This window comes from Neoroseomonas lacus (genome assembly GCF_014644535.1).
GTDB classification, from domain to species: domain Bacteria; phylum Pseudomonadota; class Alphaproteobacteria; order Acetobacterales; family Acetobacteraceae; genus Neoroseomonas; species Neoroseomonas lacus.
Window position 1 is genome coordinate 1 of the sequence record NZ_BMKW01000008.1, and the last position, 57,671, is coordinate 57,671.

43 protein-coding genes and 1 pseudogene (1 of these 44 running past the window's edge) are annotated in these 57,671 nt (G+C 68.7%); 12 read left to right on the top strand and 32 right to left on the bottom strand.

The genetic code is table 11. From position 1 onward, the window contains the following. Positions 1-122 precede the first annotated feature (122 nt). The 4 genes from IEY36_RS16050 to IEY36_RS16065 form a co-directional block, all read right to left on the bottom strand. Positions 123-383, bottom strand: a complete 261-nt coding sequence (locus tag IEY36_RS16050) for a hypothetical protein (RefSeq protein WP_188968423.1) — start codon at positions 381-383, stop codon at positions 123-125. A gap of 280 nt (positions 384-663) precedes the next feature. Further along, complete coding sequence (locus IEY36_RS16055) at positions 664-804, bottom strand: hypothetical protein (RefSeq protein WP_188968425.1); 141 nt, start codon at positions 802-804, stop codon at positions 664-666. Between the two features lie 120 nt (positions 805-924). Then, positions 925-2,127, bottom strand: coding sequence for an ATP-binding protein (locus IEY36_RS16060; protein ID WP_188968427.1), 1,203 nt, complete (start codon positions 2,125-2,127; stop codon positions 925-927). Positions 2,128-2,282: 155 nt separating this feature from the next. Beyond that, positions 2,283-2,939, bottom strand: coding sequence for a response regulator (locus tag IEY36_RS16065; RefSeq protein ID WP_188968429.1), 657 nt, complete (start codon positions 2,937-2,939; stop codon positions 2,283-2,285). Positions 2,940-3,059: 120 nt separating this feature from the next. Here IEY36_RS16065 and IEY36_RS16070 point away from each other — a divergent pair, with 120 nt between their 5' ends. Further along, the gene (locus tag IEY36_RS16070; RefSeq protein WP_188968430.1) at positions 3,060-8,792 is read left to right on the top strand and encodes an FG-GAP-like repeat-containing protein; all 5,733 of its coding nucleotides are present in this window, start codon (positions 3,060-3,062) and stop codon (positions 8,790-8,792) included. 4 nt (positions 8,793-8,796) lie between these two features. After that, a pseudogene (locus IEY36_RS30655) lies at positions 8,797-9,117 on the top strand (IS3-like element ISMxa1 family transposase); the annotation flags it as partial. A gap of 175 nt (positions 9,118-9,292) precedes the next feature. Here the strand turns inward: IEY36_RS30655 and IEY36_RS16075 are convergent. Continuing rightward, positions 9,293-9,700 carry a carboxymuconolactone decarboxylase family protein gene (locus IEY36_RS16075; RefSeq protein WP_188968432.1) on the bottom strand — a complete coding sequence of 136 codons (408 nt, stop codon included), beginning with the start codon at positions 9,698-9,700 and terminating at the stop codon, positions 9,293-9,295. Positions 9,701-10,096: 396 nt separating this feature from the next. Here IEY36_RS16075 and IEY36_RS16080 point away from each other — a divergent pair, with 396 nt between their 5' ends. From IEY36_RS16080 to IEY36_RS16100, 5 genes are read left to right on the top strand one after another with little or no spacing between them, the layout of a single operon-like run. After that, positions 10,097-11,392, top strand: a complete 1,296-nt coding sequence (locus IEY36_RS16080) for an ABC transporter substrate-binding protein (protein ID WP_188969092.1) — start codon at positions 10,097-10,099, stop codon at positions 11,390-11,392. A gap of 58 nt (positions 11,393-11,450) precedes the next feature. After that, on the top strand, positions 11,451-12,185 hold the full coding sequence (locus tag IEY36_RS16085; RefSeq protein WP_188969094.1) for an ABC transporter ATP-binding protein: 735 nt from the start codon (positions 11,451-11,453) through the stop codon (positions 12,183-12,185). Next, positions 12,182-12,937 carry an ABC transporter ATP-binding protein gene (locus IEY36_RS16090; protein WP_229681361.1) on the top strand — a complete coding sequence of 252 codons (756 nt, stop codon included), beginning with the start codon at positions 12,182-12,184 and terminating at the stop codon, positions 12,935-12,937. Before IEY36_RS16085 ends, IEY36_RS16090 begins: the two co-directional genes overlap by 4 nt. 1 nt (position 12,938) lies before the next feature. After that, positions 12,939-13,793: a branched-chain amino acid ABC transporter permease gene (locus tag IEY36_RS16095; protein WP_188968434.1), complete on the top strand. Its 855-nt coding sequence runs from the start codon at positions 12,939-12,941 to the stop codon at positions 13,791-13,793. Next, the gene (locus IEY36_RS16100; protein ID WP_188968436.1) at positions 13,790-14,746 is read left to right on the top strand and encodes a branched-chain amino acid ABC transporter permease; all 957 of its coding nucleotides are present in this window, start codon (positions 13,790-13,792) and stop codon (positions 14,744-14,746) included. Before IEY36_RS16095 ends, IEY36_RS16100 begins: the two co-directional genes overlap by 4 nt. Positions 14,747-15,177: 431 nt before the next feature. On the opposite strand, the gene IEY36_RS16105 is transcribed toward IEY36_RS16100, so the two are convergent. The 15 genes from IEY36_RS16105 to IEY36_RS16175 all read right to left on the bottom strand — a co-directional run bounded on the left by IEY36_RS16105 (position 15,178) and on the right by IEY36_RS16175 (position 36,227). Continuing rightward, positions 15,178-18,357 (bottom strand): efflux RND transporter permease subunit, encoded by a 3,180-nt coding sequence (locus IEY36_RS16105; protein WP_188968438.1) that lies wholly within the window; start codon positions 18,355-18,357, stop codon positions 15,178-15,180. 12 nt (positions 18,358-18,369) lie between these two features. Beyond that, positions 18,370-19,704, bottom strand: a complete 1,335-nt coding sequence (locus IEY36_RS16110; RefSeq protein ID WP_188968440.1) for an efflux RND transporter periplasmic adaptor subunit — start codon at positions 19,702-19,704, stop codon at positions 18,370-18,372. Between the two features lie 5 nt (positions 19,705-19,709). Continuing rightward, complete coding sequence (locus tag IEY36_RS16115) at positions 19,710-21,311, bottom strand: efflux transporter outer membrane subunit (protein WP_229681362.1); 1,602 nt, start codon at positions 21,309-21,311, stop codon at positions 19,710-19,712. 85 nt (positions 21,312-21,396) lie between these two features. Further along, entirely contained in the window at positions 21,397-21,684 is a 288-nt protein-coding gene (locus IEY36_RS16120; RefSeq protein WP_188968442.1) for a hypothetical protein, read from the bottom strand. Positions 21,685-21,861: 177 nt separating this feature from the next. Beyond that, entirely contained in the window at positions 21,862-23,202 is a 1,341-nt protein-coding gene (gene cysG, locus IEY36_RS16125; RefSeq protein ID WP_188968444.1) for a siroheme synthase CysG, read from the bottom strand. 2 nt (positions 23,203-23,204) lie between these two features. After that, entirely contained in the window at positions 23,205-25,832 is a 2,628-nt protein-coding gene (locus IEY36_RS16130) for a nitrate reductase (protein ID WP_188968446.1), read from the bottom strand. Then, complete coding sequence (locus tag IEY36_RS16135) at positions 25,832-27,397, bottom strand: sulfite reductase subunit alpha (RefSeq protein ID WP_229681363.1); 1,566 nt, start codon at positions 27,395-27,397, stop codon at positions 25,832-25,834. Before IEY36_RS16135 ends, IEY36_RS16130 begins: the two co-directional genes overlap by 1 nt. Then, positions 27,394-29,124, bottom strand: a complete 1,731-nt coding sequence (locus IEY36_RS16140) for a NirA family protein (protein ID WP_188968448.1) — start codon at positions 29,122-29,124, stop codon at positions 27,394-27,396. The genes IEY36_RS16135 and IEY36_RS16140 overlap by 4 nt, the downstream gene beginning before the upstream one ends. Continuing rightward, complete coding sequence (locus IEY36_RS16145; RefSeq protein ID WP_188968450.1) at positions 29,124-30,317, bottom strand: NAD(P)/FAD-dependent oxidoreductase; 1,194 nt, start codon at positions 30,315-30,317, stop codon at positions 29,124-29,126. Before IEY36_RS16145 ends, IEY36_RS16140 begins: the two co-directional genes overlap by 1 nt. A 2-nt stretch (positions 30,318-30,319) precedes the next feature. Next, positions 30,320-31,111, bottom strand: a complete 792-nt coding sequence (locus tag IEY36_RS16150) for an ABC transporter ATP-binding protein (RefSeq protein WP_188968452.1) — start codon at positions 31,109-31,111, stop codon at positions 30,320-30,322. 11 nt (positions 31,112-31,122) lie between these two features. Further along, a complete protein-coding gene (ntrB, locus tag IEY36_RS16155) occupies positions 31,123-32,004 on the bottom strand; it encodes a nitrate ABC transporter permease (protein ID WP_188968454.1) in 882 nt (293 codons plus the stop codon). 4 nt (positions 32,005-32,008) lie between these two features. Beyond that, positions 32,009-33,283, bottom strand: coding sequence for a CmpA/NrtA family ABC transporter substrate-binding protein (locus tag IEY36_RS16160; RefSeq protein ID WP_188968456.1), 1,275 nt, complete (start codon positions 33,281-33,283; stop codon positions 32,009-32,011). Further along, a complete protein-coding gene (locus IEY36_RS16165) occupies positions 33,280-34,392 on the bottom strand; it encodes a CmpA/NrtA family ABC transporter substrate-binding protein (RefSeq protein WP_188968458.1) in 1,113 nt (370 codons plus the stop codon). Before IEY36_RS16165 ends, IEY36_RS16160 begins: the two co-directional genes overlap by 4 nt. Before the next feature lie 236 nt (positions 34,393-34,628). Beyond that, positions 34,629-35,195, bottom strand: coding sequence for an ANTAR domain-containing response regulator (locus IEY36_RS16170; protein WP_229681364.1), 567 nt, complete (start codon positions 35,193-35,195; stop codon positions 34,629-34,631). A gap of 57 nt (positions 35,196-35,252) precedes the next feature. Beyond that, positions 35,253-36,227, bottom strand: coding sequence for a helix-turn-helix domain-containing protein (locus IEY36_RS16175; protein WP_188968460.1), 975 nt, complete (start codon positions 36,225-36,227; stop codon positions 35,253-35,255). A 247-nt stretch (positions 36,228-36,474) separates the two neighbouring features. Between IEY36_RS16175 and IEY36_RS16180 the strand changes: the two genes are divergently transcribed. Next, positions 36,475-36,960: a hypothetical protein gene (locus IEY36_RS16180; protein ID WP_188968462.1), complete on the top strand. Its 486-nt coding sequence runs from the start codon at positions 36,475-36,477 to the stop codon at positions 36,958-36,960. 50 nt (positions 36,961-37,010) lie between these two features. After that, a complete protein-coding gene (locus tag IEY36_RS16185) occupies positions 37,011-37,478 on the top strand; it encodes a hypothetical protein (protein ID WP_188968464.1) in 468 nt (155 codons plus the stop codon). Between the two features lie 57 nt (positions 37,479-37,535). Here the strand turns inward: IEY36_RS16185 and IEY36_RS16190 are convergent, their stop codons facing one another. From IEY36_RS16190 to IEY36_RS16205, 4 genes are all read right to left on the bottom strand, one after another. Further along, on the bottom strand, positions 37,536-37,976 hold the full coding sequence (locus IEY36_RS16190; protein ID WP_188968465.1) for a hypothetical protein: 441 nt from the start codon (positions 37,974-37,976) through the stop codon (positions 37,536-37,538). A 16-nt stretch (positions 37,977-37,992) separates the two neighbouring features. Then, the gene (locus IEY36_RS16195; protein WP_188968467.1) at positions 37,993-38,337 is read right to left on the bottom strand and encodes a hypothetical protein; all 345 of its coding nucleotides are present in this window, start codon (positions 38,335-38,337) and stop codon (positions 37,993-37,995) included. Positions 38,338-38,770: 433 nt separating this feature from the next. Further along, positions 38,771-39,628 carry an amidohydrolase family protein gene (locus IEY36_RS16200; protein WP_188968469.1) on the bottom strand — a complete coding sequence of 286 codons (858 nt, stop codon included), beginning with the start codon at positions 39,626-39,628 and terminating at the stop codon, positions 38,771-38,773. Next, positions 39,625-40,668 carry a 5-methyltetrahydropteroyltriglutamate--homocysteine methyltransferase gene (locus IEY36_RS16205; RefSeq protein ID WP_188968471.1) on the bottom strand — a complete coding sequence of 348 codons (1,044 nt, stop codon included), beginning with the start codon at positions 40,666-40,668 and terminating at the stop codon, positions 39,625-39,627. Before IEY36_RS16205 ends, IEY36_RS16200 begins: the two co-directional genes overlap by 4 nt. A 118-nt stretch (positions 40,669-40,786) precedes the next feature. On the opposite strand from IEY36_RS16205, the gene IEY36_RS16210 reads away from it, so the two are divergent. Continuing rightward, complete coding sequence (locus tag IEY36_RS16210; protein ID WP_188968473.1) at positions 40,787-42,394, top strand: GMC family oxidoreductase; 1,608 nt, start codon at positions 40,787-40,789, stop codon at positions 42,392-42,394. Between the two features lie 189 nt (positions 42,395-42,583). On the opposite strand, the gene IEY36_RS16215 is transcribed toward IEY36_RS16210, so the two are convergent. Together IEY36_RS16215 and IEY36_RS16220 are read right to left on the bottom strand one after the other, a co-directional pair. Further along, positions 42,584-43,357 (bottom strand): arginyltransferase, encoded by a 774-nt coding sequence (locus IEY36_RS16215; RefSeq protein WP_188968475.1) that lies wholly within the window; start codon positions 43,355-43,357, stop codon positions 42,584-42,586. A gap of 54 nt (positions 43,358-43,411) precedes the next feature. After that, entirely contained in the window at positions 43,412-45,805 is a 2,394-nt protein-coding gene (locus IEY36_RS16220) for a penicillin acylase family protein (RefSeq protein ID WP_188968478.1), read from the bottom strand. Positions 45,806-45,843: 38 nt separating this feature from the next. Here IEY36_RS16220 and IEY36_RS16225 point away from each other — a divergent pair, with 38 nt between their 5' ends. After that, the gene (locus IEY36_RS16225) at positions 45,844-49,314 is read left to right on the top strand and encodes a tetratricopeptide repeat protein (protein WP_188968480.1); all 3,471 of its coding nucleotides are present in this window, start codon (positions 45,844-45,846) and stop codon (positions 49,312-49,314) included. Between the two features lie 233 nt (positions 49,315-49,547). On the opposite strand, the gene ppdK is transcribed toward IEY36_RS16225, so the two are convergent. Genes ppdK through IEY36_RS16240 form a run of 3 tightly spaced genes read right to left on the bottom strand, consistent with a single transcriptional unit; the run spans position 49,548 to position 55,426 of the window. Further along, positions 49,548-52,220: a pyruvate, phosphate dikinase gene (ppdK, locus tag IEY36_RS16230; protein WP_188968482.1), complete on the bottom strand. Its 2,673-nt coding sequence runs from the start codon at positions 52,218-52,220 to the stop codon at positions 49,548-49,550. A 13-nt stretch (positions 52,221-52,233) separates the two neighbouring features. Then, positions 52,234-54,564 carry a glycine--tRNA ligase subunit beta gene (gene glyS, locus IEY36_RS16235; protein WP_188968484.1) on the bottom strand — a complete coding sequence of 777 codons (2,331 nt, stop codon included), beginning with the start codon at positions 54,562-54,564 and terminating at the stop codon, positions 52,234-52,236. Continuing rightward, positions 54,557-55,426 (bottom strand): glycine--tRNA ligase subunit alpha, encoded by an 870-nt coding sequence (locus IEY36_RS16240; protein ID WP_188968486.1) that lies wholly within the window; start codon positions 55,424-55,426, stop codon positions 54,557-54,559. Before IEY36_RS16240 ends, glyS begins: the two co-directional genes overlap by 8 nt. Before the next feature lie 138 nt (positions 55,427-55,564). Between IEY36_RS16240 and IEY36_RS16245 the strand changes: the two genes are divergently transcribed. Continuing rightward, entirely contained in the window at positions 55,565-55,972 is a 408-nt protein-coding gene (locus IEY36_RS16245) for a ketosteroid isomerase-related protein (RefSeq protein WP_188968488.1), read from the top strand. Here IEY36_RS16245 and IEY36_RS16250 read toward each other — a convergent pair. The 3 genes in view from IEY36_RS16250 to IEY36_RS16260 are tightly spaced (at most 7 nt apart) and all read right to left on the bottom strand, a layout consistent with a single transcriptional unit that may run on beyond the window. Then, positions 55,935-56,828, bottom strand: a complete 894-nt coding sequence (locus IEY36_RS16250) for a DMT family transporter (protein ID WP_188968490.1) — start codon at positions 56,826-56,828, stop codon at positions 55,935-55,937. The genes IEY36_RS16245 and IEY36_RS16250 overlap by 38 nt on opposite strands. A gap of 7 nt (positions 56,829-56,835) precedes the next feature. After that, positions 56,836-57,516 carry a nitroreductase gene (locus tag IEY36_RS16255; RefSeq protein WP_188968492.1) on the bottom strand — a complete coding sequence of 227 codons (681 nt, stop codon included), beginning with the start codon at positions 57,514-57,516 and terminating at the stop codon, positions 56,836-56,838. Continuing rightward, a protein-coding gene (locus IEY36_RS16260; RefSeq protein WP_188968494.1) for a dihydroorotase crosses the window boundary here: on the bottom strand, positions 57,513-57,671 show its final stretch. 1,179 nt of this gene lie beyond the right edge of the window; the window shows 159 of its 1,338 coding nt (coding positions 1,180-1,338); its start codon lies off the right edge, out of view; it ends in the stop codon at positions 57,513-57,515. Before IEY36_RS16260 ends, IEY36_RS16255 begins: the two co-directional genes overlap by 4 nt.

The following is a 57,671-nucleotide window of genomic DNA, read 5'->3' on the forward strand; positions in this document are numbered from 1 at the left end:
CTCGCCGCGCGGTGCCCGCCCACGGGTGCGGGCCATGTTGGTCGAGGCCCAGGTCTCGTCGATGAACACCAGGCGGTCGGGATTGAGATCGATCTAGCCCTCGAACCACTCCCAGCGCCGCGTCAGGATGTCGGGGCGCTGCTGCTCCGCTGCGTGCGCCGACCCTTTTTCAGCGTGATCCGCCGCCGCGCGAAGAACCGCCACGAGGTGGCGACGCCGACCGGCACGCCGGCCTCGGCCAGTTCCACGCGTAGCTCGCTCAGCGTGATGTCCGGCATCCGCTCCAGCAGTCCAAGGATCAGCGGCGCATGGGCCTCGATCCGACCCGAGCGGCGATCCCCACCCAGTGGCCCCGGCGCCACCGAGCCCACCGAGCGCTTCAAGGACGCCCAGCGGATCGCGCTCGAAATGCCGACGTCGAAGCGTGAGGCGGCTGCCCGGCACGAGGATCCAGCCTCGATCGCCGCCNGAGGCTTGAATCAGATACGCTCCGCGTCGGGGAAGGGATTTCGCGATTCAGTCAGGTCGGATGCCGCTCTAGCCAGCAGTTGGATAGAGATTGTCACGTATTGGGATCGTCGGTTGCGTGCCCCCGCATCCATTTTGGCCGAACCCAAGAACGCATTAGGCCCGACGGCACCCTCCCTCGGGCCTCTTCTCCCATCATGCGCCCAGCATACCCATGCCACCAGCCAGACCAGGCACCACCACGTCGGCCGCGCTAAGCATCGCTGTCAGCTCACCGATCAACTCAATCCGTGGCGCGCCGCCAACCTCGACCGCCGCGCCGAGGCGGATCGCCAAGCCGCATTGCGCGCGACACCCACGATGCATGCCGGCGGGGCTTCGCCACACGGGCAGGGTTCTTGAGCGCATTGTCCGCATCACGCCAGCCGACCCAGGCGGGATCAACCACGTGCAAGATCAATGACCGGCAATTGCCCTTGGACCGGCGCCTGATGCGAAGCGCAGGATGGCCTCGAACCCATCCTCCCTGCCGTCGGCCGGCGAGCGGAGGTTCAGGTCGCCGCCAAGTTGCTCCGCTATCATCCGCACAATGGAGAGCCCGAGGCCGGATCCTTGCTCCGGCCGTGACGCAAAGCGCGCCGGCAGGGCCTCGAGCCGCTCCCGTGAGGTCACGGGCCCTCCATTAACGACGCGCACCGCACCGTCGGGAAGCACGCTGATGTCGACGATCCCATCGGCTGGGCCGTGACGCAGCGCGTTCTCGATCAGGTTGCGCAGGGCGATCGCGACGGCGTCCAGATCAGCGGCGACGATCAGGTCCGGCAGTCCACCATCGTCAAAGTGCAGCCGTGTGCCCACGCCTGGCTGCGCCGCGAATTCCTCGACCAGCAGCTGCAACGGCACGAGGAGGTCGACGGGATCCCGCCGCAAGGTCGCGACGCTCTCGGCCCGGGCAAGCTGCAGCAACTTCTCGAGGCGCGCGGCGAGGCGCGCTAGCCCCGCCGCCATTTGCGCAGCGTCCCGCTGCATCGGACTGCCGGGCGCGGCCTGCGCGGCGAGCAACTGCGCCTGCGCCATCGCCACCGCGACGGGCGTGCGCATCTCATGCGCCGCATTGGCGCTGAAGTTACGCTCCGCCTCGAGTGCGCGGCGCACACGGCCGAGCAACTGGTCCACCACATCACGAATCGCGGCGAGCTCGTCTGGCAGGGGCCCCAGCGCCAGGGGGGCGAGGTTTCCGCCACCGCGGCGCGCTATCTCTGCCCGCAGCTTGCTCAGTGGCGCGAAGCCCTTGCGGAGGAGGATGGGGATCAGCACCAGGGCAAGGACAACAAGGCCGAACAGCGGCCCCAGAAGCCGCACCAGCGTCGGCAGGACAGTATGCCCCCGATGCCCTGCCGGTTCCGCTACCGAAATCACATAGCGGCGGTCTGGCGTGGCTTCCGTATAGACCCGCGCGCCGCCGATGGTCGCGAAGCCAGGCGGCAGCATGGACGCCTCGGATGCGCCATGGGAGTTCATCACCAGGCGACCGTCGCCGGTGAACAGGCGCCAGGTGGTGTATTCGTCGTGCGGTGTCGCTTCGCTGACCACCAGGGGCGGCTGCACCGGCGCCGCGAGGCGCTCGGCATGTCGGGAAATGATGCCGCCGAGCAGCATCTGCGCTTCCTCCTGCAGGATACTGTCGAATACTTCGTTGATCTCACGCACCACGACGAAGGCCGCGGTGCCGGCCGAGGCCGTCCATAGCGCCAGCAGAAGGCCGCCGACCATCCAGCCGAGCCGGCCGGCCAGGCTCGACGGGGCGGGCCGCATCACGCCGGCACCCGGTACCCGACACCACGCAGCGTTTCGATCAAGGCAGCGCCAAGCTTCTTGCGGATGCGGCTGACATAGACTTCGACCGCATTGCTCTCCACCTCCTTGCCGAAGGCATAGATCGCTTCCTCGATCTGCTCGCGCGACACCACGGCTCCACGCCGCTGCAGCAGCCGGTCGAGAATTGCCCATTCGCGGGCGGTCAGGATGACTTCGCGGTCATCCACATGGGCGCGGCGCTCCTCCCGGTTCAGCCGCACCGGGCCGCGCCGGATTTCAGCATCCGGGCGCGTCGCCGACCGCCGCACCACCGCCGCGATGCGCGCCTGCAACTCGCCGATATCGAAGGGTTTGACCAGATAGTCGTCGGCGCCGGCCTTCAATCCTTCAATCCGATCGCTGATCTGGTCGCGCGCGGTGAGGATGATGACGGGGCGCCAGTCGCCCCGGCCGCGAAGCCCTCGCAGGACATGGAGACCGCTGCCGTCCGGCAGTCCGATATCGAGCAATACCATGCCGTGCTCGTGACCTTCGAGCGCCGTGGCGGCCTCCGCCCGACTGCTGACGCGGTCCACGGCATGCCCCGCCAGGGCGAGGTGCGCGCTGACGGCCCCGCCCAGCGCCGCATCGTCCTCAACCAGCAGAATTCGCATGTCTCACACGCCCGTCATCGGCGTTCAGCGTGCCGTCAGCTTGGTGACGTAGCAAGCCACTTGAGTCTGCGGCAGGCCTCGACGCGCGAGGTGAATCTGTCCGCCCGGAGGTACCGTTCCATGCCGCTCCCGTCGACCAAGGTGTTCCTCGCAGGCGCCGCCATGGGCAGTGGGGGTTATACCCTGACCCCACAGGAGGTCGGGGATTTCGACTTCAGTATCCTGGGCTATCCCAGCGGATCCTGGGTAACCACGATTGGCGACCTGAACGGGGACGGGGTCGCGGAGATCGTCACCGGCGTGCCCGGCAGCAGCGACAAGTCGGTCGGCGGCGGTCGGATCTACATCAATTTCGGCAGCGCCACGGGCGGCACGGCCGCCGCGCTCGGCGACGCGACGAGTTCCATCCGGATCGACGGCGCCCTGGTGGACGACCACGCCGGTGTCGCGGTCGCCGCCATTTCGGACCTGAACGGCGACGGGCTGTCCGACATCCTGGTCGGTGCCCCGCTGGCGGACCCCGCCGGCGCCGATGCCGCCGGCAGGGTCTATGTCGTCTGGACTGGGGTGGCGGCGGCCAGCATCGACCTGAACGACCTCAACAGTTCCGGATCCGGCCAGGGCTTCACCATCTCCGGGCAGGCAGCGGGGGACCATGCCGGCGCGGCACTCGGCGCGATCGCCGATCTGAATGGGGACGGCAAGGCCGAGATCCTGGTTGGTGCACCCGGCAGTGATGCGGGCGGGCTCGATTCCGGCGCCGCCTATATCGTCTGGGGTCGTTCGGCGGATTCGCCGGTCACCCTGGCATCCGTGGCCACCGGAACCCGCGGCTTCCGCATTACCGGCGAAGCGGCAGGCGATGGCGCGGGCAGCGCCATCGTCGCGGTCGGCGACCTGAATGGCGATGGCAAGGCGGACATGCTGGTCGGCGCGCCGGGTAGCGATGCCGGCGGCGTTGATGCCGGTGCCGCCTATGTTGTCTTCGGCAAGGGGACCGGCACGGCGGTGAGCCTCGTCAATGTGGCGCTCGGCAGCGGGGGCTACCGCATCACCGGCGCCTTCGACGGCGAGCAGGCCGGCGCGACGCTCGCCGCGCTTGGCGACGTCAACGCGGATGGGCTGGGAGATATGCTCGTCGGCGCAGCGGATGGCGTCTACGTCCTCTACGGCAAGGCCGACACGGCGGAGATGAGCCTCGCCGACGTCGCCGCCGGTATCGGTGGTTTCATGATCGTGCCGGAAGGCGGGACGGACCTGACCGGCCTGACGGTCACCGGCGGCGGCGACCTCAACCGCGACGGCATCGCCGACATCGTGATCGGCACGCCGCAAGACGCCGAGGGCGGGTTCCAAGCGGGCGCCACCTATGTGGTCTGGGGCGGATCCCGGGGGGCGATCGACCTGGGACTGGTCGCGCTCGGCGCCGGGGGCGCGAAAGTGGTCGGCGCCGCCGGGAGCTTCAGCGGAAGCAGCGTCGCCATCGCGCCAGACATGAACGGCGACGGGGCTGCCGATCTCGTCATCGGCTCCCCGGGGGGCACGAACCCGGCTGTTAGCATCCTCTACGCCCCGACGTCGTGGCAGCCGGATGACAATGTCTACGGCAGCAATGCGGCCGACGTGCTCGGCGCGGGCGATGGCGGCCGCCACCTGGTCGGCGAGGGGGCCGACATCATCTACGGCTTCGCCGGCGACGACAGCATCGCCGCCGGCGGCGGGGCCGACTACCTCGATGGCGGCACCGGTGCCGACACACTGGCGGGCGGCACCGGCGACGATTCCTATGTTGTCGATGGCGCGGCGGATGTGATCGTGGAAGTCGCGGGCGAAGGCAGCGACACCGTCATGTCCTCGGTGAGCGCCACGCTGGCGGCGAATGTCGAGGCGCTGCTGCTGACGGCGGCCGGACGCACCGGGACCGGCAACGCGCTGGGCAATCTGATCGCCGGGACCATCGGGGTGGACACCCTGCTTGGCCTCGCCGGTGCCGATACGCTGCTGGGTGATGGCGGGGCGGATTCCCTCGATGGCGGCACGGGGGCCGACAGCCTTGTCGGTGGCGCCGGCAATGACCGCTACGTCGTCGACGACGCTGGTGATGCGGTTGGGGAGGATGCGCTGGGTGGCACCGACACGGTCACCGCCGGCATCGACTACGTGCTCGGCGCGGAGATCGAGGTACTGGTGCTGGCCGGTTCGGCGCATGTCGGCACCGGCAATGCGGCGGCGAATACGCTGTTCGGCGGTGCCGGCGATGACAGCCTGGTCGGTATGGGGGGCGCCGATTCCCTTGTGGGTGGCGCGGGCGTCGACACGCTCGATGGCGGTCTGGGCATCGACACCATGGCCGGTGGCGCCGGCAACGACCTGTATATGGTCGATGCCCCGACGGACCGCGTGGTCGAGGTCTCGTCTGGTGGGACCGACACGGTTGCGGCCTCGGTTGACTATACGCTGGCAAGCGAGGTCGAGGTCCTAGTCCTGACCGCATCCGGACATCGCGGTACCGGCAATGCGGCGGCGAACCTGCTGCTCGGCAGCACGGGCGGCGACACGCTCGATGGCGGGCTCGGCGCCGATACGCTCGAAGGCCGCGCCGGCGACGATGTCTACCTGGTCGGGCAGGCCGGCGATGTTGTCATGGAAGCAGCCGGCGGCGGTCATGACGAGGTGCGTGCCTCGGTCAGTTGGACGCTGGCGGCGGAGGTCGAGGACCTTGTCCTCACCACGGCTGGGCTGACCGGCACCGGCAATGCCCTCGGCAACGCGATCACCGGCAGTACCGGCGCTGACACGCTGGACGGCGCGGGTGGTGCCGACACGCTGACGGGCGGCGCTGGGGACGACCTCTACCGCGTCGATGATGCGAGCGACGTGGTGGTGGACAGTGCGGGCGCCGACACCGTCGTCGCGACCGTGGACCACGTGTTGGGCGATAGCGTCGAGACGTTGCTGTTAGAGGGTACGGCGCATCACGGCACGGGCAATGCCCTTGCCAACCTGCTGCGCGGCGGTGCTGGCGACGACCTGCTCGAAGGTCGCCTCGGCGCCGATACGTTTGAGGGTGGCGGCGGCGGCGACACCATGGTGGGCGGTGGCGGCGACGACGTCTACCTGATCACCGACCCGGGCGATGTCGTGATCGAGCTGGGTGGCGAAGGGCTTGACACGGTCATCGTTTCAACCAACTGGACACTGGCGACGGGCATTGAGGGCGTGCAGCTTCTCGGTACTGGACATAGTCTTACCGGCAATGCAGAGGCCAATACCATCAGTGGCAATGCCGGCGACGATACGCTGGATGGCGACCTGGGCGACGACCTCGAACTGGGCGGGGACGGCAACGACGTCCTAGTCAGCCATGCGGGCCACGACACGCTGTCGGGCGGGTCCGGCGACGACCGCTTCGAGATCCATGGCGGCAGCGCCCGCATCGAGGATTTCCTCGGCCACGACATCATCGACGCCAGTGGCGCGACAGACGATTCCCTGATCGATTTGTCCGGCACGGACAGCTGTAGCATCGACGGTCAGTACTGTGACCTCGGCCAGGGTGGAACGGCGGCGGGACCGCTCGATCTGCAGTTCCTGCAGGATGTGACGGGCTCCTTCGCCGATGACATCACCATGGTGCGGAGCCTGGTGCCGCAGATCGTTGCCGCGCTGCAGGGTGTCCAGCCCAACAGCACCTTTGGCGTCTCCAGCTTCCGCGACAAGCCATATGGCAGCTTCGGCGGGTTCGGCGACTGGGTCTACCGCCAGGAGACGGTGCTGTCGTCCAATACCGCCGCGCTGACCAGCGCCTACACGGCCATGGTCGCCAGCAACGGTGCCGACGGGCCGGAGGCACAGATCGAGGCGCTGATGCAACTCGCACTGCACACGACGGATGTCGGCTTCCGCACGAACTCCGCGCGCTTTGTGGTGCTGTTCACCGATGCACCGTTCCACGTCGCCGGTGATGGCATCGCAGCGGGTATGCCGCTGGCCAACAATGGCGATGCGGTTATGGACGGGACGCCGGCAGGCACCGGGGAGGATTATCCCGCCATCGCGCAGCTACGGGCCGCGCTGGAACTGGCGAACATCATCCCGGTCTTCGCCGTCGCCGGCGGCAATGATGCCGCCTACCAGGCGCTGGTGACGCAACTCGGTCGCGGCACCGAGGTAACCTTGACGTCGAACAGCTCGAATGTCGTTGCGGCGATCAGCGCCGGCCTGACCGAGGCCACGCGCACCCTCATCGAGGATGCAACCGGCGGCATCGGCAACGACACCATCCGTGGCAACCTCGCCGACAACCGCCTGGATGGCGGTGATGGCCGGGACATGCTGTTCGGTGCGGAAGGGCGCGACACGCTCGTGGGCGACCTCGGCAACGACAGCCTCAATGGCGGTGCCGGCGGCGACAGCCTGGCAGGCGGTGCGGGGGACGATGCCTATGTCGTCGACGATGTGGCGGATGTCCTGACCGAAGCATCGGGCCAGGGCCATGACACCGTCACTGCGATGCGCGACTGGGCGCTCGGCGCAAATATCGAGGACCTGGTGCTGAGCGGTGCGGCGACCCGCGGAACCGGCAATTCACTGGCGAACGTCATCCTGGGCACCGAGTTGTACAACGCCCTTGGCGGTGGTTCGGGCAATGACACGCTGCTCGGCCAGGGCGGCAATGACGCGCTGAACGGCGGGCTTGGCGCCGACAGTATGGTCGGCGGCAGCGGCAACGATACCTATACGGTGGACAACCTGCTTGACGTGGTCGTGGAAGTTGCCGGCAACGGCAACGGCACCGACACCGTACGTACGACGCTCGTGAGCTACACGCTCGACGTCAATGTCGAGAACCTCACCTTCCTCGGCACCAGCCCCTTCGCCGGCAACGGTAATGCGGCGGCCAACGCCATCACCGGTGGCGCCGGTGACGACACGTTGCTCGGCCAGGGCGGCAATGACGCGCTGAACGGCGGGCTTGGCGCCGACAGTATGGTCGGCGGCAGCGGCAACGATACCTATACGGTGGACAACCTGCTTGACGTGGTTGTGGAAGTTGCCGGCGACGGCACCGACACCGTACGCACGACGCTCGTGAGTTACACGCTCGACGTCAATTTCGAGAACCTCACCTTCCTCGGCACCAGCCCCTTCGCCGGCAACGGTAATGCGGCGGCCAACGCCATCACCGGTGGCGCCGGTGACGACACGTTGCTCGGCCAGGGCGGCAATGACGCGCTGAACGGCGGGCTTGGCGCCGACAGCATGGTCGGCGGCAGCGGCAACGATACCTACACGGTGGACAACCTGCTCGACCTGGTCGTGGAAGTTGCCGGCGGAGGCACCGACACCGTTCGCACGACACTCGCGAGCTACGTGCTGGATGCCAACGTGGAGAAGCTCAGCTTCATCGGTACGGGTTCCTTCACGGGCATCGGCAATGCAGCGGCCAACATCATCACGGGCGGCGCCGGCAATGACGTCCTGTCCGGCAGCCGGGGTGCCGACACCATGACCGGGGGCCTAGGCGCGGACATCTTTCGCTTCGACAGCAGCGCGGATGGCGGCGATCGGATCAGCGACTATGTGGCGGGGGTTGATGTGATCGAGGTCTCGGCTGCGGGCTTCGGCAGTGATCTCGTTGCCGGCATCGACCTCCTGGCGACCGGACATTTCACCGAAAACCTGACCGGGCTTGCGGAATCGGCGGTCGGGATCGGGCAGTTCGTCTTCGAGACGGATACCGCACGGCTCTGGTGGGATGCTGATGGCGTAGGCGGGGCCGCGGGAATCGTTCTCGCGACATTGTCAGGCGCGGCCAGTCTGACCGCGACCGAAATTGGGGTGATCGCATAGAGCAGGCGGCAACATGGCAACGGACCTGCGAACACGCCCGGTCCTCGACGCGCTCGATATGGCGGTGACTACTCGGAAGCCGGCTGATGTCGTGCACCATAGCGACCAGGACAGCCAATACACGTCGCTGACGTTCGGGATACGGTGCCGGAGGGCAGGCGTCCGCCCGTCCACCGGTTCGGTCGGCGACGCCGGTGATAGCGCCATGGCCGAGGCCCGCATGGACGCGCTCCACTTCATCGAGGGCTTCTACAATCCGACGAGACGACACTCCGCCCTGGGCTACCTCTCGCCCATCGAATGCGAAGCGAGGACCATGACCGCGAAAGACAGAGCGCTACCCGCAAATCGCCCACGGAAACGGGGCAACTTCAACTCCACACCGAGGCTGAAGCACTCCACCATGTCGCACAGGAGACCCTGCTCCCGGCGGCATGGCTGAAACCAGACAGCCCCCGGCAGACCCGGGGCGGTTCAGCCCACGTTCAATAGGCCTTCACTTATTCACCAGCACCACCGCCAGATTCGGCCCGCATATCCGCAAATAGAGTCTTTGCGACAATCATCGCTTCTCTCACGGCAGGCAGGCCAATATAGCCGCAAAGGTGCAGAAGGGCTTCGGACAATTCGTCTTCAGTCCAGCCCGCTCGCCGAGCCATGCGCAAATGAATAGCCAATTCAGGCCAAGCATGCGTGGCGGTGTCGGAGATCAAGCAGATCAGGGTGCGTGTCTTCGTATCGAGGCCGGGTCTTGACCAGAGTTGTGCGAAGACCGCCTCGCGAGCGTAGTCGCCAAACTTCTCCATCATCGGGTCGTCATAGACGCCCTGCATGCTTGCCAGTCCAGCCTGGCCAATAAGCTCTCGACGGACAGCGTCGCCCCTGTGCCAGAGTTCGCTCTTGGCCATCGCCACGTTCTCCCTTGCCGTTGTTGCCGCAGCCTAGGCGGTCTCGATGGTTCAGCAAACTCGACGGCGCAGCCAGGGTGCAAGAATTCCCGCAGAATGGGACCCGCGCCGTTTGGGGGGACTTTGAGCCTCGGATCCAGCGACCCCGCACCATAGGATCGTCGTTCCGACTTTCGTGATCGGCGCGCCTCTGCCTGAACTAGCACTTGACGACAGGGTGCCGACCCTCTGAGGCTGCATTCAACGCCGGATCATAGGGCGGGTATCGCAATCAGATTTGCTGGCTGCGGGACTCCGTTGAGAAGAGCCATGGGGAGAGGTTTGTCCTGGATAAGCAGGGCCTGTCTTTCTCTTGTGGCTGATCCGCACAAGGGTCGGACACCAAGGGAGAACGCCATGCTCACTAATCGTCGCACGCTTCTGGCCGGAGCCGGTGCGCTCGCTGCGGGTCGTGCCTTCGCACAAGGCACTGGAGCCCCCATTCGCATCGGTCTCTTGCACGACCTGTCAGGCCCCTTCGCCGGTGCTGGGTCGGTGCCGCTATCCGTTGGCGCCGAAATTGCGATTGAACTGTTCAATGAGCGCGGCGGGGTGGATGGGCGGATGGTTCAGGCTGTCGCCGCCGACAGCCAGAGCCGTGCCGAGGTGGCGATCAACGAGGCTGAGCGCCTGGTCAGCCAGGAGCGCGTCGATGTCATCGTCGGTGTGTACAGCTCCGCTCACGCGGTCCCGCTGGCGCAGCGCATGCAGGCCCAGGGAAAGATCCTGTGGATCAACAGCGCTATCGCTTCAGCGGTGCTGAAGGGCAAGCACTTCACCCACGTGTTCCGCCCGACCGTGCATTCCGACCAGTACGGCGAAGGCAGCATCGAGTTCCTGGCCGAGCATTGCGAGCGGGCGACGCGTATCGCGCCTACCCAGTTCAAGCTTGGGATCATCTATGAGGATGGCCCTTATGGCGTCGGTGTCGCGACGGCGCTTGAGGAAAACGCGCGCCGGGTCGGCATGCCGGTGGCGCTGAAGGAAGGGTATTCCGCAACCGCGCCCGACCTCTCCACGCTGGTGACCAAGCTCCGTCGTGCCCGGCCGGATGCCGTCCTGCAGGTCGGCTACAACCCCGACATTACGCTGTTTCTACGCCAGGCCAAGGCGGGCGGGCTTCGTACCCGCATGCTCATCGGCCACGGTGCTGGCTATTCGCAGATCGATCGTCTGACCGAGACCTTCGGTGCGGAGATCGACCATTTCTGCAACGTCGACCCGGCCGCGACCCAGATGCTCGACCCGTCGCGCCTGACGCCGCCGGCACGCGAACTGCAGCAGACCCTGCTGACGCGCTATCACGCCCGCACGCAGTCCAATGACCCGCCGACCCATGCCTCGATGGGCTTCAACAACACCTGGGTCTTCCTTGAACATGTTCTGAAGCCGGCGGTGCGCGAAGGCGGCGGGTCGATCGACGCCATGCGTCGCGCCGCCCTTGGTGTCGACATCCCCGTCGGCGGCACCATCCAGGGCTATGGCGTGAAGTTCAATCCGCCCGAGCACGAGATGGCGGGGCAGAATGGCCGCTCCGTTGCCGTCGTGATGCAGTTCGAGAACGCACGGTCCAAAGTGGTTTGGCCGACCCCGATCGCCGGCGGACCGCCGGTAATGCCACTGCCCGCCGGCAGCCCCTTCGCCCTGCGTTGAAGGTGCATCCGATGCGGCGCCCATCACGCACCCCCAATGGGGGTGCGACTGCGTGAGCATGCTTCAGGTCTCGGGGCTGACAAAGTCGTTCGGCGGCTTCACCGCCGTCGACAATGTCAGCTTCAGCGTCGAGGAGGGCCAGATCCTGGGCCTCCTCGGCCCCAACGGCTCGGGCAAGAGCACGACCTTCAACTGCATCGCCGGCATGCTGAAGCCGACTGCGGGCAGTGTGAAACTGGCCGGCGAGGAAATCGGCGGCCTGAGCGCGGATGCAACATGCCGCAAGGGGATTGGGCGCACTTTCCAGATCCCGCGGCCATTCCGCGAGTTGACCTTGCTCGAGAACGCCATGCTTGCCGCCCATTTCGGCAGCGACGGTCATCTCTCGCATGATGAGGCGGAAGCAATCGCGCGCGACGCCCTGACGCTGGCGCAGTTGCCGACCGATGCCAATGCCGTCGTCGGCGGGCTCGGTGCGGCGGGGCTCAAGAAGCTTGAACTCGCCCGCGCCATCGCGACGCGGCCGAAGTTGCTGCTGGCCGATGAGTCGCTCGGTGGCCTCGACGGTGGCGAGATGCGCCAGGCCGCGGACATGCTGAAGCGCATCCGCGACGAGCGCGGCATCACCATCGTCTGGGTCGAGCACATCATGGGCGTATTGCTGTCGGTGGTGGATCGCGTCCTGGTGCTCGACCATGGCGCGGTGATTTTCGAAGGCACGCCGCGTGAGGCGCAGCAGGATGAGAAGGTGGCCGAGGTGTATCTCGGACCTCCCGAGACACGCGCCGCATGACGACGACCCATGGGGGAGGGGGATCCGGCTTGATGGAGGGGCAAACGCTCAGCCTCGAGGGAATCCGTGCCGGCTACGGCGATTTCCAGGCTCTGTTCGATGTGGGGTTGAAAGTCGCGCCCGGGGAGGCCGTGGGTGTCGTCGGCCCCAATGGCGCGGGCAAGACGACGCTGCTGCGCGTGATCTCCGGCATGTTGAAACCGAAGGCCGGCACGGCACGCTTCGGTGCTGCCGACCTCGCGGCCCTTCCAGCCCATGCGCTGCCCGGTATCGGGATCGCGCACGTACCGGAGAATCGCCGCCTCTTCCCGCATCTCTCAGTCGAGGAGAACCTGAAGGTCGGCGCCTATATCCCCAGCGCCCGAAAGCATTTCGCCGAACGCCTGGATTATGTGTTCGGCATGTTCCCCCGGCTGAAGGAACGCCGGCGCCAGCTCGCCGGCACCATGAGCGGCGGCGAGCAGCAGATGTGCGCGATCGGCCGCGCGCTGATGTGTAGCCCGCGCATCCTGTTGCTCGATGAGCCTTCGGCCGGCTTGGCGCCGCTCGTCGTTGCGCAGGTCTTCGCGCTGGTGCAACGCATCCGCGCTGAAGGGCTGACGGTGCTCATCGTCGAACAGAATGTGGCGCAGGTCCTGCGCGTGGTGGACCGCGCCTACGTTCTCGAAGCCGGGCGCGTCGTGGCCGAGGGGACATCGGCACAACTGGCCTCGGATCCGATGATCCGCAGTGCCTTCCTGGGAGGGCACTGAGTTGGATCCGTTCCTGCTGGAAGCGATCGTCAATGGCATCCTGCTCGGCGGCGTCTTTGCCCTGCCGGTGCTGGGCCTGAACCTGGTCTTCGGTGTCGTAGACGTCGTCTGGCTCTGTTACGCGGAACTGGTGATGGTCGGCATGTACTGCGTGTGGTTTCTCTACACGCAGGCGGGCTGGCCATTGATCGCTGCCTTCGCGGCATGCTTGCCCGTGGTCGCCGGGCTGGGGCTGCTGCTGCACCAGCTCGTGGTGCGGCCATTGCTGAGCAGTCCGCCCATCACGCAGGTGCTGGCGACCGGCGGTGTCCTCTTCATTCTGCAGGGCGGGGCGATGCTGATCTTCGGCACCGATTTCCGCTCGCTGGGCGTCGAGATGCCGCCGATGGAGGTTGGCGAGATCTTTGTCTCGGGCACCAAGCTCATCGCCTTCGTGGCGGCATTGGTCGGCGCGGGTCTGCTCTGGACCTTCCTGAAGTTCACCTATGTTGGCACCGCCATTCGCGCCATCGCCCGCGACCGCGAGGTGATGCCGCTGATGGGGGTCGATCCGCGCCGCATCTACCTGGTGGCCTCGGCGATCGGCGGCACGCTGGCGGGCCTCGCGGCGTGCCTGCTGGTCGTGCAACTCGACGTGCATCCCTTCATCGGGCTGAGCTTCGGGCCGATCACCTTCATGATCTGCGTCATGGGCGGGCTCGGGAATATGCTGGGCGGCTTCCTCGCCGCCTTCCTGATGGGCGTCATCATCTCGACCGGCGGCTTCTGGTGGAATACCGAGATGAGCTACGTCGTCGCTTTCGCCTGCTTCATCGTCGTCATGTTCGCGCGCCCGAGGGGGCTGTTTGCCCGATGATCAGGATTGCGATTGCACTGTTCGTCGCCCTCGCGGCGTTGCCTCTGCTCGGGCTGCCCGATTACTTCCTGCATCTCGGCATCGCGACGATGCTCTCGGCGCTCAGCTTCACGGGTTGGGCACTGATGGGGCGCTTCGGACTGGTCTCCTTCGGCCATGGCGCCTTCATCGGCATCGCCGCCTATACGATGGCGCTGCTGTGGAACGAGGTGGGGCTGTCGCCCTGGCTCGGCGTGCCAGCCGGGGTGGCGCTCGCTGTCGCGGCGGCGGCGCTGCTGGCCTACCCCTGCTTCCGGCTGCGGGTGGTGGGGCATTACTTCGCGCTGGTCACCCTCGCCGCCGGCGAGATCGTGCGCATCCTGATCATTGCGCTGCGCGACCACACCGGCGGCTCGCTCGGCATGACGCCACGACTTGCCCCGGACAATTCCTTCGCCGCGATGCAGTTCGACAAGCACGGCTTCTGGTGGTTGGCCGTTGCGGCCTGGGGCTTCGGGATACTGGTGTGGTGGTGGATCGACCGCAGCATGTCGGCCAAGGCGCTCGCGGCCATCAGCGAAGATGAGGACGCTGCGGCGTCGATCGGCATCCGCGTGACGCGTGAGAAAATGATGATCACGCTGATCTCGGCCGGCCTCGCCGCGTTGGGTGGCGCGCTGGGGGCGCAATACCGGCTCTACCTCAACCCTGAATCGCTGGCGGGCATTGGCATCTCGCTGCAGATCGTCTTCGGCGCGCTGGCCGGCGGCATGTATTCGATGCTGGGGCCGACCGTGGGCGCGGCCTTCACCATCGCCCTGGAGGAGACGCTGCGGGTGTCCTTCGGCACGGCCTTCATCGGCGCCGCGCCACTGGTCTACGGCGTCCTGCTGGTGCTGTTCATCCTGTTCCTGCCACGCGGCATTGTCGGGTGGTTCGAACGAAAGCGTTGGGCACCGCGCGTGGGGCGTTAGAGCAGATCCGTCCGGGTGGAATCACCCGGGCGGGTGAAGATGCTCGCTCAAACAAGGCGAGAGCGGTTCCACCCTCGGGGGAACCGCTCAAATGCGTGTTCCGATCGACGGAAACGGCCTGACCACCACAAGGCCACTCAATGGATCGGTGGTCGGATGAAGGTGCTGGCCGGTGCCGATGCAACTACTCTAGCCGCAGGCGGCGAGGCGCCGGCGAGCATCATCGCCTCTTACCCGACCACGGATCCCAAGCATGCCGAGGTGCGACGCCGATCTGCGCTGCCTGGCACGAGACCTTCGGAAAGCCATCAGCTTGGTCAGGTACGTGACGTGACCTGCTTCGTGGCCCTGAAGGCCCTGGGCGGCAGTGGGGGGATGATGCCCCCTGCGACGGCCCGGCCGGGGCGACCGAAGCCGGCCGCTATCAGTCCTCACACGCCGGTCGCACCTGCCGCATCTTCGCTCGCCGCCGTCTTGCCTCCGGACTTCGGCCGCTTCCTCCATTCATCGAGCCGCTGCAGCAGCACGAAGAAGGACGGCACGAACAGCACGGCGAGGCAGGTCGAGGCCAGCATGCCGCTGAACACGCTGATGCCAAGCGAGCGCCGCGCATTCGCTCCCGCGCCGGTCGCCAGAACCAGCGGCAGCACGCCCAGGATGAAGGCGAAGGAGGTCATCAGGATCGGCCGCAACCGCATCCGTGATGCCGTGACCGCGGCTTCGAGGATCGACTTGCCGTGGATGAGGCGCTCTTCGCGCGCCACCTCGACAATCAGGATGCCATTTTTCGCCGACAGGGCGATCAGCAGCATCAGGCCGATCTGCACATAGAGGTTGTTCGCCGCACCGACCGCCGTCAGCGCGAGCACCGGGCCGACCAGCGCGAGCGGCACGGCCGAGAGTACGGAGAATGGCAGGATCCAGCTCTCATACTGTCCGGCCAGGCAGAGATAGACGAGCAGCAGCGACAGCGCGAAGACATAGATCAGCGTGTTGCCGGTGACATTCTCCTGATACGACATCGCCGTCCATTCGAAGGCGACGTCCGGCGGCAATACCTCGCGGGCGATGCGTTCCATCGTCTGCATCGCCTGGCCCGAGCTGAAGCCTTGGGCCGGGCTGCCGACGATCGTCGAGGAGGCGTACAGATTGTACAGCGTGACCAGCGGCGGCCCGGCCGCCTGACCCATGGTCGCGACGGCGCCCAGCGGCACCATCTGATTGTCCTGGCTGCGCACATGCAGGTTCAGCAAATCGTCAGGGTTGAGGCGGAAGCGCGCATCCGCCTGGACATAGACCTGCAGCGACTGCCCGAACTTGTTGAACTGGTTGACGTAGGACGACCCGACATAGTCCGTCAGCATGGCGAAGACATCGCCGACCGGCACGCGAAGCTGTTGCGCACGCTCCCGATCGACCGTGATCGACACCTGCGGCGCATTGGCGCGGAAGGTGGTCAGCACATTGCGTAGCGACGGTTCGTGTGATGCGCGTTCGAGGATCTGGCCGGTCAGCGCGTCCAGCTTGGCATAATCGAAGCTGCCGCCGAGCAATTCGAGCTGCATCTGGAAGCCGCCGGCATTGCCGATGCCTTGCACGGGCGGTGGCGGCAGTACCACGGCCCGTCCGTCCTGCAACGCGGCCAGGTCGCGCGACAATCTTTCATAGAGCGGCAGCAACCCCTGATCGGGGTGTGCATCCCGCTCGGAGAAGGGCTTCAGGATGACCCAGGCCACGCCGGCATTGGACAGGTCGGCGAAATTGTCGAGCGGTGACACGCCTGCAAGTGCGATCACCTGTTGCACGCCGGGGATACGCTGGACGATCTGTCGGGCCTGCTCCAGAGTCGCCGTCGTACGGCCTAGGGCCGCCCCTTCCGGCAACTCGATCGACAGCAGCAGGTAGCCCTGGTCGTCGATCGGAATGAAGCCCGTCGGGATGCGGGATAGGCCATACAACGCGCCGCCCGAGACCAGCAGCGCGATCACCACCATCACGCCGCTGATGTGGACCATGCGGGCGATGATGCTGGTGTACCAGCGTTCGAAGGCGTCATAGACGCGGTTGAAGCCGCGGTAGAAGAAGTTGCGCTTTTCCGGCGGCACCGGCGTGCGTAGCCACATGGCGCACTGCGTCGGCTTCAGCGTCGCAGCATTCACGGCGCTGATCAGCGCCGTCGCGGCGATCACCAACGCGAACTGCGCGAACATCTGCCCGGTCAAGCCGGGGACGAAAGCGGCCGGCAGGAAGACGCTCATCAGCACCAGGGTGATGCCGATGATCGGGCCGAACAGTTCCCGCATCGCTTCGATCGCGGCGTCGACGCCGTTCTTGCCTTCCTCGATGTGCTTGGTGACGCCCTCGACGATCACGATCGCGTCGTCGACGACGATGCCGATGGCGAGCACGATGCCGAAGAGCGTCGTCAGGTTCACCGTGAAGCCGAGGGCCGCCATGCCGGCGAAGGCGCCGATGATGGTGACCGGGACGGTGGTCGCCGGCACCAGCGTGGCGCGGAAGTTCTGCAGGAACAGCAGGATGACGACCAGCACCAGGAGGCCCGCCTGGTACAGCGTGGAATAGACTTCGTTGATGGAGTCGTTGACGAAGGTGGTGGTGTCGTAGGGGATCGAGAAGCGCAGCCCCGCGGGGAAGCGGCGCGACAGGTCCTCCATGGTGCGGCGGATGGTCTGGCCGACCTGGAGCGAATTCGCCTCCGGCGTCTGGTAGATGGCGATGCCGGCGGCCGGACGGCCATCGAGATGGAAGTCCTGTGCGTAGTTCTGAGCGCCCAATTCGACCCGCGCGACGTCGCGCAGATAGGTCAGGCGGCCGCCCTGCGCGGTCTGGTCGCGAATAACGATGCTGGCGAATTGCTCGGGCTCGTTCAGCCGGGACTGGACGTTGATGGTGTACTGGAATTGCTGCTCCGGCGGGGCTGGCGGGGCGCCGACCTGTCCGGCGGCGATCACCTGGTTCTGCTGCTGGATGGCATTGATGACGTCCGCCGGCTCGAGGCCGAAGGAATAGAGCTTCTCCGGATCCATCCAGACCCGCATGGCATAGAGGCCGGCGCCAAAGACGGTGACGGAGCCGACGCCCGGCAGGCGCGACAGCACATTGACCAGGTTGATGGTCGCGTAGTTGCTGAGGAAGCCGCTGTCGAAGCGATTATCGGCTGAATCCAGCGCCACCATCTGCAGGATGGCGGTGTTCTTCTTCTGGACGCTCACGCCTTGCGCCTGCACCGGCGTGGGCAGGGAGGCGAGCGCCAGCGAGACGCGGTTCTGCACCAGCACCTGCGCCGTATCGGGGTTGGTGCCGATGCGGAAGGTAACGGTCAGGCGATAGGTGCCGTCCGGCGCGCTGGTCGAGGACATGTACAACATGCCGTCGACGCCATTGACCTGGTTCTCGATCGGCAGGGCGACGGTGTCGATGACGGTCTGCGCGCTGGCGCCGGGGTAGTTGGCCGTGACCATGACGGTCGGCGGCACGATGTTGGGGAATTCGGAAACCGGCAGCCGAAACAGCGAGACCGCGCCGATGACGACCAGCACGATCGCCAGCACATTGGCGAGGACCGGGCGCTCGATGAAGAATTTCGACATACCGGCTCGTTCCTACTCGGCGACCGTGGTCGGCTGCGGACGCGCATGCAGACCCGGCGAGGCCCGCCACAGTTCACCCACTACGATGCGGTCATCGCGATTCACGCCGCTGGTCGCGACCTGCCAGGCGCCAACGAGCGGGCCAAGCTGCACATAGCGCTTCTGCACCACGTCATTCTGGTCGAGCACGAGCAGGAAGCGCCCGCCCTGGTCCTCCTGCAGCGCGCGCTGCGGGACCAGCAGCGCCGATTGCAGGGTGCGGCCCATCGGCAGGCGGACATTGACGAACATGCCCGGCAGCAGCGTCCGGTTCGGGTTGGGCATGATGCCGCGCACGAACAGCGTGCCCGTGGTGGAGTCGATCACCGGCGCGACGTAGTTCAGCGTGCCGCGATGCGTGAAGCCGGTCTCGCCCTGCAACTGCACCTCGATCGGCACCCGCTGCATCTCGGCCAGGGTGAAGCGACGCTGGTCGAGATTGGCACGCACCTGCTGCGCCTGCTGACCGCTGATGTTCACCTCGACATAGATCGGGTCGAGCTGGAGGATCTCGCCCAGGATCGCGTCCTGCCCGCTGCCGCCGACGACATTGCCGGGGTCGAACAGGTGGCGGCCCATCTGCCCGTCGAAGGGCGCTCGGACCTGGGTGTAGTCCACATTCAGCTGGGCGATGTCGATCTGCGCCTGGGCGGCGATGATGTTCGCCTCGGCCGCGGCGCGCTGATAGACCCAGTTGTCGACCTCGACCTGCGTCGCGGCGTTGCGCCGCACCAGGGCAGTGTAGCGCGCGACTTCGGTCGTCGCATGGGCCAGCGCCGCCCGCTGCAATTGGAGCTGGGCCTGCGCCTGGCGCAGCTGCGCCTCATACTGCGCCTTCTGGATGGTGAAGAGCAGGTCGCCCTGCCGGACGATGGCGCCGTCCGGGACATGGATCTGTTCGAGGTAGCCCACCACGCGGGCGACCAGCTTCACCTTGTTCACCGCCGCGGCATTGCCCGTCAGCGTCATCGTCTCGCCAACCGCCTGGGTGCGCGGCGAGGTCACCGGAATGGTCGGCAGCGTCGGCGGGGCGGCCTGGGCCGTTGTCGCCGGCGCGGCCGGTTGGGCGGCCTGTGGCTGCGGCGCGCCCTGGCTCGGGGGCGCGGCCGTCGGCGGCGACGCCGGTGTCGCCGGGCTTGCTGAACTGCTGCGTCCGGTCACGTCGTCCCACAGCCGGTTGATCACGCCTTGCGCGCCCGACCTTTCCGCAACGAGGACGGCTGGCAGGGCGATAGCGACGGCAAGCACGCTGCGCCGTGTCGCGACACGGCGGACCAGGGCGAAGCCACGAAGGAGAGCCTGATTCATGATCATCACCATTGCGGTGCGCGGATGTCGGGACCGCGGTCGGCGGGGCCGGGGAGGCCAGGGGTCGCGGGTTGGGGCGTGCCGACGGGCGGCAGCAGCTGCCCCCAGTTGGTGCGGGCGCGCATCTGGTCGCGCGTCGCGTCATTGACGAAGTCATTGCCCTCGCGCAGTTGCCAACCGCCGCCGAGCGAGCGGTACAAGGCGGTCAACGCGGTGGCGCGGCCTCCTTGCGCGACGGCCAGGCTGTTCTGCGCGGCGAGCAGGTTCTGTGTGGCCGTGAGCACCGTGGTGAAGTCCCGCGTGCCCATGCGGTACTGATCCATCGCGATGGTCAGCGCCTCTTCCGCGGCCCGCACGCTGCGACGGAGCAGCGTCACCTGCCGCCCACCCTGGAGGTAGCCGCTCAACCCATTCTCGACATCGCGCTGCGCATTCAGCACCGCGTTGCGATAGTCGATCAGCAGCCCTTGCAGCCGCGCATCCTGCACCCGGACATTGTTGGTGATCTGCCCGTAATTGAGGATCGGCCAGCTGAAGCTGGCCCCGAAGGCGAACTGGATCGCGCTGGAGGTGAACATGTCCGAGACGCGGTTGCCGCCGACATTGCTCGCCTGGGATCCGAACACGCCGCTCAGCTTGAAGGCCGGATAGAGCTCGGACAGCGCCATGCCGATCTGCTCGCTCTGCGCGGCGGCGCGCAATTCGGCGGCGCGAATGTCCGGGCGGCGGCGAACGAGGTCGGCCGGTATGCCGACCGCGACGGTCTCGGGCGGCCTTGGGATGTCGGGCCGCCCGGCCAGCAGCGTGTCCATCGCCTGCGGGGCCAGACCCAACAGCACCCGTAGCGCCGCCTGGCCCTGTTCCAGCTGTGCGGTCAGCTGGGGCACCGTCGCTTCGGTCTGCGCCAGCACATTCTCTGCCTGCGCCACGTCAAGGCCCGTGCTGACGCCGCCGCGGAAGCGGTCGCGCGCGATCTGCAGGGCGGTGCGCTGACGGGCCACATTGGCGCGAGCGATGGCAATCTGCGCCTGCAGCGTGCGGATGCCGATATAGGTCGAGGCCACGTCGCCAACCAAGGTCACCAGCACCTGGTCGTAGCTGGCGATGGAGGCGAGATAGGCGGCATCGGCCGACTGCACGCCGCGGCGGAAGCGGCCCCAGAAATCGAGTTCCCACGTCGCGCTGGCCGCCAGGGCGCCACGCCAGAATTCGCCGAGGCCGGCCTGGGTCACGCCGCTCGGGTCGTTCTCGCTGGGACGGAGGTAGGAGAGCGAGCCGCCGACAGTCTGTGCCTGCGGATAGAACTCGCCCCCGGCCACGCCGAGTTGCGCGCGCGCCTCCAGCACCCGCGTGCCGGCGGCGAGCAGCGTCAGGTTCTGCCGGTAGGCCGTGTCGACCAGGTCATTCAGCGTCGGGTCGTTGAACACCGTCCACCAACGTTCATAGGTCGTGCGGTCGGTGGTCACGGCGGGGTCCCCGGCCTGGAGCCAGCGCGCCGCCAGGGTGGCCGACGGCTCCGTGAAGTCGGGGCCGACCTTGCAGGCCGCGAGTGGCAGCAACACTGCCAGCACCGGCACGCGGATTCGGAAAAAGACCGAGCGTGTCATAGGACCCGAGCCTGAGGTTCGTGCGGAGAATACACGTTGCGCGCGCATCGCCGAATCCGACATTGCGCCGTGGGTTGAAGCAGCATCAGGCGCCCGCGCCATTCGCGGCCAATCCGGCCTCCGATTCCGCGCGGGCCCGCTCGATCGCGCGGGCGAATTCCGACCACAGCAACGCCGTCGGCAGGAAGGGCGGCTTGCGCAGGATGGTCACGGCCAATTCGGCGCGGTCGGCAACGAAGTCGAAGCTCGCCTCGACCTCGCCAAGCGGCGTCGTGCCGGCAACCGTGCCGGACCGGTGATCGTCATCGATGCGGAACTCGAAGCCGGCGGCATCGTCGCGCGCGGCGATGCGGTCGAGGATATCGATGGACACGTCGCTGAAAACCCGACTCGACATAAGGGCGGAGACTCCAGGCTTGTGGCCACCATGCGCCCTTGTCGCAGCCGCCTATGGGGTTCGTCCAGCCTGCCATCGCCGGGTTAACTGCCCGTTCCCGGGTGCCTCCGATCAACAGTGCGGCACAGCCTCGTCGCCGGGCCGCGGTCCGGGTCAGCTCAACGGCGCGAGGGCGGCCGGCATGCGTGTCAGGGAGGTTACGGCGGCATGGCTGATGACCTCGCCCACCATGATCAGCGCGGGGCCGCCGCGGGCCCAGCCTGCCGCATCGTGCGCGACCGAGGCCAAGGTCCCGACCAGGACACGCATGCCGGCTGTCCCACCATTCTCGATCACCGCCGCCGGCGTCGAGGCGTCGAGCCCGGCGGCGACCAGCCCCGCTTCCAACTCACGCAGGGTCGAGACACCCATGTAGACCGCCAGCGTCTGGCCGGGCCGCGCCAGCCCGACGAAATCAACGTCGAGTCGTCCGTCGCGCGTGTGCCCGGTGACCAAGGTGACCGACCGTGCAGCGTCGCGATGCGTCAGCGGAATCCCCGCCTGGGCCGCGCAGGCGAGGGCGGCGGTTACCCCCGGCACCACCTCATGCGCGATGCCGGCTTCGGCGAGGGCCGTCGCTTCCTCGCCACCTCGGCCAAAGACGAAGGGGTCGCCGCCCTTCAGCCGGACCACGCGTTTGCCGGACCGGGCGAGGCGGACCAGCAGCGCGTTGATCTCTTCCTGCGGTAGGCAGTGATTGGCCCGTGCCTTGCCGACGAAGATGCGGTCCGCATCGCGCCGGGCCATGTCGAGCACGGCGTCCGACACCAACCTGTCATGCACGATGACGTCGGCCTCGCCGAGCAGGCGTTGTGCGCGCAGCGTCAGCAGATCGGCCGCCCCCGGGCCGGCGCCGACGAGGTGGACGAAGCCGGCCGGCCGGCCGTCGGCGTCCAACAGCGCGGTGGCGAAGGCGGCCTCGGCGTCGCGGGTTCGGCCAGCCAGGGCGAGCGCGGCCGGCGGTCCTGTCAGCACGCGTTCGAGGAAGCTGCGCCGCGCACCGAGATCTGGCAGGGCGCGCCGCACCGCCGCGCTCATCCGCCCGGCCAGCGCAGCGAGCCCGCCGATCGCGGGTGGCAGCACCGCTTCGATCTTCTGGCGCAGCATGCGCGCCAGTACGGGGGCGGCGCCGCCGGTCGAGATGGCGACCGTGACCGGATCGCGGTCGATGATCGCCGGCATGATAAAGGAACACAGCGCCGGGCGATCGACGATATTCACCGGAATGCCGCGCGCTTGGGCCGCGTCGGACAGCGCGCGCAGATCGTCCTCCGCCGCATCGGCGCCGACCGCCAGGGCGACGCCATCCAGCAATGCCGCGCTGAAGTGGCTGGCGCGGCGGATGATGGCGCCGGCGGCGGCGAGCGGCGCCGCCTTGCGGTCGGCGACCTCCCCGTTGCCGAGCACCAACACCTGGCGGCCGTGCAGATCAAGGAATGCGGGGAAGTGGCGCATGGTCAGGCGAACTCCCGTGCCAGGAGCGTGGCGATTTCCGGCCGGCAGGATCCGCAGCCCGTGCCGGCGCGCGTCGCGGCGCCGACCCCCGCGACGTCCGCCGCGCCACAGCCGACGATGGTGGCGACGGTGACCCCATGGCAGGCGCAAACCATGGGCGAGGGCGGTGGCCCGTCGGCGCGGCGGCCGACCAGCAATGCCGCGCGGTCGGCAGGGGCGAGAACGCCGGAGGTCATCAACGCCGCGAGCCAGTCGCGGGGCGGCAGCAAGGCAGCGGGTGCGACGGCGACGAAGCCGGCCAGCGCGCCTCGGGCGAGGGCGGCGGCGCGAAACACGCCGGCGACAGGGTCCTCCAGCACCACCCACTCCTCGGCGGGGAGAAGGGCGCGCAACCGGGCGAAGGCTTCGGCCGGACTCTCCGGGCCGGCGAATTCATGCCGCCAGGCGCCGCCCTCGAGCGGGGTAACGGCGCACCAGGCGGCGAGATCGGCACCGCCACTCTGCGGCATCAGCAGGAAGCCATGCCAGGCGGCGGCATAGGGGCTGACGCGCAGCGGCGTATGCTTCAGTTCCGGCTGGCCGCTGAGCGGGTCGGTCGCGGCGATCAGCGCGGCATTGATGCGGGCGGCGGGGGCGAATTGGGCGGTCCAGTGCATCGGCGCGAAGGCCGTGCCGCGGCGCTGCCCGGCATCGCGCGCCAGGCGCAGCACGGCACTGCCGGCTGGCGTGTCGGCGCGTACCAGGCTGCCGTCCGGCAATGCCGGCTCGTCGTCGGGGTGCAGTGTCAGCACCGGCTCCGGCGCATGGGCCATCAGGCGCGGCACGCTGCCGGTGCGGGTCATCGTATGCCATTGGTCGCGCAGCCGGCCGGTCAGCAGACGCAGCGGGAAGGCGGCATCGGGTTGCGCGTGGGGGGCGCGGAACAGTGTCGGCACCAGCCGCGCACGGCCAGCGGGGACATTTCCATCGGCGAAGAAGCGTTCCGTGGCGGGGCCACTGGCCGGCACCGGCCAGCGGGTCGGCGGCATGGCGGCGTAGTCGGCATCCGACCGGGCAGCGAGGCCCGAAATGTCGAAGGCGCGGGAGGCCGGACGGGCCAGGCCGGTGACGGCGGCGTGTTCGCGGAAGATGGCTGCCGGGCCGCTCCAGGCGAAGGCGTCCGCATGACCGAGGCGAGCGGCGACCTGCGCGACCGCCCACCAATCGGGCCTCGCCTCGCCCGGCCAGGGCATGAAGGCGCGCTGGCGACTGATCACGCGCTCGCTGTTCGTCACCGTGCCGTCCTTCTCGCCCCAGGCAAGTGCCGGCAGGCGGATGTGAGCATAGGCGGCCGTATCGGCGCGTCGCGTTGTCTCGGAGACCACGAGGAACGGGGCGGCGGCGAGCGCGCCACGAACCGCGTCGCCCGCCGGCAGGGAGACGGCCGGGTTGGTGGCCATCACCCACAGCGCGCCGATGCTGCCCGCGCCGAGGGCTTCGAACAAATCGACCGCCTTGAGGCCGGGTCCCGTCGCGAGCCGCGGCAGGCCCCAGAAGTCGGCGAGAGCGGCGTGCTCGCCTGGCGCGTCCCACTCCAGATGCCCCGCGAGCATGGTCGCCAAGGCGCCCGTCTCACGGCCGCCCATCGCATTGGGTTGCCCGGTGACGCTGAAGGGGCCCATGCCCGGCCGGCCGATGCGGCCAGTGAACAGATGGGCGTTGATGATGGCGTTGGCCTTGTCGGTGCCGGCGCTGGACTGGTTGACGCCCTGGCTCCACAGCGTGACGACGCGCGGCGTCATGGCCCAGAGTTCGCAGAAATGCTCAAGTTGTGTGGCCGGCAGCCCGGTCAGCGCGGGCGCCTCGGCAGCGATCATGCGGGCGGCGGCGAGCGTCTCCGCCAGGCCTTGCGTGTGGTCGGCGATGTACCGGGCATCGCCGCAGCCATGGGCGTCGAGATGAACCAGCAGCGCCGCGAAGAGCGCGACATCGCTACCAGGCGCGATCGGCAGGTGCAGGTCCGCCCCTTCACAGGTCGCGGTGCGGCGCGGGTCGATCACGACGATCCGCATGTCGGGCCGCGCGGCCTTGGCTGCCATCGCGCGCTGGAACAGCACCGGGTGGCACCAGGCGAGGTTGGAGCCAACCAGCACCAGCAGGTCCGCCTGATCAAGATCGTCGTAGGTGCCGGGGACCACATCTTCGCCGAAGGCGCGGCGATGCGCGGCAACCGCGCTCGCCATGCACAGGCGCGAATTGCTGTCGATATTGCCGGTGCCGAGCACGCCCTTGGCGAGCTTGTTGGCGGCATAATAATCCTCGGTCAGCAACTGGCCGGAGACGTAGAGCGCGACACCCTCCGGACCGAGCCTGTCGAGCGCCCGGGTGAAGCCTTCCGCCACGGCATCCAGCGCGGCATCCCAGGAGGCGCGCTTGCCGCGGACTTCCGGATGCAGAAGCCGGTCCGCGAGGCCCAGCGTCTCGCCCAGTGCGGCGCCTTTGCTGCACAGTCGGCCACGGTTCGCCGGGTGGTCGGCATCGCCCTCGATGGTTGCGCCGCCGCGTCCATCCGGTGTGGCGCGCACACCGCAGCCGACACCGCAATAGGGGCACGTCGTGCGGGTCGCGCGCGCGGGGAGGCTGCCATCCATCAATAGACGTCCCGCTGGTAACGACCCTGCCGCGCCAAAGCGACAATCCAGTCGCGCGCCTGGTCGGCATTCATGCCGCCTTCGGATTGCGCGACGCCGCGCAGGGCCGCGTCGACATCCTTCGCCATGCGCATGGCGTCCCCGCAGACGTAGAAATGCGCGCCATCCTGCAGCCAGCGCCACAGATCAGCGGCATCTTCCGCCATGCGGTGCTGGACGTAGTCCTTCGTCGCACCGTCACGGCTCCAGGCCAGCGACACGCGGGACAGCGTGCCAGCCTTTCGCCAGGCCTCGATCTCGGGTTGGAAAAGGAAGTCGGTGGCGCTGCGCCGGTCGCCGAAGAACAGCCAGGACCGACCTTTGTCGCCGCGGGCGGCGCGGTGTTGGAGGAAGGCGCGGAATGGCGCGATGCCGGTGCCCGGGCCGACCATGATGATCGGCGTCGCCGCATCCGTCGGCAGGCGGAAATGGCTGACCTGGATGTCCGCGCGCAATGGCGTATCCGGCGTCGCGCGATATGCCAGGTGGCAGGAGGCCACGCCGTCGCGCGCTCGCCCGCGCCGCGTGTCACGCACCACGCCGACGCAAAGTTCGACGCGCTCGCCCACGGCGGCCTGCGAGGAGGCGATGGAATAGAGCCGCGGCTTGAGGCTCGGCAGGCTGTCGAGCAATGCCTGCAGCGGCGGTCGCGCCGAGGGGAAGGCGACGAGGAGGTCCAGTAGGTCGGCATCCTCCGGCGTGGCGCCGTCATCGCCATCGGCCAGCTTGCGCAGGGCCGCGGCGTGGGGTGGATGGGTCGCTGCCCCGGCCAGCAGGTCGAGCGTCCGGTCGAGCGGGCGGGCGATGTCGAGCGCCTCGGTCAGCGCCGCACGCAGCGTCGTCTCGACGCTGCCGGCGCGCACTGGCGTGGTCGGCTCGGCATGCAGCGCGGCCATCACAGCCTCAACCAATGCCGGGTCGTTCGGGCAGGCGAGGGAGAGGCTGTCGCCGGGTTCATAGGTGAGACCGCTGCCAGCGAGGTCGATGACCACGTGGCGCACATCCTTCTCGGACCCCGCCCCGGTCAGGCGGGTGGCGGAGAGCACCGGCACGGGCAGGCCGCGCGGCTTCGCGACGACTGGCACGGTGACAGCGGCGGCAACCGGTGCCGGCGTCTCGGCGAGGATCGCTTTCAGCACCTTCTGTGTTGGCTTCGCGCCGGGCACGCAGAGCCCGGTGGAGGTCTCGGCCCCGGTGGCGAGTGCCTCGGAATAGGTCTGGCACAGATAGCCGCACTGCCCGCAATCGAGTTGCGCCATCGCTGCCATGAGTCGTCGCGGCAGCGGCCGACCCTCGGCGAGCGCCAGTCGCTCGTCGAGGTCGAGCGACGGGTCATGCCAGGGGAAGTCCTCTGCCGGTGCCGGCGGCGCGGCGGGGGCGTTGGTCGCCCCTTCGGCCGCGCCGCCGTAAAGCCCCGCGAGGAAGCCGTTCAACCAGGCGCGCTGAGCCACTGTGAAGGGCGCGCTTTCCGGGATGAGCGGCACCGGCGCGGGGCCAGGGAAGGCAGTCGGCATGGTCGTGCTCATGCCGCCACCGCCTCGGCAGGTGCGGCCAGCGCGGTGAGGGCGGCATCATCCTGCCTGGCGCAGAACAGATGGAAGGTCTCGCCCGGTTCGCGCTGCGCGAGCCATGATCGCAGCAGGCCCAGCACGACGGGGCCGAGTTCATCCTGCGCGAGTTTGGGGCGGATCAGCCGGCCGATCTTCTGTTCGGGACCGGAGCCGCCGCCAACATGCAGGTCGTAGCCTTCAACGAGATCGTCACCCCGTTCGACCTTGGCGCCCAGCAGCCCGATATCGGCGATGTAGTGCTGCGCGCAGGAATGGTGGCAGCCGGTGAGGTGGATGTTGAGCGGCTGATCCAGCGTCAGCCTCCGTTCCAGGAAGTCGGCCAGTTCCGCCGCGTGGCGCTTGGTGTTGCTGGCGGCGAATTTGCATCCGGCATTGCCGGTGCAGGCGACGAGACCGCCCCGCAGCGCGGAGGCTTCGTGCGTGAGGCCCAGCGCGGCGATGGACGTGATCGCTTCGCCCAGCCGGTCCTGCGAAACATCGCTGATCAGCAGGTTCTGCCAGACGGTGAGACGAATGGTGCCGGACCCGCAACGCCGCGCGATGTCCGCGAGGCCTCGCAGCTGGTCCACGGAAAGCCGCCCGACCGGCGTCACCACGCCGATATAGGACAGCCCCGGCTGCTTCTGCGCATGGATGCCGACATGGCCGTGCTTGGCGGGCGGCGAGGGGGGGTGGATCGCAGCCTCGGCCAGCCGTTCCAGCGTGCGGCCGAGACGTTGTTCGACCAGCGCCAGGAAGCCATCGATGCCAAGGCGATCGAGCACGTATTTCAGCCGTGCCTTGGCACGGTCAGTGCGGTCCCCTTCGGCGATAAAGACGCGCAGGATGGCATCGCAGACCGGTATGATGTCGGCCTCGGTCACCACGACACCTGTGCCGCGCGCGAAATCCCGATGCCCGGTGATGCCGCCAAGCGTGAGGCGGAAGCGCAGGCCGCCATCCGTCCGCACGGCCGCGAGGCTGATATCGTTGGTCTCCTGCAGCACTTCGACTGCGCCGCCGCCGGCGACGGAGATGTTGAATTTGCGCGGCAGGGCGAAGAGGTCGCGCGTGTTCAGGATGTGATGGTGCAGGGCGCGCACGATCGGCCGCGTGTCGATGAGTTCGGCCGCGTCGATCCCCGCCGTCGGGCTGCCGGTGATGTTGCGGATGTTGTCCGCCCCGGTGCCGCGCGGCAGCAGGCCGATATCGCCGAGGCGCATAACCACCTCCGGCCCCTTCGCCGCCGGGATTTCGCGGAATTGGAGGTTGGCCCGCGTCGTGACATCGGCGTAGCCGCCGGCACAATCCGCGGCGATGTCGGCAATCGCGTCTAGCTGATGCGCGGCGAGGATGCCGCCGGGAATGCGCAGCCGGCACATGAACGCATCCTGCGCCGGGCCGACGAAGAACAGCCCGTGATAGCGGCCGATGAAATCGTCGATGGGCTTCGGGAACTTGCCCTCCGCCGCGCGTGCCGTCAGCTCGTCCCAGCGGTCGAGGGGATGTTTCGCGCGCTTCGCATCCTCCTGCGGAACCAGCTTGCCGCCGCGGGCGATGGTCGCGTCCTGCGCGGCGCGCAGCGCGTCCGGCGGCGCGCCGCCGTCTCCGGCCGGCCGCAGGCTGCCGCGTCGCGCCTCGACCCCAGCCATGAAGCCCTTGAGGTATTCCTGCTGTTGCGGATCGAAGGGGGCGTCGTCCATTACGCGGCGTCCTGGAAGGCGGGGCCGAAGGGCAGCAGGGCGCGCATCGACGTGACGTCGCGGCCCTCGGCCATCAGGTTGAGGTAGAAGGGCGCGTCGGCCGTGTCGCCATAGAGCACGGCGCCAATCAGTCGCCCGCCACGCAGCCACAGCCGCCGATAGCGGCCAATGGCGGCATCCGACAGGGTGATCGCCTCGGCATCGGCGGGCTCGATTTCTCCGGCCGACCAGACGTCGATGCCGGAGACCTTCAGCGCCGTCGGGTCGGCGCGCGGCGCATAGATCGCGGCTTCGCCACGCAGCGTCGCCGCCGCCGTCTCCGCCATGGCGAGGGCAGGGGCGACCAGGCCGCAGACGACGCCGCGATGCTCGGCGCATTCGCCGATGGCGAGCACCCCCGGCACGCTCGTCCGCATCGCGTCATCGACCACGATGCCGCGCGCGACAGCCAGCCCGGCGTCACGCGCCAGCGCGATGGCGGGCCGAACGCCGACGGCCATCACCACCATCTCGCAAGGGATCCGCGCACCATCGGCCAGGCGAAGGGCGCGGACATGGGTGTCGCCTTCGATCGCCTCGCTGCGTGCCGGCATGGCGAAGGCGAGGCGACGCGTCGCGCCAAGCTGGCGGGCGAGCAGGGCGCCCGCCATGGGGTCGAGCTGCCGTTCCATGGGCCAGCCCACGGCATGCACCACGGTGACACGCGCGCCGCGCTGCGACAGCGCCGCCGCCGCCTCGAGGCCGAGCAGCCCGCCGCCGATCACCGCGACGCGCATGCCGTCGCTGACCGCGCGTCGCATCGCGATCACATCCGCCATGCTGCGATAGACGAAAACGCCCGGCAGGCCGGCACCGGGCAGCGGCAGGCGCACCGCCTCCGACCCTGTCGCGAACACGGCGCGATCGAAATCGATCGTGTCCCCTCGCGCCGTTACGGCATGGCCCGTGGCGGCGTCGAGGGTGGCGATGCGCGTCGAGGGTCGATACGCGATGCCCAGCGCGCGCAGCCGGGCGATGTCGTGGGAGATCAGCGCCGGCACCTCCGCTTCGCCCGACAGGACGCGGCCGAGAGCGATCCGGTCATAGGGCAGGGCTGGCTCGGTGCCGCAGAGCGTCACCATGAGGCCAGCCTCGGCCACACGCTCCGCGCAGCGCGCCCCTGCCGGTCCGGCGCCGATCACCAGCACGCGCATGGTCAGGCCACGGCCGGCAAAGCATGACGTTCATGCAGGAAGCGTAGCACCGCTTCGCGCGCCGACAGGAAGCGCGGGTCGGAGGCCAGCGCCAGCCGGTCGCGCGGGCGCGGCAGGCCCACCTCCAGGATCTCCCCGATCGTCGCATTCGGGCCATTGGTCATCATCACGATGCGGTCGGACAGCAGCACCGCCTCGTCCACATCATGGGTGATCATCATGACCGTAGTGCCGAGCCGCGCATGGATGGCCATCACCTGGTCCTGCAGATGCGCGCGCGTCAGCGCATCGAGCGCGCCGAAGGGCTCATCGAGCAGCAGCACCTTCGGGCGCATCGCCAGCGCGCGGGCAATGCCGACGCGCTGCTTCATCCCGCCCGAGATTTCGTTCGGGCGCTTCCGCGCATGGTCGGTCATGCGCACCAGCGCGAGGTTCTCCAGCGTCCAGGCATCGCGTTCGGCACGCGACATGGTACGGCCGGCGGTGCGGTCCACGGCGAGGCGGACATTCTCGTAGACCGTCAGCCAGGGCAGCAGCGAGTGGTTCTGGAACACCACGGCGCGGTCGGGGCCTGGTTCCGTCACCTCGCTGCCTTCCAGCACCACGCCGCCTAGGGTCGCCGGCAGCAGCCCGGCCACGACATTCAGCAGCGTCGACTTGCCGCAGCCCGAATGGCCGATCACGGCGATGTATTCGCCCTGCTTCACCTTCAGATCGACGCCGTTCAGCACCGGTGGCGCGCCCGGGGCGAAGCGGACGACGACGCGGGAGATGTCGAGGAATGTGCGTTCCATGGCGGGTGCCCTCACTGCTCTGAGGTGCCGCGCGTCACCGCGCGGCCGATCAGCGCCATCATCCGGTCGAGCATGAAGCCCACGATCCCGATATAGGTCAGCGCCACGATGATGTCGGACAGGTTCGACGAGTTCCATGCATCCCAGACGAAGAAGCCGATGCCCACGCCGCCGATCAGCATCTCGGCCGCGATGATGGCGAGCCACGACAGCCCGACGCCGATGCGTAGCCCGGTGAAGATGTAGGGCGCGGCGGCCGGGGTCACGATTCGCAGGAACCAGTCGAAGCGCGACAGCCGGATGACGCGCGCGACATTGCGGTAGTCGGCGGGAACGTTGCGCACGCCGACGGCGGTGTTGATGATGATCGGCCAGACCGCGGTGATGAAGATGACGAAGATCGCGCTGGGCTGCGCCTCGCGAAATGCCGCCAATGACAGCGGCAGCCAGGCGAGGGGCGGGATGGTGCGCAGCACCTGGAACAGCGGGTCGAGCGCGCGCATCGCGAAGCGCGACGTGCCCACCAGCATGCCGAGCAGGACACCGACCACGGCCGACAAGGTGAAGCCGACCGCCACGCGCTGCAGGCTGGCCAACAGGTGCAGGCCAAGACCCTTGTCGAGCCCGCCACGGTCGTAGAAGGGATGCAGGATTAGTTCCTTCGCATCCGCCCAGACGCGCGATGGCGGGGGCAGCGTGGCATCCGGGCCGCCGGCGGCCCATTCCCACACCGCCGCGAGGGCGATGACCACGAGGAGCGGCGGCAGGGTGACCGCAAGCCCATGTTGGACATGCGGGCGCACCCGGTCGGCGATGCTGGGCGCGCGACGCATCGGCATGGTGGTGGAGGACATGGCTTCGTCCGGCGTGGCAGGGGGAGCGAGCGCGTTCATCGGGTCACGCCGCCCCCAACTTCTTGATCGACTGGCTGTCGAGATAGGCGCGCGGGTTTGCCGGATCGAAGACCTTGCCGTCGAAGAAGGTCTCGATGCCGCGCGACGTGCCGCCCGGCACCTCGGCATTCGGCACGCCGGCACGCGCGGCGGCGGCGCGCCAGATCGCTTCCTTGTTGACCTCGTTGATCAGCGCTGCAGTGTTGGTGTCCTCGGGCAGCACGCCCCAGCGGATGTCCTCGGTCAGGAACCACAGGTCGTGGCTCTGGAACGGATAGGAGGCGTGGTCGCGCCAGAACTTCATCGCGATATCGGGGTTGGTCACGCGGCGGCCATCGCCGTAGTCGATGATGCCCTGGCTACGCGGCAGGATGTCGGTGACAGGCACGTTGAACCAGGCGCGGCGACCGATGATGGCGCACATCTCGGCCTTGTTGGCGTCCAGGTCGCACCAGCGCTGCGCCTCGATCACGGCGGCGGTCAGTGCCTCGGCCGCACGCGGGTTCTCGGCCACCCAGTCGCCGCGCATGCCCAGCACCTTCTCTGGATGATTCTTCCAGAGTTCACCGGTCACGCAGGCCGAATAGCCGACGCGCTGATGCACGGTCTGGTCATTCCAGGGCTCGCCCACGCAGAAGGCATCCATGGTGCCGACCTTGAGGTTCGCGACCATCTGCGGCGGCGGCACGACGATGGTCTGCACGTCCTTGTCCGGATCGATGCCGGCGGCGGCGAGCCAATAGCGCAGCCAAAGGTCATGGGTGCCGCCACGGAAGGTCATCGCGACCTTGCTTTCGGCATTCAGCGCGCCGCGCAGCGGGGAAGCATCGATCGTCGTGCGCAGCGCGGCATGGCGCCCGGCGATCGAGATGGCCTGCCCATTGATGTTCAGCCGGGCGAGGATCGCCATCGGTACCGGCTGGTTGTTCTGCGTCACGCGGCCGGCATGGATCAGATAGGCCATGGGCGTCAGCAGATGGGCGCCGTCGATGCCCCCGCGCCCGCCGCCCAGCACCAGGTTGTCGCGCGTCGACCCCCAGGAGGCCTGCTTCGTCACCTCGACATCGGGCATGCCATGCTTGGCAAACAGCCCCTTCTCCTTGGCGATGATCAGCGGCGCGCTGTCGGTCAGCGCGATGAAGCCGAGCGTGGCCTTGGTGACCTCCGGCGCCGTGGCGCCTTGCGCGAAGGCGCCGCGCGGCAGAGCAGCCCTGGCGGCGGCGAGAAGGGCCGCGGCGCCGGCGAGGGCTGCGCGGCGGCGGATCGGGGTCTGGCTCATGCGTCGGACTCCAGCGGCAGGGAAAGAAGGGGGGAGGGGATGGCCCGGCCCATGGCCGGACGCGGCGAGACGCGCGCCGCGGCGCGCTCCCACAAATCGCTGCGCCAGGGCGCGAGGGCCTCGGCCTCATCGGCCGCCGCATGACCCCAGCGACGCATCGCGGCGAGCCAGGCGGCGGCTTCAGCGCGCTGCGGGCAGGTCGCGGTGGCAAACCGCATCGGTGCGGCCAGCGAGCGAGAGGCTTGGCCCGGCGCCGCGGCCACACGACCTTCGAGGGCAGCGGAGATCGTCGAGAGCGGCAATTCGGGAAATGCGCGGTCCTGCAACAGGCGGGCTGCGGCCGGCAGATTGGCCGGATCGTCGAGCCACAACGCCGCTTCGATCACCGCGGCGGTGATCGCGATGACGGCGTCTTCCTCCCGTGCCGCGATGCCTTCGCCGAAGGCGAGCACCTTTTCCGGGTGGTCGGGCCAGATATCGCCGGTGGCGAGAGCAAAGCGGCCGGCCCCGTTGGCGACGGCATGGCTGCCCCAGGGCTCCCCGGCGCAAAAGCCCTCGATGGCGCCATCGGCCAGGGCACGGGCGACGCGCGGCGGCGGCACCACCACCAGGCGCACGTCATGGTCCGGGTCGAGCCCGCCCGCCGCGAGCCAGTGACGCAGCAAGTAGTTGTGCGAGGAGAAAGGGAAGACGACGGCGAGCGTCGGTGGCGGCAGGCCTTCCTCGGTGCGGGCGTGGATGGCCTCGGCGAGGCGATGGGCATCGAGCGGCATGTCGGCGCCGCCGATCGCTGCCGCCAGGGCCGGTGAGAGGACCACAGTGTTGCCGTTGCGCGCGAGGCCCGCGGTGACGGTCAGGCGCCGGCGCAGGCCGCCCGCGCCGACGGCCAGGGCGATGGCGAGCGGACCCAACAGTTGCGCGGCATCGAGGCTGCCGAAGGCGAGCTTGTCACGCAGGGCGGCCCAGCCGGCCTCGGGCGACAGCGTCACCATCACGCCGTGTCGGGCAAAGAGGCCGAGCGCGTCCGCCACGATCAGCGGCGCGGCATCCGTCAGCGGCACGAAGCCGATGCGGAACGGCCGGGAAGTCGAGAGGGTCGGATGGTTCACGAAGCGTGTCTCCGGCCGGGATGCGCTGCATCCCGCGTGGCGATCCGCCGTTGGATCGCCGGGTGAACCGGAGAAGGGTCGCTTCAGCCACGCCATTGCGGCCAAGGACGCGATGCATACCGCAACGCAACATCGTTCTGCCGGAAAGCGAGGCCCTGTGAAAAGGGAAATTTCGCCCTGTTAGAAGGCAATTTACGAGCTCAGCGAAGAGATCGGCGCATGTTTGGGCAATAAGGCTATTTATCGATCAAAATTTCTTCGGCCAGCTGCACCATCTTGAGCCCTCGGTCCATCGACCATCGGCGCATCAGACGATAGGCGTCAGCTTCCGACAGGCGACGACGCTGCATCAGGATGCCCTTGGCGCGTTCGATCACGGTGCGTTCGGCGAGGGTGGCGCGAGCCTCGTCGCGTTCGGCACGCAGTGCCTGGAACGCGCGGAAACGGCGGATCGCTACCTCCAGCACCGGCCTCACCCGCGCCGGTGCCAGACCCTCCACCACATAGGCGGCAACGCCGGCCTCGAGCGCCGCCTCGATCTGGTCGGCGTCACCGCGGCTGGCAAAGACCACCACGGGCCGCGGTTCGTCGCGGTTCAGCACGCGCATGCTCTCGAGCGCGTCGCGTGATGGGTCATCAAGGTCGCAGACAATGATGTCCGCCCGGGATTCGCGCACACGACCGACCAGGTCGACCGTGTCGGAGGACACGGCGACAACCTGGAAACCCGCCAGTTCGAGGCCGATCTGGACCTCATTGGCGCGGTTCGCATCGGTATCGATCAGCAGCACGCGCAGATGCACGCCCCCCATCCATCATTGGGCCGTGCGGCGATTTCCCTCCGTCTCTTATGCCCCGCTTCACACCGCGCTGAGAAGGGCGCTGTGGCCCTGGTCGATGGTCTCCGACGGCAATTCGCCAAACAGCGCCCGGTATTCCTGCGAGAAGCGGCCGAGGTGCCAGAACCCGCAGCTGAGCGCCGCAATCTTCACATGAGAAGTGTTTCCGCGCCCGGCCCGCAACGCTGCCCTTGCCTGGTGCAACCGGCGCAATCGGAGGTAGCGATGGATCGACAATCCATGCACGGCAACGAAGGCATTGTGCAGCGTGCGCATCGGCACGCCGAGAGCTTGTCGCAGATCCTCGGAATACACCGGCTCGCCGATGCTGGCGGCCAGCAAATCCTCGGCCTGCCGCACCAGGGCGACGCGGCGCCGCACGGCGCGGAACGAGGCATCCATCTGTGGCGGATGCCCCGCCGCGGCCATGCTGAAGCGCAGCGCGTCCTCGGCCATGGATTTGCGCACGGACGACAGGCTGAAGCGCGCCGGGTCCTGTTTCGCCAGGATGCTGGCCTCACGCGCGAAGGTTGCCAGCTTGGGGTGAGCGGTTCCGTCCTGGCGCAGCAGAAACGCGCCTTGCCGCGGAAGGCTCTCGGCCGCCGTGACGGCATGCAGCGTATCGGCGCAGAAGCTGAGGGCACCCCAGACAATCGGCTCGAGGACACTCGCGAACATCGGTGCGCCAGGCCCCAGGTGAACAATGCCGCCTCGACGGATCTGGATGCCGTTGACCCGTGTGCGTTCCTCGGCCAGGTCCAGCCCGAACAGCAACACGGAGCGGTCGGTTGCGACATGGCCACGGGTGATGTGCGCATTGTCCGCAGCGATCTGCAGCGTTACCGGCCCGAGATCGATGGCGGTGAGCGTCGCCGCGAAAGGCTCTGGTCCGAGGCGCAGATATTCGACCTGCGCATCCCGCAGGGTCGCGGCCAGCTGATCGGGGTCACCGATCGACATCACCTGGACCGGTGGCGGAACGTCGTGCCATTCCAACCGCTATTCCTCCTTCGACGCGACACCAGGGCCCGCGGGTGTGGAAGCAACGCCGGCCGTCATGGTGATGGCCGAATTCAGACATCGCTCCCGCCTGCGGGAGTTGCACGGGGGCGTCAGGATGGTGACGAGGGCGGACTCTAACTCGACGTCGCGACCTCTACTATAACCGCCTCTACCCGAGACCCGGCCCGGGGAGCGGCAGCGATTCGCGCCGCATCTCCTGATCTGAAGTGAGGATGCCGCGATGACCATCGCCCGCCACCGCATACCGCGCCGCCTTGTCGTATTGGCCCCGCTGCTGTTTGTGGCCTGCTCCGCCGACCTGCCGCAGGCACCGCCCCCACCCGATGCCGTGATCTCGCCGGGCCTGTATGCCATTCCCCCAGGCACCCCGGTGGACGGGACCGTCCGATTGACGCTTCGGCGAGGAGCGGCGACCACCCAGGGGGTGTTGCAGGCCAATGGGCAGAATGTCCGCTTCACCATCACCGGTCTCGCGGTGCAGGACGGTGCCCCTGCGCGCGCCACGGTCACCGGGCGCGTCTTCGGGCTGGAACGCAGTGGCAGCTTTGCCGGCACCTATCGTGACGTCGGCGGGCAGGCCTCGGATTTCGGTGCGGCACTGCGCCTGGGCAATGACAATCTGGTGCTGATGGAACTTCGCTCGGCGCCCCCGGGCCTCTCCCTTGGCGTTCCGGCCGAGGGTGCGACGGTGACCGTGGCGCGCTGAAGGGGCGTGACCGGGACCACGGTCGCCCCGGCCATGCGGCAGGTCCAGGCATGAAAGACGTCGAGGCGATGTTCGAAGTGGCGAGTTGGGGGACGTCCTGGGCCCTTGGCGCGCCGCTCATGGTGCTGACCGTGGTGGTGCATGTGTTTGGCCTGGGCCTCATCAGATCGGCCTTCTACAACGCCTTTCAGCGACGCAACTGGCTGTTCCGCGGGCCGGTTGTGCACTTTGCGCTCGTGATGAGCGTGACGGTGTCGCTCGTCACCCTGCTGCATGTGGTGCAGGCGGCTATCTGGGCCTCGTGCTACGTACTCGTCGGTGCCATCCCGACCGCCCATCTGGCCATGCTGTATTCGATCGGCGCCATGGCAACCTATGGCCACGCCACGGTGTATCTTGATGCGCACTGGCAGATGCTCGGCGCGATGGAGGCGTTGAACGGCGCCATCCTGCTCGGCCTGTCGACGGCCTTCCTCTACGCGATGATCCAGCAGGCCTGGCCCGGGAAAAGGAACTGACCAAGCCGCGGTCCTGGGGCGCCCATCGCAGGTTGCTGCGATGGGCCCCGGTCAGCTTCAGTTGCCGTAGTAGTTGTTGATGACTGTCGAAGGCTGCCCGTAAGTGTAGACGGTCGTCGCAGCCGGCGGGCGGGCAGCGGATGCGGCGGCCGCCCCGACCGCGGCGCCGGCCACGCCGCCGACAATCGCACCGGCGGCAAAGCTGCCGGCCGGATGGTAGGCTGGGGCTACCACGACCGGCGCGCGGTAGTAGCCATGATAGTCGCCGCCCCAGCCGTGATAGCCATAGGCCGGGCGGGCGCCGTAGGCACCGGTGCCGCCGGCATGCCAATGGTTGCCCCAGGCGGTCGTGCCGCCGGCATGCCAATAGACACTTTGCACGCTGGGCGCCGAGGTCCGGATGGCGTCACGCAGCGCGCCGGAGGCATCTACGGGCGCCGCGCCGGCCGGCAGTGTCGCCAGCCCGGCCAGGGCGGTCAGAAGCAGGAATTTCCGCATCGTCCGATCCTTCGCGTCAGCGGTTGAGGTTGTGGTCCTGAATGAGCTTGCGCCAGTCGGCGAGGCTGCGCTCGCAGAATTGCCGGTCGGGTTCATGCGAGGAGCCGGCACCATAGGCCGTGGCGAAGCGGAAGGCGGCATTCGCGCCCATCTCAGCGATCAGGATGCTGTTGAAGGCGAGCAGGGCGCGCTGCGCCTGCGGCTTCTCGGCTTCCGGCAGGCATTGGATGGCATGGCCGGCCATCAGGCCGAGATTGGTCAGGCCACGATCCAGGCCTTCCACCGTGACCGGCGGTGGCGTCTGCGCGAGAGCGGAGGTTGCAAGGCCGGCCATGAGAGCGGCTGTTGCCAGAAGGCGCATGCGAGCATTTCCTCAAAGACTGTGTGGAAGCAAGAACGGGAACCTAGCCCGGCCGCGCGGAAGGATCGATCCGATATCGCGGAAGGCGGCGCCGCCATTTTAGCACGTCATCGTCAACAAACCTTCGACATGGCCAGCCCGATCATCCATCGGTGGCGCCGTGACGGCCGCCGACGAACCCGGCGCGGCACGCAATGGCTGCGCCGAGGTACCCCACGCCAAGGTGGCCACTAAGGCAATCGCCGTCAGGGATGTCGATAACCGCAATCCTGCCAGTTGCGTGCCTAAGGTCTTCCGCCGCGCGGCCAGCAATGGACGTGACGTGCCGGTTGATCCGGCGGCCCGTTGCGCGGGGCAAGGCTAGCACCGGGAATGGAGGCATCAGGCCATTGGTCGTGTCCATTCCCCGCAAGCCGTCGGGTGGCCGCCCCGCTCAGAATCCGTAGAGCCGTGCTGGATTGTCCACCAGCACGCGGCGCCGCTCGGCCTCGCCCGGCGCCCAGGCGCCGAGCAGGTCGAGCAGCGCGCCATCCTCCGGCATCCAGCTGGTCAGCGAGGGATGCGGCCAGTCGGTCCCCCACAGGCAATGCTCCGGCGCGGCGTCGAGCAGGGCACGCGCGAAGGGGGCGACATCGGCGAAAGGCGGCCCGGCGGATGAGATACGGTAGCCGCACAGCTTCACCCAGGCCCGCCCGCTCCCGACCAGCCGGAGCAATGCCTGGAAGCCAGGTGCGTCCACCCCTTCGGCCGTGCGCACGCCGCCCATGTGGTCGATCACCACCTCGACCGGCAGCGCGGCGAGGCGGGGCGCGAGATCGGGCAACTGCCAGCCTTCCGCATAGACCTGCAGATGCCAGCCCAACGGTGCGATCCGCCGGGCCAAGGCTTCGAGGCCTTCCAGCGGCGTGCCGTTGCCGCTGACCGCGTTGAAGCGGACGCCGCGCGTGCCGGCGGCGTGCAGCGCACGCAGCGTCGACTCGTCGATGTCGGAGTCGACCACCGCCACCACCCGCGCACGGTCGAGCCCGAACTGCGCCGCCGCGTCCAGCGAGCAACGATTGTCGGTGCCATAGACGGAGGGTTGCACGATCACCATGCGCTCGATGCCAAGTGCGCCGGCGACGCGCAGATACTGCGGGATCAGCGCGGCCTGCGGGTCGTAGTGGCGTCCTGCGTCGAGCGGAAACGCGTCATAGGGACCGAAGATGTGGAAATGGCAGTCGCAGGACAGCGGCGGCGCCTTCCACGACGGCTTTGGCGTGACGTCGAGCGGCGGCAGGCACGGCCTCATGGCGCCGCCCCCGTCAGCTCACGGCGCACGATGGCCGCACCTTCGACCATCGCGCGCATCTTCCCATCGGCGACCTCGCGCGGCAGGTACTTCATGCCGCAATCGGGTGCGACGATGACGCGCGCCGGGTCGATATGGGGAAGCGCCTTGCGGATGCGCGCGGCGACCGTCTCCGGCGTTTCGATCGCCTGGTCCAGCAGGTCGATGACGCCAAGGATGATGGTCTGCTCAGGCAACTGCTTCAGCACCGCGGTATCGAGGTTGGACTGCGCCGTCTCGATGGAAATCTGCCGGACGTTGCAGCGGCAGAGCTCGGGCAGGAAGGAATACCCGTTCGGCCGTTCATGGATGATGGCGGCGTAGCCGAAGCAGATGTGCAGCGCCGTCATGCCCTCGATGCCATCGAGCGCGCGGTTCACAGCCTCCACGCCATAGGCGCGCGCCTTGTCGGGTCGCGCCTGCATGTAGGGTTCGTCGATCTGCACGATGTCGGCGCCGGCGGCGAACAGGTCGCGGATCTCCGCATTGACGGCGGCGGCGTAGTCGAGCGCCATCTCCGCCTCGTCCTTGTAGAAATCGTTCTGTGCCTGCTGGGCCATGGTGAAGGGGCCGGGCACGGTGATCTTGATCATCCGGTCCGTATTGGCGCGCAGGAACTGCACGTCGCGCGCCTCGACCGCATGGCGGCGACGGATGCGACCGACCACCCGCGGCACCGGGTTCGGGTGCCCGCTGCGGTCCATGGCCAGGCCCGGATTATCGATGTCCACGCCGTCGAGCGCGGTGGCGAAGCGGTTGGAATAGCTCTCCCGCCGCATCTCTCCATCGGTGATGATGTCGAGCCCGGCGGCCTCCTGCGCGCGGATCGCGAGCAGCGTGGCATCGTCCTGCGCCTGGTCTAGGTATTCCGGCGCCACGCGCCACAACTCGCGCGCCCGCACGCGCGGCGGGAAGCGTCCGGCGAGCTTCTGGCGGTCGATCAGCCAGTCGGGTTGCGGATAGGAGCCGACGAGCGATGTCGGCAGCAGCGTGTTTGTCATGGCGGTTCCTCCGGGCTGGACGCTACCTGCGCCGGCCCGGGGCTACCAGGGGTGGAGGCTTCCGCCACCCGGCGCGCAGTGCAAACATCGCCCTCAACGAAATCGAGGGGATGGAACGATGGCGGTGAAGGAAGCGGATTACGTGATTCTCGGCGGTGGTTCCGCCGGTTGCGTCATGGCCGCGCGCCTGTCTGAGGACCCGGCATCGCAGGTCGCCTTGCTCGAGGCGGGCCCCTGGGACCGCAACCCCTGGATCCACATCCCGATGGGCTTCGCGCGGCTCTACGTCACCCGCAAATTCGACTGGAACTACCAGACCGAGGCCGAGCCCGAACTCGGCGGTCGCCAGGTCTATTGGCCGCGCGGGCGCGTCATCGGCGGGTCGGGCAGCGTCAATGGCCTGGTGTTCCTGCGCGGGTCGCCACGCGACTACGACCGCTGGTCGCAATCGGGCGCGCGGGGCTGGTCCTATGACGATTGCCTGCCGGCTTTCCGCAAGCTGGAGACCTTCGCCGGCCCTGACAGCGAATACCGCGGCAAGGACGGCCCCGTGCAGGTCGGCGAGGTGCCCGAGCCCTCGGATGGCTGCCGCGCCTTCGTCGAGGCCTGCACCCGCCTCGGCTTCGCGCGCAACGCCGACAACAACGCCGCATGGTTCGAGGGCGTCGCCCCCAACCAGCTCAACGTCCATCGTGGCTGGCGCTGGAGCCCGGCAACCGCCTATCTCAAGCCCGCGCTGGGCCGTCCGAATCTGCAGGTGGAGACCGAACGCGTCGGCCAACGCATCCTGATCCGCGATGGACGCGCCGTTGGCGTGGTGGTGCGCGGCCCGGCTGGCGAGGACACCTGGCTGGCACGGCGCGAGGTGATCCTGTGCTCGGGCGCGATCGAGAGCCCGAAGATGCTGATGCTCTCCGGCATCGGCGATGGTGCCGCGCTGCAGGCGATGGGCATTCCCGTCGCCGTCCATGCGCCGGAGGTCGGCAAGAACCTGCAGGACCATTTCATGGTCCGCTTCGCCTTCAGGACAAAGCCCTGCGGCACGCTCAACGAGATCATGGCGAACCCGGTGCGCGCGGCGGGGCTCGGCCTGGGCTGGTTCTTGCGGCGCAAGAACCAGATGGCGGTCGGTGCCTCCGAAGCCAGCCTGTTTGCCCGTGTGCTGCCGGGCTCCGAGGAACCCGAGGTGCAGTTCCAGTTCGTCAATTTCAGCCTGGGCAGCCAGGGCACCTCGGCAAGTTCCCTGGCGAAGCACCCCGGCTTCACCTTCAACTTCTGCGTCTGCCGCCCCGACAGCCGCGGCGAGCTGACGCTGCGCGCGCCGAGTGCCGAGGTGAAGCCGGTGATCCGCGCCAACTACCTGACGGCCGCCTCGGACATCCACATCATGCTAGAATCAGCGAAGCTCGGCCGGCGCATCGCCGCGACCGAACCCTTCGCCGGGTTGATAGAGGAGGAACAATTCCCCGGCCTGGCGACGACCAGCGATGAGCAGATGCTCGACTACATCCGCGCCAATGGCACCACCGTTTACCACCCCTGCGGCACCAACCGGATGGGCGCGGATGACCGCTCGGTGGTGGACCCGGAATTGCGTGTGCGCGGCGTGGCGGGGCTGCGGGTGGTGGATGCTTCGGTCTTCCCGCTGGTGCCGTCGTCGAACATCCACCCGGCGGTGCTGATGCTCGCGGAGCGCGCGGCGGAGATGGTCCGCCGCGCGGCCTGAATCGGCGGCTCATACCAACGGCACGAGGCTTTGCCTCGTGCCGAGGCGGTGATTGCGGCCCGCTGGTAGTCCGGCGAAAGCCAAGCAAACCGGAGGTTTGCACGTCACGCCAGAGGCGGGCCTTCGGCACGACGCATTTGAGGGCATGAAAAGGCTGACACCACCGATCGAAGCATTCGTCCGGTGGAATCAGACCTCCACGCTGGTGGTCATCGCCGCACCGACCGGCGCGGGGGCGGCCGCATCGGTCAGCACCCGCCAGGCGCCGCCCATGAGCACTTCGCTGGGGCGGAAGCGGGCCTTGTAGGCCATCTTCCGGCTCTCCGGCACCCAATAGCCCAGATAGACGTAGGGCAGGCCGAGTTCGCGCGCGCGCTGCACCAGCCACAGCACGATATAGGTGCCGAAAGACCGCCGGTCGTCATCCGTCTCATAGAAGGAATAGACCGCCGAGAGCCCGTCCGAGAGTCGGTCGGTCAGGCAGGCGCCGAGCAGCTTGTCGGTATCGTCGCGCATCTCGACGACGCTGCTGCTGATCGGCGTGTCCTCGACCATGGCGCGGTAGTCGTAGAAGCCCATTGCCGCCATGTCGCCATCGGCGTGGCGTGCCTTCTGGTAGCGGTTGAACAGGGCGAATTGTTCCGCCGTGGCGCGCGGCGGCATCTCGGCCGAGACCACGCCGGCATTGGCGCGGGCGACGCGCCGCTGAGTCTTGTCCGGCTCGAAGGCGCGCGCGTCGATGCGGATCGGGATGCAGGCCTGGCAGCCCGGACAGACCGGCGAATAGGCGATGTTGTGGCTGCGCCGGAAGCCGGCCCGCGACAGCCGGTCGTGCAGCGCCTCGGCGTCGGCGCCCGACAACTCGGTCACGACTTTCCGTTCCGTCCGCCCGGCCAGGTAAGGGCAGGGCAGCGGCGCGGTCGTATAGAAAAACTGCGGTCGGCGGGCTGAACGCTGGAGCATCTGTCGGACCCTAGTGTCGGCGTCTGCGCGCTGGGAATCAACCACCGCGCTGCATCAGGGCAGCAAACGAACATGGCCGGCGGCTTCGCCCTCGATCGGGCCGAGTCGCAGCAGGGTGCCGTCGCGCCAACTCGGCAGCTGATCCGCCCAATGGCGGCTCATCGGATGGCCGGACTGTCCGGTGGCGATCACCACCCAAGCGCCGGCCGGGTCCGCCAGGTCGAACACGCCGCGAAAGCCGGCGCCGTGGATATTGCCGAACAGACCTTCCTCCTCGGCACGCAGCCCGGCGCGGTTCACCGTCTCGCCATCCCCGGCGGTAGGGGTGGCGAGGCGGGTCAGGCTGCCCAATCCCGGGATGAAGCGGAACAGCGAGTGCTCGAACCGTGCCTGGTGAGCTGCGGCCCATCGCCAGGTGGAAGGGTCCGTTCCATGGATGGGGGCCAACTCGGCAACCGTGCGGTCGAGTGCTGCTGACAGCAGCGGCCCGCAGCCGGTCTCGCCACACCAGGCCCGGCCACGGTCGGGAACGGTCAGCACCCGGCGCAGGAATTCCGGGCTGGCGCGCCAGCTTTCCTCGGAGACCCCGGCCCTGGCCAACACCATGCGCGAGAAGCGGCCGAGCATAGCATGGAAGATTAGCGGCTGCGGCCGTCGCCCCGCCATCTCGCCGTCCCAGGCGGCAAGCAGGTCGAAGGCGGCGCCCCCGGCGCCATCCGGCCGCGACGCCGCGAGGACCGCCGGCAATATGTCGCGGGCGAAGAGCGACACTGTGTCGTCCTGCATGGCCGAGAATGCCGCCGCGGTCAGCCTGGGCTGGGCGGCCAGCATCTCGCCGATCCGCCGGAACCGCCAATCGCCGAACCAGTCGCGGCCGAGATAGGCGGCATGGCCCGGCGGGACCACGCGGTTATTGGCGTTGGCGAGCAGGTTGCTCGCCGGATTCTCGACATGCGGCAGCGCATCGAAGGGTACGAAGCCATCCCAATCGGCCGCACCATCCCAGCCCGCCACAGGGCGGCTGCCATCGCCACCGCGACGGATCGGCACGCGTCCGGTGAGGAACATGGCGATGCCCCCCTGGGTGTCGGCGACCATGAGGTTCTGCGCCGGGCTGCTGATCAGCCGCGCGGCATCCCGCGCCGCGCCGATGTTGCCCGCCTCGTTCAACGCCAGCAGCCCCGCCGCCGCGGTGTCGCGCGGCGCCAGGCTGGCCATGGCGACGGCGAGCACTGTGCCGTCGGCCCGCCCGCGCGGCGCATCGAGGTCCGAGACCACCGGCCCATGCCGCGTCTCGCGCACCGTCATCGTCACCGGATCGCCCCAACGGACCCGGATCACTTCCTGCCGTTCGATGAAGGGGCGGGGGCCATCCGGGGTCTGGTAGGCATCGGGGCCAGCGAGGCGTTCGACAAAGACGTCCTGCGTATCCGAATGGGTGGTGGTGAAGCCCCAGGCGAGGTGCTCACTGCGCCCGATCACGATGCCCGGAACGCCCGGGGCGGTCGCCCCGGCCAGCACGCGGCCGCCCGGCAGTTCGATGCGCGCCAGGTACCACAGGATCGGCGCCGAATAGCCGAGATGCGGGTCGCTCGCGAGCAGCGGCGCCCCGCTTGCCGACCGCGCGCCCGTCGCGGCCCAGGCATTCGACGCCGAAGCCGGCAGGGGTGCATCAACCGGAAAGATCGGCAATTGCGCGACCAGCCCGTCGAGGCCGGCGAGCCGGGGCGATTCGCCACTCTCGCCCGATGCCGCCGGCCGCGCGGCGGAACCGCCGGGGCGCAGCGGCTCGTCTGGCCGCCCGGCAGTGGTGTCGGGCGGCCAGAGATCCTCCAGCCGGTCCGGCGGCAGCACGGTGCCGAGCCGCGCCCGATCAAGCTCGGTGCGCCAGTTCCCCGACAGCCACAGCCCCATCACCTTGCCCCACAACAGGCTGTCCACCGGTCGCCAAGGTTCCGGCGCGCCAAGCAGGACGAATTCAGGCCCGGCGAAGCGGCCTCGCGCGGCGATCCAGGCATTCACCCCGGCGGCATAGGCCTCGAGGCTGCGCTGCGCCGTGGGCGGCAGGGTGGCGAGATCGGCCTCGGCGCGCGGCACGAGGCCGAGGACGCGCATGTAGCGGTCCAGCCGCAGCGCCGGCGCGCCGGTGAGTTCCGCCAGGCGCCCGGCGGCCCCGCGGCGCATCGCCTCCATCTGGAACATCCGGTCGCGGGCATGCAGCCAGCCCAGCGCCGTCCAGGCATCGGTATCCGAGGCCGCGGTGACATGCGGGATGCCACGCTCGTCGAAGGCAACATCGACCGAAGCCGTCAGCCCGGGCAGCACCACCCGTCCCGCGCGGCTCGGCAGCGTCCACCAGACGGCGATCCACAGCAGGATCGCCGCAGCAAGGGCAAGGAGGATGAGGCCCGCCGCCGCGCGGCCCGACCAACGCAGAATCAAGGACATGGCATCACAATGGGTGTGGGTGGCCCGGAACGGAAGCCGTGGCCGGGCCGCCGAGTCCGCGCCGGCGCAGCCGAGGTGCCGGGGCGGTCCCCAACCAGGCCGGCATCTTCGAATTCCAACGGCGCGTGATCTGCTCTAACCCGGGCGGCATGAGCACGCCCTCGTCCCCCCGCCTCCTGCACGAATTCGGCGGCACCAGTGTGTTTCATCGGCCGGGCAGCTCGCCCTGGACCCTGGTGACCGTCGGGCCGCGCCAGGTCGACCTTCGGGAAGACCGCTGGTGGGGCGTGGGCCTGGGGTGGCGCGAGGACATCGATGTGATCGGCGTCGCCCCAACCGCCCATGATTGGTACCCGCACGAGACGATGGCGGCCCTGCTGCCGGTCATCCGCGCCGCCGCGAAACCGGCAATCGTGGCCTATGGCTTCGGCATGGGCGGCTATGGCGCCCTGAAATATGCGACCGCACTCGGCGCGCGCGGCGTGCTGGCGCTCTCGGCGCGCTATTCGATCGACCCCGCCGATGGGACGGCGGGTGAGTACGACACGGCCGATTTCGACCCGGTGCGCCTTGGCGAGAGGCGCATCGCCCCCGGGGATTACCCGGACGGCGCCCTGGTGATGTGGGACCCGAGCGTCCTGGCGGATGACGCCCACGCCCAGGCGCTGGCCCAACTACCCGGCATCCGCCCGGTGAAGCTGAGGCACACCGCCCACGCGGGCTTGGCGATCTTCTCCGAGACGAGCCGCCTCGTCCCGGTGGCCGAGGCGCTGATCGATGGCCGGCAGGCGGCGGCGATCGCCGGCATCCGCGCCGCACGGCGGGAAGCGCCGAGCGTCCTGTTCGCCGTCTCGGCGTTGCTTGACGCGCATGGCCATCAGCGTTGGGCCGCCGAGGCGCTGAGACGCGCCGAACCCACCCGCGCGAGGGTGGCGCGTCCTGCCATCGCAACCCGGCCGATATCGTCGCCCCAACTGGCGCGGCCGGCCGCGAGGCTCCTGGGGGAGAGCGCGACCATCCGGCTCTGGCACTGGCCGGGGCAGGGGCCGGGAACCCTGGTCATCTTCACACCGTCCGGCTGGTCCCCTGCCGCCGTGCCCGGTGGCTGGTGGGGCCACAGCCTGGCGGCGCGCATGGGGTGGAACACCATAACCTTCGCCTCCGATCGACCGAGCTGGTACCCGGCAGCGGAGATGGCGACCCTGCTGCCCGTCGCGCTTGTCGCCGCGCCGCCCGGGCCGCGCGTGACGTATGGTTTGGGTATGGGTGGTTACGGAGCCCTGAAATACGGCAGCGCCCTGGCCGCTGAAGCGACCGTCGCCTTGGCGCCAGCCTTCTCGATCGACCCGGCGGACATGCCCGGCGACCCTCGCGCGCGGCGCGACTTCGACCCGCAGCGCCATGCCGGCATGGCGGTGCAGCCGGCCGACCTCAGCGCACTGCCGGTCGTCGTCTACGATCCGTTGCTGTCGCCAGACCATGCCCAGGCGCGTCGCCTGGCGGCGATGCCCGGCGTACGAGCGGCGCCGATTCGTCGTGGTGGCGCCGCCCTGCCCGTGCTGCTGACGGAAGCCCGGCGGCTCGGACCCTTGCTGACTGCGGCGTTGCAGGGTGATGGCTCGCGCGCTGTCACCATAGTGCGCGAAGCCCGGCTTGCCTCGCCGAGTCTGCGCGCCTCGGTGGCCAAGGCGCTCGAGGCGCGAGGGCACCACGGCTGGGCGGCGGCGCTGCGCCAGCTTGCCGCCGCGGCGCCGAAGCCCGCCGCGCCGGTGGCGGCCAGGCCCGCGACGCCGACGGCGCCCGCGCCGCCGCCCAGCCGGCGCTTCGCGGTCCAGGCGCGCGCCCTCAGCCTCCAGAAGAAGCACGATGCCGAGGCCGCGGTGCTCCGGCAATGGATCGCGGCGGAGCCCCATGCCGAGGAGCCGCGGCTGAATTTCGCCCGATGCCTGCAGCAGCTCGACCGCGCCGAGGAAGCGGCCAACGTCCTGCTCGATGCAGCGCGTGACGGGATCCGAGGCAAGCGGCTTCATGCCGCGCTGGCGCGGGTGCAGCGGCGTCTCGATCGGCCGGCGGAGGCCGTGGCCGCCGCCGAGGCCGCCGCGGCCGCCGCGCCGGGCGATGCCGACATGCTCGTCCTGCTGGGGGAGACCTGCCTCTGGGCGGAGCGCGAAGGCGACGCCGAGGCCGCCTTCCGGCGCGCCCTGCGGGAGCACCCCGGGCACCGCACGGCCCTGATTGGCCTCGTCCTCCTGGAAGCCCCGCCGCAGGAAGGCATCGCCACCGCCGGACCCGATCTCACGGCGCTGGTCGAGGCCCTTGCCACCAGCGGGGCGTCCGAGACCGATTGGATGCACGTGGTCCACCGGCTGGAGCGTGCCGACCTCGTCGACGCGGCGATCGTCGTGGTGACCGAGGCCCTGCGGCGGCACCCGCGGTCGCGGCCGCTGGCGCAGCGCCATGGCCGGATCCTGCTGCGGGCCGGCCGGGACGAAGCGGCCGTCATCTGCTTCAGGCAGATCGTGGAAGCGGCACCGGAGGATGCCTCGGCCTGGTACCCTCTGCTCGAGGCGCTGGCCGAGCTGCACCGGGCGACCGAGGGCCAGTATGTGGCCGTGCAGGCCGTGGCGACGCACCCCGGCGATGCCGTGATCGCGACGCGCCATGCCGGCTTCCTCAACGACCTGAAGGAGGGTGCCGCCGCAGAACGCGAGGCGCGCCGTGCCATCGCGCTCGCGCCGATGGCCGAGGCCGGCCACCTCATGCTCGTCAGCGTGTTGCGCCGCCAGGCGCGGGTGCGCGACGCGATCCGCGCAGCCCGCGCGGCGCTCGACATTCTCCCCCAGAGCGCCAACATCGCCCTGTCACTTGCTCGGCTGCTGCTCGACAGGAACGACATGGATGGCGCCGTCGACGTGTTCAGGCTGGCGACCACCATGCCCAAGGCACCGCGCCAGGCCTGGACTGGCCTGGTTGAGGCGCTGGAGGCTGCGGGGCGTGCCGACGAAGCCGAGGCGGAGGCACGGCGAGGCCTCGCCGAGAATCCCGACAACCAGGATCTACGGGTGGTGCTCGGTCATTTGCTGTTGAGCCGTGGGGAAGCCGAGGCGGCGCGCGATGCGCTGGCCGAAGCGATCGACCAGGATGCGGGCGCGCCGGCGGTGAGCCTCGCCATGGCCGATGCCCTGCTGCGCCAGGGCCGCCGGCGGGAGGCACTGCAACTCCTGCTCGATGCCGCTGCCGCGGCGCCGGGGCATGTGGAGACCCAGCTACGCCTTGGCCAGTTGCTGCTCGATCTCGGCCGCATCAATGAAGCCGCGGAGCTCTTCACATACGTCAGCGAGGCCGAGCCGGATCTGCCCGCCGCTTGGGTCGGGCTATCGGATGCGGAGCGCCTGCGCAAACGGATCAAGCCGGCGCTGGCGGCGTATCGGCAGGCCATCGCGGTCGGGGCCACGACGGCGACGCTTCGGGAATTGCGTTATCGCCTGTTCGGCGAACACGACGGATAGGATCCGGCCCTTGCCGCACGTCTGACTGCCGTGGGTGGCCGGTCTTGCGGCCGGCCTGACCGCATTCAGGCAAGGCGCCGCGACGACCCCTGATTGCGATGCACCGGCCCTCCGAACCTGGCACTGGCAGGCTGGCCGAAGGTTTCCAAAGGCCTCGGGCCGACGGGCACCCGATGACGTTGCCGTGCAACGTCATCGGGACCCGTGGCGGGGGGAGGGCGGCGGTGCCCTCCTCAAGCCGTCCTGTCGCCCTCGCCGCCCGCCAGCGCCGCCTGCGCCGCCGCCAGCCGCGCGACCGGCACGCGATAGGGCGAGCAGGAGACGTAATCGAGCCCGACGCTCTCGCAGAAATGGATCGAGGACGGATCCCCGCCATGCTCGCCGCAGATGCCGAGCTTGAGGTCCGGCTTCACCCGCCGCCCCTTCTCGGCGGCGATGCGCACCAGCGCACCGACGCCGTCCGGGTCGATCGAGACGAAGGGGTCCTTCGGGAAGATGCCCTTCTCGACATAGAGCGGCAGGAACTTGCCGGCATCGTCGCGCGACAGGCCGAAGGTGGTCTGCGTCAGGTCGTTGGTGCCGAAGGAGAAGAAATCGGCGGATTCCGCGATGGCATCGGCGGTGAGGCAGGCGCGCGGCAGTTCGATCATCGTGCCGATGCTGTAGTCGATATGGTAGTCGGTCTCGGCGAAGACCTCCTGCGCCACGCGGTCGATCTGCGCGCGGGTGATCTCCAACTCGCGCCGCGTCGCCACCAGCGGGATCATGATCTCCGGGTGCGGCGCCTTGTGCGTCTCCTTGCCGATGAGGCAGGCGGCCTCAAAGATCGCGCGCGCCTGCATCTCATAGATCTCGGGATAGGAGATGCCGAGCCGGCAGCCGCGATGCCCGAGCATCGGGTTGGCTTCGGAGAGTTCCTGCGCACGCCGATGCATCGCATCGACATCGGCGCCAAGCGATTTCGCTACCTCGGCGATTTCGTAATCGGTATGCGGCAGGAATTCGTGCAGCGGCGGATCGAGCAGGCGGATGGTCACCGGCAGTCCCGCCATGATGCGGAATAGGTCGACGAAATCCTGCCGCTGGAAGGGCAGAAGGCGCGACAGTGCGATACGCCGCCCGCCTTCCGTCTCGGCCATGATCATCTGCCGCACGGCGCCGATGCGCTCGGGGTCGAAGAACATATGCTCGGTGCGGCAAAGGCCGATGCCTTCGGCGCCGAACTTGCGTGCCGTCTCGGCATCGAGCGGGGTTTCGGCGTTCGCGCGCACCTTCAGGCGCCGGACATTGTCGGCCCAGCCCATCAGCGTGGAGAAGTCGCCCGAGAGCTGCGGCTCGACCATGGCGACGGAGCCGACGAAGACCTCGCCGGTACCGCCATCGATGGTCAGCACCTCGCCGCCGCGCACCTGGATGCCGCCCGAGGACAGAACCTGGTTGTTGTAGTCCACGCTCACGCTGCCGCAGCCGGCCACGCAAGGCCGCCCCATGCCGCGGGCGACGACCGCTGCGTGGCTCGTCATGCCGCCGCGTGTGGTCAGGATGCCCTTGGCGGCATGCATGCCGTGGATGTCCTCGGGGGACGTCTCGATGCGCACGAGGATGACGGATTCACCCTTCTGCGCCCGCGCCTCGGCTTCATCCGCGCTGAACACCACGATGCCCGAGGCGGCCCCTGGCGAGGCCGGCAGCCCCTTGGCCAGCACCTTGCGCGCCGCCTTGGGGTCGAGTGTCGGATGCAGCAACTGGTCAAGCGCGGCGGGGTTCACCCGCTTCACCGCCTCGGTGTGGTCGATGAGGCCCTCGCGCGCCATGTCCACGGCGATCTTGAGGCTGGCCGCCGCGGTGCGCTTCCCGTTGCGCGTCTGCAGCATGTACAGCTTGTTCGACTGCACGGTGAACTCGATGTCTTGCATGTCGGCGTAGTGACGCTCAAGCGTCTCGCGCACCTTCACCAGCTCGGCATAGGCGTTGGGCATCGCCACTTCCATGCTCCGCTCGCCGGGCTTCGCCTTCAGCTCGGCCATCGGCTGCGGCGTCCGGATGCCGGCGACGACATCCTCGCCCTGCGCATTGATCAGGTATTCGCCGTAGAAGATGTTCTCGCCGGTCGACGGGTCGCGGGTGAAGCAGACGCCGGTGGCGCAATCCTCGCCCATATTGCCGAACACCATCGCCTGCACGTTCACCGCCGTGCCCCATTCGGCCGGGATGTCATGCAGGCGGCGATAGGTGATGGCGCGCTGGTTCATCCAGGAGCCGAACACCGCGCCGACGGCGCCCCAGAGCTGTTCCCATGGGTCCATCGGGAAGGGCTTGCCGGTCACCTCGGCGACCATCTCCTTGTAGCCATCGACGACGCGATGCCATTCGGAGGCCGTTAGCTCGGTGTCCTCGTTCTTCCCGGTATCGAGCTTCTCGTGCTCGATGATTTCCTCGAAGCGGTGGTGGTCCACGCCGAGCACGACCGAACCGTACATCTGGATGAAGCGGCGATAGCTGTCCCAGGCGAAGCGCGCATCGCCCGAGGCCACCACCAGCCCTTCGACGGTAGCGTCGTTCAGGCCGAGGTTCAGCACCGTATCCATCATGCCCGGCATGGAGACGCGGGCGCCGGAACGCACCGAGACCAGCAGCGGCTTGTGGTGGTCGCCGAATTTGTTTCCGACGGCCTCCTCGATGCGGGCGAGGCCGGCCTTCACCTGCGCTTCCAACTCGGCGGGGTAGTGTTCCCCATGCTGGTAGTACCAGGTGCAGACCTCGGTTGTGATGGTGAAGCCCGGCGGCACCGGCAGGCCGATCGAGGCCATTTCCGCGAGGTTCGCACCCTTGCCGCCGAGCAGGTTGCGCATATCGGCGCGCCCCTCATTGCGGCCGGCACCAAAGCTATAGACCCACTGAGTCATCGCGGGCTCCCTCTCAGGCTTCGATCTTGGAGAAATCAGCCACCGCATCCATCGTGGCGCGGAGCCGGGCGAGTAATTTCAGACGATTGCGGCGGAGTTCCGGCGCCGGGTCATTGACGATGACCTTGTCGAAGAAAGCGTCAACGGGCGCGCGGAGCGTGGCCATGGCCTCCATCGCGCGTTCGAAATCCTCGGCCGAGAGGTCGAGCTCGATGCGCGCGGCGGCGGGTTCTAGGGCGGCGGCGAGGGCTTCCTCCTCCCGCGCCTTGAGCAGATGATGCTCATAGCCGGTGTCGAAGGCGTGGCCGTCGCGCTTTTCCTCGATGCGGAGGATGTTCACGGCGCGGCGATGGGCGGCGAGCAGGTTGGCGCCGGCCTCGGATTCGACGAAGTCGCGCACGGCGGCGGCGCGACGCAGCAGGCGGTTCAGGTCGTCATCGGGCGCGGCACCAAGCACGGCGGTGACGACGTCGTGGCGGGTGCCCTCCACGCGGAGCTGGACCCGGAGGCGGTCGGTGAGGAAGTCCATCAGCTCGTGCCCCAAGGGCGCTGCCCCCGGCACTTCGACCGCGTCGGTCGCGCGGAACACACGAGTGAGTTCGCCAGAGGAGGCGGTCTGTGGAACGACGTACACAGGAATGCCGTGCTCACGCAGCGCCGGCATACGGCCAAGGTCCATGATCCGCACGAGGATACGTTCGTTCGGCGCGAGACCTTCACTCTCCAGCCGGGCAGCGACCTCCAGCATCTCATGCCGGATCTCGGCATTCTTGATGAGCGGCGCGATCTGCTTCGGCACAGCAGCCAACCAGGGCGAGCCGCGCCACTGATCGATGTAGCCGGCCATCGCCTGCTCAAGGACGCTGTGCAGGGCCAGGCGCAGGCCGTTCTCCCGCACGATGCGGATGATCCCGAGCGCGGCGCGCCGCAGCGCGAAAGGATCGCCCGACCCGGTCGGCTTCTCGCCAACGGCGAAGAACCCGGCGAGCTGGTCGGCCTTGTCGGCCAGCGCCACGCTAATCGCGACGGGGTCCGCGGGCACGTCATCGCCCGGGCCGGCGGGCCGGTAGTGCGCCGCGATCGCTTCGGCGACCGCGGGCTTCTCCCCCTGACCGAGCGCGTAATACCGCCCCATCACGCCCTGCAATTCGGGGAATTCACCAACCATGCCGGTGGCAAGGTCGGCCTTGGCTAGCCGCGCCGCGCGCGCCGCATCGTCCGGATCGGCGCCGACCTTCGCCGCGATGATCCGCGCCAGCCGCTCCAGCCGCGCGACCCGTTGCCCTTGTGTCCCCAGCTTCGCGTGGAACACCACGCTGTCGAGCTTCGGCAGGAAACTCTCCAGCGACTGCTTGCGATCAAGGTCCCAGAAGAACCGCGCATCCGACAGCCGCGCCCGCAGCACGCGCTCATTGCCGGCGACGATCGCCGCCCCGCCATCGGGTGCGGCGATATTCGCCACCAGCGCGAAGCGCGGCGCGGCGGAGCCATCGGCTCTCCGCAGCGCGAAATACCGCTGGTTCACGCGCATGGTCGTGCGCATCACCTCCGACGGCAGGTCCATGAAGGCGTCGTCGATGCGCCCGAGCACCGGCACCGGCCACTCCACCAGCCCGGCAACCTCGGTCACCAGCGCTTCGTCCGGCACCACGGTCAGTCCCTCGGCGGCACACAGCGTCTCGATCCCCTGACGGATCAACCGCGCGCGTTCCGCGGCATCCAGCACCACGCGGCGTTCGCGCAACCTTTCCTGGAAATCCGTCAGCCCGCGCACCGCGAAGGCCCCCGGCGCCATGATCCGATGCCCCTCGGTCAGGTCCCCGCTCGTCAGCCCATGCCCGTCATCGTCGCCGAGCCGCAGGTCGAACGGCACGACGACGCCATCGAGCACGCACAGGATGCGCTTGAGCGGCCGCACCCAGGGCATCGGCGACGTGCCGCCCCAACGCATCGACTTCGCCCAGGGAAAGGCGCGGATGATCGCCGGGATGGCGACGGCGACCAGCGCTCGGGCCTCGACCGTCTCGCCCGGCTTGGCGAGCACCCAGAACTGGCCCTCCTGTGTCAGCATCTCGCGCGCCGCGCCATGCTTGCGCAGGAAGCCGTCCAGCGCCTGCTCCGGCGCGCCGATGCGCGGGCCTCGTTCTTCCTTGCCCGCGGTGGTCACCGCCTCGCGCAGCAGCGCGACGAGGCCAATCCGCCGCGGCCCATGGAAGGTCAGCGGCGGCGCCTCGATCAGCGCGGTGCAGCGTTCGGCGAAGAGGCGGGCGAGGTCCTCCGCCGCCCGCGCCTGCATGCGCGCCGGGATTTCCTCGCAGAACAGCTCAAGAAGAAGCTCAGGCAACGGACATCTCCCCCGCCAGCCAAGCCTCGCAGCACCCCTTGGCCAGATTCCGCACGCGCCCGATATACGCCGCCCGTTCCGTCACGCTGATCGCGCCGCGCGCATCCAGCAGGTTGAAGCGGTGCGACGCCTTGATGCACTGGTCATAGGCCGGCAGAGCGAGGCCCTGTTCCAGCAACGCCGCGCACTCCTTCTCCGCATCCTCGAAATGGCGGAACAGCATGCCGACATCGGCGTGCTCGAAGTTGTGCGCGGAATATTCCTTCTCCGCACGCAGGAACACGTCGCCGTACTTCACGCCATCATCGTTGAAGGCGAGGTCGTAAACATTCTCGACGCCCTGGATGTACATCGCCAGCCGTTCGAGCCCGTAGGTCAGCTCGGCGGAAGGCATCTCGCAGGCGATGCCGCCGACCTGCTGGAAATAGGTGAACTGCGTCACCTCCATCCCGTCGCACCAGACTTCCCAACCGAGGCCCCAGGCACCCAGCGTCGGGCTCTCCCAGTCATCCTCGACGAAGCGGATGTCGTGCAGCCCGGGATCGATGCCCAGCGCCCGATAGGATTCGATCAGCAATCCCTGCGGGTCGGGCGGGGAGGGCTTCAGGATCACCTGGTACTGGTAATAATGCTGTAGCCGGTTCGGGTTCTCGCCATAGCGCCCATCCGAGGGCCGGCGGGAGGGCTGCACATAGGCCGCCTTCCAAGGCTTCGGCCCGAGGGTGCGCAGCGTCGTCGCTGGGTGGAAGGTGCCCGCGCCCACTTCCATGTCATAGGGCTGAAGGATCACGCAACCGCGCTCCGACCAGAAACGGTGAAGGCGCAGGATGATGTCCTGGAAGCTCGGTGGCTTCTGCGGCATTGGGCGGTCCGGAGTGTGCTGGTGTTGTTGCGGTGCACCTATAGTCGCGCGGCCTGCAACCGGCAAGAAAACCGCCATCCGTGACCCGGCCAGCCGTCTCCGCTATCCCGCCCCGCCCGGACCGAAGGAACCACCGCGATGGACGCCGCCGCCCTGATCTCCGCCTATCTCGACGCCTTCAACCGCGGTGACCGCGTCGCCATGCTCGATTGCCTGACCGAGGACGTCGCCCATGACGTGAACCAGGGGGGGCGGGAGGTCGGCCGCGATGCCTTCACTGCCTTCATGGCGCGGATGGACCGCTGCTACCGCGAAAAGTTGGTCGATATCGTGGTGATGGCCGCCCCCGATGGCCGCCGCGCCGCCGCCGAATTCATCGTGGAAGGCACCTACCTCGCCACCGATGAGGGCCTGCCCGAGGCGCGCGGCCAGACCTATCGCCTGCCGGCCGGCGCCTTCTATGCCATCCGCGACGGCCGCATCGCGCGGGTGACGATGTTCTACAACCTCACCGACTGGCTGGCCCAGGTCCACGCGCCGTCGTGACGATGGCCACGCCGCTCAGCACCACGGCACCGCCGGCGAGCACCTGCCAGGACGGCACCTCGCCCAGCCAGGTCGCGGCGATCAGCGTGGCGAAAACCGGCTGGATGTAGCCCACCATCGCCGAATCCGCCGCCCGCGCCCGCGTCGCCAGGCCGAGGAAGAGGGTCAGCGGAATCGCCGTCGCGAAGATGGCGAGGAAGATGCCGAGCACCCACACCTCGGTCGGCTGCACCAGCACGGCAGGCCCATCCACTGCCAGCGCCAACCCGCCAGAAACCACCCCCGACACCGCCTGCTGTCCCAGCGCGAGCGCCGCCGCCGGCCCGCGCGGCGCCATGCGTATCCAGATCGTGCTGATGGCATAGGAGCAGGTCGCCGCGAGGATCAGCGCCGAGCCCACCGCCGTGCCGCCGCCCAACCCGCCCGACCCCACCACCAGCGCCATGCCGAAGAAGCCCACCCCGACGCCTGCCAACATGCGCCGCGTCGGCTTCTCCCCCGGCAGCAGCAGCCCGGCGAGAAGTGTGATGATCAGCGGCCCGGCCGCCTGCACCAGCGAGGCCGGCGCCGCCTCCATGCGCTGCAGCGCCAGCGGGATCAGCGTGTTGGGCAGCACCCCGGCGAAGGTGCCGAGCATCAGCGAGGCCACCGCCACCTGGCGCGTGACGCCGCCCAGCCCGCCACGCATCCACAGGAAGATGAAGACGACGATCGCCGCCAACACTCCGCGCAGCCCGGCCATGGCGAAGGGCGAGAGGAAGGCCGAGAGGTAGCGGATCAGCGGATAGGTCGCCCCCCACAGCGCGGCGATGGTGACCAGCCGCACCCACAGCGCCGCCCCGCTCAGCGGCGGCATGGCGCGCTCAACCCCAGCCGAGAAAGTGGCAGAAGTCCCGCGCGGGCGCGCGTTCCGTGACCAGCGTATTCACCACGGCCCCGGGATCCGCCTGCCCCAGCGCCATGCCGCACACCACCACCTCCCCGTCAGGGATCGGCAGATGCGCGCGGATCGTTTTGTGATGCGAGGCAAAGGCCGCCTGTGCGCAAGTATCGAGCCCCATCCCCCGCGCCGCCGCCATCACATTGCCGAGGAACATGCCGTAGTCGAGCCAAGACCCGATCTCGAGTCGCCGGTCGATGGTGAAGATGATGCCGACCGGCGCACCGAAGAAGTCGAAGTTGCGGGCGTGCTGCGCCGTCATCTTCGCGCTCTCGCCGCGCTGGATGCCGAGCAGCCCGTACAGATCCCACCCCACCTTGCGGCGGCGCGACAGAAACGGCTCGGGGAAGGTCTCCGGGTAGTAGCGGTACTCGGCCTCGCCATGCCGCCCGGCCATGTGCTCGGCGACCAGTGCGGTGGAAAGGGCCCGCCGCGGCGCCCCGGTCACGGCATAGCCGCGCCAGGGCTGCATGTTGGTCCCCGAGGGCGCGCGGGCGGCGATGTCGAGCAGCCGCTCCACATCCTCCCGCGCGACCGGCGTCGGCAGGAAGGCGCGGATCGAACGGCGGCCGGCGATCGCCGCCGTGACCGGGTCGGCCGTCACGCGCGGTGGGTGTCGGCGAAGGAGACCGGCTTGCCGGAAGGCGCGCCCAGCACCTCATCCTCGCGCATCGCGACATGGCCGCGGATGATCGTCATTGTCGGCCAGCCGGTGCAGATGGTCCCGTCAAACGGGGTCCAGCCGGCCGGCGTCGCCAG

Coding starts and splice junctions, on each gene's coding strand:
- IEY36_RS16110 (WP_188968440.1), bottom strand. CDS start 19,704: ATGAATCAGGCTCTCCTTCGTGGCTTCGCCCTGGTCCGCCGTGTCGCG.
- IEY36_RS16100 (WP_188968436.1), top strand. CDS start 13,790: ATGATCAGGATTGCGATTGCACTGTTCGTCGCCCTCGCGGCGTTGCCT.
- IEY36_RS16210 (WP_188968473.1), top strand. CDS start 40,787: ATGGCGGTGAAGGAAGCGGATTACGTGATTCTCGGCGGTGGTTCCGCC.
- IEY36_RS16075 (WP_188968432.1), bottom strand. CDS start 9,700: ATGGCCAAGAGCGAACTCTGGCACAGGGGCGACGCTGTCCGTCGAGAG.
- IEY36_RS16130 (WP_188968446.1), bottom strand. CDS start 25,832: ATGGATGGCAGCCTCCCCGCGCGCGCGACCCGCACGACGTGCCCCTAT.
- IEY36_RS16180 (WP_188968462.1), top strand. CDS start 36,475: ATGACCATCGCCCGCCACCGCATACCGCGCCGCCTTGTCGTATTGGCC.
- IEY36_RS16200 (WP_188968469.1), bottom strand. CDS start 39,628: ATGAGGCCGTGCCTGCCGCCGCTCGACGTCACGCCAAAGCCGTCGTGG.
- IEY36_RS16160 (WP_188968456.1), bottom strand. CDS start 33,283: ATGAGCCAGACCCCGATCCGCCGCCGCGCAGCCCTCGCCGGCGCCGCG.
- IEY36_RS16135 (WP_229681363.1), bottom strand. CDS start 27,397: ATGAGCACGACCATGCCGACTGCCTTCCCTGGCCCCGCGCCGGTGCCG.
- ntrB (WP_188968454.1), bottom strand. CDS start 32,004: ATGAACGCGCTCGCTCCCCCTGCCACGCCGGACGAAGCCATGTCCTCC.
- IEY36_RS16115 (WP_229681362.1), bottom strand. CDS start 21,311: ATGACACGCTCGGTCTTTTTCCGAATCCGCGTGCCGGTGCTGGCAGTG.
- IEY36_RS16090 (WP_229681361.1), top strand. CDS start 12,182: ATGACGACGACCCATGGGGGAGGGGGATCCGGCTTGATGGAGGGGCAA.
- IEY36_RS16195 (WP_188968467.1), bottom strand. CDS start 38,337: ATGCGCCTTCTGGCAACAGCCGCTCTCATGGCCGGCCTTGCAACCTCC.
- IEY36_RS16150 (WP_188968452.1), bottom strand. CDS start 31,111: ATGGAACGCACATTCCTCGACATCTCCCGCGTCGTCGTCCGCTTCGCC.
- IEY36_RS16250 (WP_188968490.1), bottom strand. CDS start 56,828: ATGCCGCCGCTGAGCGGGGCGGCGCTGTGGGTGCGGCTGGTCACCATC.
- IEY36_RS16105 (WP_188968438.1), bottom strand. CDS start 18,357: ATGTCGAAATTCTTCATCGAGCGCCCGGTCCTCGCCAATGTGCTGGCG.
- IEY36_RS16215 (WP_188968475.1), bottom strand. CDS start 43,357: ATGCTCCAGCGTTCAGCCCGCCGACCGCAGTTTTTCTATACGACCGCG.
- IEY36_RS16240 (WP_188968486.1), bottom strand. CDS start 55,426: ATGCCGCAGAAGCCACCGAGCTTCCAGGACATCATCCTGCGCCTTCAC.
- IEY36_RS16190 (WP_188968465.1), bottom strand. CDS start 37,976: ATGCGGAAATTCCTGCTTCTGACCGCCCTGGCCGGGCTGGCGACACTG.
- IEY36_RS16245 (WP_188968488.1), top strand. CDS start 55,565: ATGGACGCCGCCGCCCTGATCTCCGCCTATCTCGACGCCTTCAACCGC.
- IEY36_RS16140 (WP_188968448.1), bottom strand. CDS start 29,124: ATGGACGACGCCCCCTTCGATCCGCAACAGCAGGAATACCTCAAGGGC.
- IEY36_RS16080 (WP_188969092.1), top strand. CDS start 10,097: ATGCTCACTAATCGTCGCACGCTTCTGGCCGGAGCCGGTGCGCTCGCT.
- ppdK (WP_188968482.1), bottom strand. CDS start 52,220: ATGACTCAGTGGGTCTATAGCTTTGGTGCCGGCCGCAATGAGGGGCGC.
- IEY36_RS16145 (WP_188968450.1), bottom strand. CDS start 30,317: ATGCGCGTGCTGGTGATCGGCGCCGGACCGGCAGGGGCGCGCTGCGCG.
- IEY36_RS16185 (WP_188968464.1), top strand. CDS start 37,011: ATGAAAGACGTCGAGGCGATGTTCGAAGTGGCGAGTTGGGGGACGTCC.
- IEY36_RS16220 (WP_188968478.1), bottom strand. CDS start 45,805: ATGTCCTTGATTCTGCGTTGGTCGGGCCGCGCGGCGGCGGGCCTCATC.
- cysG (WP_188968444.1), bottom strand. CDS start 23,202: ATGCGCCACTTCCCCGCATTCCTTGATCTGCACGGCCGCCAGGTGTTG.
- IEY36_RS16060 (WP_188968427.1), bottom strand. CDS start 2,127: ATGCTGCTCGGCGGCATCATTTCCCGACATGCCGAGCGCCTCGCGGCG.
- IEY36_RS16085 (WP_188969094.1), top strand. CDS start 11,451: ATGCTTCAGGTCTCGGGGCTGACAAAGTCGTTCGGCGGCTTCACCGCC.
- IEY36_RS16065 (WP_188968429.1), bottom strand. CDS start 2,939: ATGCGAATTCTGCTGGTTGAGGACGATGCGGCGCTGGGCGGGGCCGTC.
- IEY36_RS16205 (WP_188968471.1), bottom strand. CDS start 40,668: ATGACAAACACGCTGCTGCCGACATCGCTCGTCGGCTCCTATCCGCAA.
- IEY36_RS16070 (WP_188968430.1), top strand. CDS start 3,060: ATGCCGCTCCCGTCGACCAAGGTGTTCCTCGCAGGCGCCGCCATGGGC.